The sequence below is a fragment of the Pedobacter jeongneungensis genome (genome assembly GCF_039538295.1).
Lineage (GTDB): Bacteria > Bacteroidota > Bacteroidia > Sphingobacteriales > Sphingobacteriaceae > Pedobacter > Pedobacter jeongneungensis.
In genome coordinates this window covers 57672-115342 of record NZ_BAABBY010000011.1, presented here as the reverse complement: position 1 = coordinate 115342, position 57671 = coordinate 57672, and the positions used below count along the sequence as shown (strand labels likewise).

Here is a 57671-nt window from a genome sequence, read left to right as displayed (position 1 = left end):
CATCAAGGGTAAAACGACCTGACAAATCGGTTGAAGTGGCTTTTTTAGTGCCTTTTACCAATACACTTACACCTGGAACGGGTTGCTGTGCATCATCTTTAACGATACCGGATATTTTAGTCTGCGCCCAGGTAAAATTGGGCGTGAGGCATAATAACAAAAAAGCTACCATGCACATCTTCATCTTGTAGAGATGTTTCATTTATCTATAAATTGTTTATGGTTTATAGATGCAATGATAAGATGTGCATGTTAGCCTAATGCCAACTTTTAGTTAACAAAACAACCTATTTTTGTTTAGTATTTGTTAACAGAATATTTTCTTAATGCTTTCTGCTGCATAACCTGCGCTTGCGGTCATTCCTTTACCACCAATGGCCGTACGGATGTGGATACGGTCGTCCAGATCGTATGTTACAATGTGTTTGGTGGGGTGCTGCGGGTAAAATCCGGCCCAGGTTGTTTGCAGTTTACGCACATCGAAATCGACGATGCGCGCTGCTTCTTCCAGCATTAGTTCGTTAATGTAATGGCTTAAATCAAAACCCAGATCATCGAAATGGTTTACATCGGCATACACGTGCGAATCGCCAATGATGATGCTGTTATCTGCCGCTTTTTTAAACAGGATGTGGATGCCCCATTTTTTCAGTTCTTCGTAATGCGCTGGTGTTTTAATGGTTTTGAATGAAGGACAATAATGCTCAAAACTCTCATAACGGCGGGTGGTTAAACCCGTTAAAATATTGCCTTCCAGCTTTACATCAGGCATCGGGATGCTGCGCATCATCTGCAATTTGCTCACCACAATTCCGCTTTCGCTAAACAGTTCGGGGTAGAGCAATTTAAACTCATAACCATTGCAGATAATGGCTTTCTCTGCCGTAAAAAGCTCAGCGTTGTTTTTTAACCCAACTTCTACCCCGGCACCTTTGCTTTCGCAGGCGGTAACCGGACTGTTATATTTAAGCGTGTATTTTTCAAATTTTGTCTGCATGTACTGATGCAAACGGTGAATCATCTGATCGGGTGCCACGCTGATTTCCTGCGGAAAAAAGAGGGCTTCTTTAGCATAGGAAGCTTTAATGGCAGGATACTTTTTTAAAATCGCATCCTGACTGAGCAATTCTGTTGTATAACCGATGATATCATAATGTGCCTTCAACTCGTGAATTAAAGTGCATTCATCATCATCAGAGGCGATGTACACACTGCCGTTCTGCTGCACAGAAATATCATATTCCCGCTGGATGGATTTGTAGATATCCAGTCCGGCTACACCGTACTCAAACCATTCGGCTTCCATACCCGAGGGCACCACCTGACCAAAATTGCGTACGGTAGCACCTACCGGAAAATTGTCTTTTTCGAGCTGCAATACCGATTTACCTAACATTAAAGCATGGTAAGCGTGGAAAGTACCTAAAATACCCCCTCCAATTACAATAAGATCGAAATGTTTATTCATGTTTGTTTATTTTTTTAAGATGCTTTTAAAATGCACCTGTGTTATTATTGATTAAAGATCCTTCGATCACGCTCAGGATGACAATTTATTTAGCATCCGTCATCTCGACTGAAGCGCAGCGGAACGCCCGCCTGCTTCGGGCAGGGAGAGATCTATCTCGAGACAGATTTCTCCACTTCGTTGCACTTCGGTCGAAATGACGGGTTAAGTGGGAGTTTTGTTTATAATAACAGAATGTAAATGATTGATAATCATAATTCTTATTTTTTATCATATAAGACATACGAGAGCATATAAGTTTAAAACCTCATCCCAATCAGATAGCTATTTGATTTTCCCTGTGCTCACCCCCGATGGTTACCCGAAATGACGGTATCTTTAAAAACCATACTTCCCGCTGCCTGCATCTTTTTATTGGTAGCCAATGTTTTCCTTCTGAAATACACCAGTGAAAGTACGCTGCATGCCCCACCAATTAGCGGAACGGCAAACAGACACTGTTTAAAAAAGTGCATCCAGCTGATATTGGTTTCTCCGAACTCATGGAGCATCAATACCGAAAAACTGCCTACATAACCAATTGAATCGGCCACATACATAATGAAACCGATATTGCTTTTATAGTGAAAATTGGCAATCATCCGCTCAAAAAAAATGGCATTATACGGGATGTAAGCCATGTACAATCCCATTCCGAGTAAAGCCATCCAGGCAATTGGGCCCATGTACCCGCGATCGAAAAAGTAAGTACTCACGCCAATCAATAAACAACCGGCAATAATCATGACGTGGATTACCGTAAATGCTTTCAGGTTATCTTTAATCAGGATTAAAAGCCCCATCATCACCAGTACCACCACCGAAATCAGTGTATCAATCTGCGTATAAATGTGGTTGTTATGAATACCTAAACCATTCCAGATTTCGACTTCAAAATTATCGCGCATATCGCGGATACAGGTAAGCAGCACATAAATAATAATGGTTAAGATAATACCCGGTAAAAAAGCGGTGATAAAAGCCTTCCGCTGTTTTGCATCCATAGGCACCCTTTTAGTTCTCAGCTCCTGATCTTCTTTAGATGGCGGCGGAATTACTTCCAGGCAAAAAACAAAGAGCAGTAGTGCGGGTAAAAATACCAGACCTGTTAAAAAGGGCATCCAATAATCACTTACTGCTGCGAACGACATCAGCGTACGGGCCACCGTTTTTACAAAACCGGAAGCAAAAATTAAACTGATCGACATTAATGCGCCCATAAACTCAGTGGTTTTTCTTCCTTCGAGGTAACTGAACACCAGCCCCCAGATCATCCCCAATGGAAAGCCGTTTAGGAATAGAAACACGATATTGTAGGGCGCGGGCACCAGTGCAAAACCAAGCAGCGCGAGCCAGGAAAAAAGAATCAGAAAAATGATGCTCCGGGCCCGGTTACTTTTTCCCGATTCGGAAATAAAACGGATCCCGTAAAATTTACTCAGGGTGTACCCCACCATTTGTGCAATAACCAGCCAAACCTTATAATCAATGTGTAAAAATTCCTGATGCTCGAAAGTAGCAGATGCAAAGGCTTTCCTGAACGCATACATACTGGTATAACAACCAAAGGCTGCAACGCCACCAATAACCGTAACCAGCCAATAGGGCCAGCGCAGTGCTTTTTTGCGGGCAATATGAAGCAAACTCATTGCGTTATTAATTTAAACCCCGCGGTTACATTAAGGCTGTAAGCCAACTTACCTAACACGATTAACCTAATTTCCATCATAATAACATTAAAAACACAATAGTAAACAATGTTTATTATTTGTAAACAAATGATAAGTTATCAAATTGTTAAATCTGCCAGGCTCGGATAGCTTATTTGCCAAATGCTTCTAATACCGGCTTTCCTCTCCAGCTTTGCGGCTGTTGCAGCCTCATTAACCAGGCCAGTGTAGCTGCTGTATCGTAAGTAATAATAACGTTTTTTATTTCGTGGTTCTTTTGTACGCCAGGACCAGAAATAATCCACGGAATCTGTACTTCATCCAGCGATTTACCACCATGGCCTTTACCCGTTCCACCATGATCGGCAGTTACTAAAATAATGGTTTCATCGCTAATGCCAGCATCGTTAACGGCTTTTACAATTTTACCAATGCGCTGATCTACCAGCTCCAGTTGTTTGTAATAGGCCGGCGTGCGGTGACCAATGGCATGGCCTGTATTGTCAGGTTCATCCAGATGCAGGAAAGTAAAATAGGGTTTTTCCTTTTTAATAATGGCTGCAGCGGTATCGGTACAGAAATCATCTTTTTCTTTTCCGTCTACAACAATACTTACCGCTTCTTTTTCGAACAGGTAACCAATACCATTCCAGCTATAAACAACAGCTGTTTTAGCCGTTTTTTTCTGATCCCTGATTACACTGAATATGGTGGGAAATATACCGTAAGAAGTTTTAGTTACCGAAGGGATTTCGGGTACCTTGCTGTTCCATTCGGTATAACCATGCTCGGTTGGGCCAGCACCCATCAATAAAGATGCCCAGTTAACTGCGCTTGATGAAGGCAACACACAACGAGCTTTATCCGTCCACGAGCCATTAGCCATTAAAGCTTTAAGGTTTGGCATATTGGCCTCCTGCAGGGCATAACCTCCAAATCCATCGCAACCGATCAGGATGATATGTTTAATTTTTTTTGATTGTGCCTGAACAAAAACACTCAGGAAAAGCAGCAGAAATGTGCTTTTTAGAAATTTTTTCATTTTCATATTTTTACCGGCTAAGGTAGGGTTGATTTATGAAGATGAAGATAAAAATTTGTTAAGTATAAATAAACTTTGTTTACTAAATTGTTACTCGAAAAAATAAACAACCAACATCAATGCCTTCGTATCGCCAATGTTAACAGGCGTATGAGAAAGCCTACCGTCGAAAAGCATGGAGTCGCCTTTTTCAAGGATCACTTTCTTTTTCGCAAACTGGTATTCCACCTTGCCTTCAATCATGTACTTAAACTCAAAAGCTTCGGTTTTAACCATTGGACGATGTGCATTTACTTCAAGCTCGAGCAGCACAAAATCGGCAGTAGAAAATTTAATATTTTTGGTTAAAATACGCGAATAGTTAAAGCCAACGGCTTGTTCTTTTTCGAATTTCTGGTAATTATCTTTCCGCTTAACCAGCACCGGCGCATCTTTTTTATGAAAATTGATGTCTTTAAAAAAGCTGTTTAAATCAATTTCCAGGCTTTTAATAATGTCCATCAATACCATTAAGGATGGGATGGTTCTGCTGTTTTCGATCTGAGAAATAAGGCCTTTACTTACTTCTGCCTTATCTGCAAGTTCCTGAACGGTGATGCCAAGTTCTTTACGTCTTTCTTTAATTTTACCGCTTATCTGTAAAAGAATTTCTTCCTGCATTGTTAAAATAGATATTAATACTGCTAATGTATTATTTTATTCCTGTATTCTAAATGAAACATCACTTTCGTTACACCTTAAACAGGCAAACAGTGGTATTCTTTTTACCACAGCGAAAACAGAGATAAGGCACGGCGTACACAGAAATCAAAATTCTGCGGTGAGCAGCCCGATCGATAAGAACCAAAAGAACATAAAACTTGCTAACAGATTTAAAAAGATACATGCAAAAAACAATTATAAAATCGGCCGGTGAAACACCGGCCGGTAAAGTTTTAGCGGTAATGACCATGTACCCAATGACGGCCGCCATAAGGGCCAACATTATAATGTCCGGGTACCCAGTGGGCACGGGGCGCACGCGAACTTACCACGCATGCACTAAAATTTAACGCCAAAACCAATAAGAGCAACGCATTTACAATCTTTTTCATAACCTAACCTTTTTAAGTGAAAAAATAATTCAAGCTTTACGCTGTGTGTTTAATTTGGACAGGTGCAGGGTAAAAAAGGTTTAATAGGACAGGATTAGTTTAATTTAAAATAGTAGAATTTACTTTTTTATTAAATAAACTAATCCTGCTGTAAATGCATTAGTTTGATTATACCTTGTTGATTCAATTTCATTAGTATGATACTGTTGATCTGTTAAAGATTTGTAATAATGAAATTTAATAGACAAAAAAACATTCTTAATGATATGATATTCCAATTCAGCTTTACTACTTATACCAAACTCTAATCTATTGTCATATATTGAATCGAATTTATGCATATATTTAATTCTCTCCAGCTTTACTATATCATTTTCTTTGGCATCGCTATTTATTTCAAAAACATTTGGGGCATTCCCCTCTATTTCACTTCTTAACCAATAAGCGTAATAGCCCCCCAGAGACATTGATAAGTTTATTCTTTTTTTCGAAAAGAAACAAAACTTCAAGTTGATTGGAAATTGTAAATATGTATTATTTACTTCATTAAGTATTCCACTTACATTCACCCATGAATATTTCTTTTCCAAGAAACCAGGAATCAATTCCAACAATAGTAATTTACCAAGTCTATAATTTAAGTTAACACCCAAAATATAACCTTGCCTTTCCTTTGTCTTTAATGCTGTATCAATTGAAGTAATATTTAATTGATTATTGGTTATTCCAAAATCAACACCAACACTAAATTGAGCATAAACTCCGTTTAAAAAAAAGAAGAGGGAAAGAAAAGTTAAAAGTATTTTTTTATCAACAATCAAATTATTTATATCTTTTAACACCTTAAGAAGGAAAATATATTTTTGGTCCTTTGAAAAAGATATTGAATGATTTAACAATAGTACTCCTAGGGGCTCCATTATTTGGAACGACATCAAACGAAATCCTCAGAACATGATTTCTCAATTTTTTGTTTTCGGTTACCGGATAAGCCATTAGCATGTCAAAAGTATCACAGCCAGAACAACTTGAAAACTGTTGCAAAGGAATTTCATAGTCCGCAATATTGACAAACCCCATCTGACTTACTACTCTGGTTGTATTATTTGTTAAATCACTTTTCAAATAAGGCTTATCCCCATCATATTCGGTATATTGTGATGGGAAATGCGCAGGGTTTAAATCATCTGTATCATCCAAATAATTTTCATAACTAATTATTTCCTGTTTTAAATTTTGTATCGCAGCTCCCGTTGTAGAGTTGTTGATTACATTTGGATTCCAAATGATGCTATATGAGTTAGGATCTAATTTCATGAAGTTATATACTATACCGGTACTTGATGTGCCAACTGTTAAATGACTCTCAGGAACAGAAGATAAAGTCATAACGCCCATTGCTTTAGTATACAAAGGACTATATCCCGTAACCGATTCTTGGCCACTACTACCAGGAATTACCATTGTTGGGTTACTGATCTGATAAGTGTCGGTAGAGGTTCCTGCTAACGTGTATGTTGTGTTAGTAGTTAAATTAACATATTGCTTTGTACTATCAGTACCAGCCCCGCTAGCCCCTCCATAAATTGCATTCACAACATTTTTAATATTCCCTTGAATACCTGACTCCATAGAACTTTTAAGAGAAGTTGCGAAAAGGTTGCTCAATTTAAGGTCATTTATTATAGAAATAGAAGAAAGCTGCAACGCTCCTGCAAAAAAGGAAGATAGTAAATCTGGAGCAGGAACAGGCTGGGCAATTGTTCCTTTAATACTGCCTTTTGAGGTACCGTTAATTTTAATGTCGCTAATATTAACCGAATTAACAGACCATTCCATTAAATTGGTAATGGCCGATTTTGTACCTACATTGGGATCATATGCCATTTCAAACTCGGCGGCATACCAGGTTCCGGTTGATGTTGTTCTATATTGCTGTACCAATGTAGAAACATTATTGGTTGTGCTCAAATCTGCCGAACCTAATGAAGAATAGCTCAGTACAGGCAGAGGATTAGCGTTATTTTTTTGTGTTAAGGAATGAGCAATATTGCTACTGGGTATCGGGGTATTAGGCGTTAAATAAAAATACCCTCTTAATAAACCTCTGTATCTATTATATAGGACAAAGAATGCGGGTTGTATAAATTGCGTTGGGCTAAATGTATTATAGACAAGTTCCCATCCATCAGATTTTTTTATATCTGTACCATAGATACTCGGAAAAGATTGATTTGAATTACTTGCCCATGGCACTAATATTTGCGTTCCGGCTGGTGTTGGCATGTAATCAACTGTTTCCCAATCAAAACTGTAAGGTATAACTGTATTTTTTGTAGGGGATCCTAATTTAATATACCCTTGCTCTTGTTCTTTTTTACAGCCAAAACAAAAGAGTACCAATAGAATAATAAAACATGATAATTTAATTTCTTTTTTCATTTTAGTAGCTTAATTATGGTTTATAGTTATATAATAAATAAATATAAAGAGCACACTTCAAAGAAAAACCATGTTTCAATTTGATAATAAATTAGTAACAAAGACTTAATAATAAAAAGACTTTGTTACCTAATTAAACCTACTAATCGCTAACTCAAGCTGCGTATCTTTTCCTTCAGATAGACGCTTATAGTTAAAAGGAGAAATGATGTCTGGGGTAATGCCTTTTGACTCATAAAATTCTCCGTTAGCGCCTATGAATTCTACAGAAGAACTTGTTACGGTTAAAAAATCACCAACATCAAATGAACCAGAATTAAATATTGACGAGTCGGAAACCGGACCTGTTGCTCCGTATGTTTGCTCGCCGATAAATAAGTTATTTTTAGATCTCAAAGCGATAATAAATGTTTCAGACAAGGAAGCGGAAAAAATGTCGCCTAAAATTATGATGGGAACGTTAACGTTATATTGCGGATCACTTTTTAATTTAGCTTCTATCCAAGGAAAATACCCATATTTTTCAATTCCATTTTTACTTCTCGAAAATCCAAAAACAGTATCACGATTAATTAACTTGCCTCCTATAAAATTTAAATCTTCAATATTACCTCCAGTATTATTTCTTAGGTCTAATATAATGCCTTTGGTTTGCCCATTTATGTTTTTAAGTTTTGAGAAGAAAAATGCTAGTGCCTCTTGCACTTTATTACCATCATTTAATTGATAAGATTTTTTAAGTGCAAAAAAATTACAATGGAAATAGAGGATATTCTTATTAATTGTTCCGGCAAGTGAATTTATCAATTCGCCATTAATATTAATACTGCCTTTACCCCCAAAAAAACCGGCATCTAAATAATTTTTAACAACATCATCATAATTATATCTATCATGAAAACCGGCAATTTTATTTTTTCTATTAATTGAAGGAAAAATAACGGAATCCCTAATTACCTTATCATGAAAAAGAATATTAAAATGACCATCAATCAATGAACCGGTAATTTCTTTGAAATAACCAACAGCCTTTCTTTTCGAAACATCGCTGTCATCCAATCTATCAAATAATGGCTTATATTTTGCATATACCATGTCCCAATTTGTTGGATCTTTATCCCAATAAACATATCGATTATTCAACTTGTACCAGAATAATTCAAAAATTTCATTGAAATTCCGCGGATTCTCATAATCAGAAAGACCATCATGTTTACAGCTATTGAAAAAAAAATATACCATAATGATCAATAAAACATTTTTCATAGAACTGTGATTTGCAAATAATAATAATAATAAGCTGAACTCAATCAATAGCTAATGTAGGTAACTGGCAATACAATTCGGATATAATAAAATTGGCAATTCCCTATCGAGAATTGCCGATAATTACTGAGATTAATTCAAGTGTAATCAACAATATTATTTAAATCATAAGATTAGAAACTATACCTCAATCCTAATTGCATCTGGTAACGTGATGCAAAGAAATCCTTTGAATAAGAAGTTACATCACTTTGTTTAAAGGTGTATACCGGATATGCTGTTGGTGTACCTGCAGTTTGAACTTTAATACCCATACTAGCCATAGAGTTATAAGTATTAGGAGAAAAATACTGAACTCCCCAATCTTTATTAACCAGGTTGGTTAGGTTGATGATATCATAAGTTAAAGTAAGTACATGCGGGTGTTTTCCTTTTGCAACTTGTAAATCCTGAGAGAAACGGAAATCAGCCTGAACATTCCAAGGGGTACGTGCACCGTTACGCTCTGTAAAATCGCCACGACGGCTGCTCAGGTATTTATCACCATTGATATAGCTATCAAACGCTGCTGCCTGTGCAATTCCATCAGGTGTATTGGCAAAAAATTTCTGTGTTTCGCCTACAGCTGGTACATACATTAAACTTACTGTTTGTCCGGTTCCGTTGATCCTCGTGTTTACTAAACCCAATGAATATGGAGAACCCGACTGACCGCTGAAGAACAACGAGAAGTTAGATACATATTTACCGTTTTTAGCCCAATCTAACCTGTAATTAATGGTTGAGATAATCCTGTTGCGGATATCGAAGTTAGAGTAAGCCAAACCTGCATTGTTAGGGCTAAGCGATTGGTTTAATTGCCAGTTAGATTCCATTGAGTTACGGATACCGTTGGCAATATCTTTCGATCTTCCGTAGGTATAAGCCACCATCATATCTAAACCGATAGGAAGTGATTTACTTACCTGTGCAGTTAAACTGTATTTATAACCTTTATCGGTGTTCGATAACAAATATGCGTTGGTAAACAATTTATTGATTTTCCCATTACCGTTTGGCCCAGATGTTGTGCTGTAAATCGGCTGTTGTTTTTGCGTATCGTAAACCATGTAAGTAGGATTATCTACATAGTTGATCTGTTGAAACTGTACGTCTTTAATTACCTGACTAAAAATTCCTTCAACTGTAAATTTCCACTGATCGTCTGTTTTATAATCAAAAGCTAAATTACTTCTCCATGCTTTTGGCATTTTAAAGTTGTTATCCACCAAATCTACCTGTGTAGCACCGCTTGCATCTTTAACATTTACACCTTGTTTGGTTACATAACCAGCTTCGCCATTACCGGTTAAAGCATCTTTAATCGGATCTGAACCTGCAGCAGGTTTCACGATTTTGCTAGGATCAGCATTTGTATAAACATACGATTTATCAAAAGCACCGTAGTTTACACCGTTATTGTAATAAGCATAACCGATCCACGCAAAAGGAACACGGCTGGTAAATAAACCGGTACCACCACGCATAACCAGGCTTTGGTTGCCCAACACATCGAAATTAAAACCAACACGTGGAGAAATCTGAATTTTGTTCAGAAATTTTCCGGTAATTGACGATGGCTGTGTATAGGTATAAGTTGTGCCGTAGTTTGGATCAACCGGAGAGTTTGTTGTTTTTGTACTCAAAGATGGCATATCAGGCAGGTTCGCCATATCAAAACGTAAACCTGGCGTTAATTTAAAACGGTCGCCGATACGGATTTCATCCTGACCATAAACGCTGTACATGTTTACATTAAATTCTGCAGTTGGGTTGGCAATAATGTTATCACGACTGTTATCATCGTAGTTATAACTGGTACGTACCCTGTTCGGCTGGTTAGCCAGGAAATCAGCAACGCTACTATAAGCCACACGGCCATTCCATGAGTTTACAAAACCGTAATTAATTTTATAAAATTCATTGTGTGTACCAACTGTAAAGGTGTGGATACCTGAGCTATAAGTATAGTTATCGGTAAATTCGAAAGTATTTTGTTTCATGTTGAAGATACTGGCCTCACGGTCGGTACCTAAAAACAATGTTCCACCGTTTGAAGCAATCTCGATCTGCGGTAAAGCCGGATTAGACAGCGGATCACGATAATCGTGTACGGTAGAGTAACCCACAATTAAGTTGTTGGTAGCTGCGTTTCCGAAGCGGGTTTTCAGATCGGCAACGGTCGAAGTCTGATTGTTATTCTGTCTGAAATCGATACCGCCAAACCTAAAGTTAGACTGATCTCTTTCCAAATTTGTTGCTTTCGAAATAATGGTGTTATTTCTGATCGTTAACTGGTTGTTTTCGTTGATATTCCAATCTAAACGGTTAAAGAATTTGTTAGATTGTGAATAAATGTTATAATCGCCAAACGAACCTGCATCTACCCCGTAAACATTTTTCATACGGTCAGAAATTTGCTGAGCTTCTGATAAAGTAAGCAATTTCATATCTGATGAGCCTGCACCTAAAATAACCGGATCCTGACGGCGGGTAATCTCCTCATTGGTAAAGAAGAACAATTTATCTTTAATAATCGGGAAACCTACACGGAAACCGGTTTGATAATCGTGGAATGCTGAAGGCTCTTTGCTGTTATCGCCGATTTTGTTTCTGCCAATTAATGAAGCATTACGACCATAACCGTAAACCGATCCAACTACTTCGTTGGTACCACCACGGGTTACGGCGTTGATACTACCACCTAAAAAGTTACCTACTTTAACATCGTAAGGTGAAAGTAGAACGGTAACATCCTGGATGGCATCAAGTGAAACCGGATTGGTACGGGTACTGCTTCCCGGCATGCCCGAACTTCCGCTCTGGCCACCTAAAGAAGGACTGAAACCAATCGCATCATTATTAATTGCACCATCAATGGTTACGTTATTGTACCTGAAGTTGGTACCACCAAAGGTATTATCTTTACTGCCCTGAGGCGTTACGCGGGTAACATCCTGTAAGCTGCGGTTCATGGTAGGCAGGGTTTTAATCTGACCTTCGCCAATGCTTGTACCCGCACCAGATTTTGTTCCGCCTTTTTGCCCCTTCACACTTACTTCGGCCAGTTGGTTGCCTTGCTCCTGAAGATCGATATCAAGTTTTACATCATTACCCAGGGTTAAATAAATGTTTTCTTTTACCACCGGACTATAACCCACAAAGGTTACAGTGATTTTGTATGGCCCGCCCGGGTTTAAGTTACCAATGCGGTAAAGGCCGTTTTCGTTTGACGATCCTTTAGATACCGTACCTGTAGGCACATGCACCATAACAATGGTTGCGCCGGGGATGATACCTTTGTTATCCTTAATCTTTCCATTAATACTAGACGTTGTAACCTGCGCCTGAACTAATGTGACCAGGAGCACAAGAATACTTACTAGGGATAGTACACGTGATTTCATTTTCTGTTATTTTATTTTGGTACAAAACAACAGCACTAATGTTAATTCAATATTAAGAGCAGATTAAGTTTAACCTTGAATTAACAATATAAAAATGAGAATTAAATAATGGCAAAACAATTCCTTAACAGGCCTTTTGAGGCCGGAATATGATGAAGAGCGATATGCTCAAATATCAATCAGAAAGATGAAGATTTCGTGAAGATTTTACAGGAAAGTTGAGGGATGGAACGTTAAAAAGTTGAAATGTTGGAATGTTGTAGCGCCTGGCGAATAGTGTTTGGAAAGTTAACCAATAAACAAATGACCAATGAACGAATGAACCTATTCCCTATCTTTGCCTCCATGACAATAAGATTAGCCGTTACAGCAGATATCCCTCAAATTATGCAGCTGGTAAAGAAAGTTGTACCCTTAATGCGTGCCGCCGGAAATTTTCAGTGGGGAGATGATTATCCCAATCCGGAAGTTTTTGCGAAAGATATCAGCATCGGGCAGTTATGGGTTGCCCTGTTGGAAAATCAGGTTGTTGGGGTTTCGGCCATTACCAACGATCAGGATGAAGAATATGCGGATGCCGGTTGGGACATTACCGAAAAAGCGATTGTAACACACCGTTTGGCCGTTGATCCCGATTGCCAGGGCAAAGGCATTGCCAAAGCTTTAATGCAACAGGCAGAACTGGTTGCCGAAGCAACAGGAGTTAAGATTTTAAGGGTAGATACAAATAGCGAGAACAAGGCCACACAGGCACTTTTCCCAAAGCTGGGTTATACTTTTAGTGGGGAAATTGGTTTGGCTAAACGCCCTGGCTTACGGTTTTACTGCTACGAAAAGCTGTTATAGTTATTTATACCCTTAACGAACCGCGAAAAGCCCTTGCGGCATAATACGATTGCGCGCCATTGTGGTAAGTAAAAACATGATCGTAGCGCCGATCGCAAAAAAGGGCACCGCCGAGTTTCCTGATTGCCGGTGGGGTAAAAATCCAGCTCGAAGTTTTAGTGTCGAATTTTCCGAGTTGCTGTAAATTACGGTATTGCGCTTCAGTCAATAATTCGATACCCATAGCAGCAGCCATATCAACCGCATTATTTTCGGGTTGGTGTTCTTTTCTCGATTCAAGTCCTTCGCGGTCGTAGCATACACTTCTGCGGCCTTTAGGACTTTCGGCCGAGCAATCGTAAAAAATATATTCGCCGGTGGCCTCGTCATAATCTACCACATCGGGTTCGCCTCCCGTAATTTCCATTTCATCCAACACCCATAGTTTTTTAGGGTTTGCTTCAAGTTTCGCCTGTACTTTAGCCCATTCTATAACTGTATGCCTGTTCATATTTTCTCTAAAACGGTTTTCTAAAGTTTGAAGCAGTTCTGCCGTTTGGGTTGAGGAGAGTTCTTTTTTATTTGTTTTGCTCATAAGTGATTAATTTATTTTCAAAATATCGTCATCTCGAGCGGAGTGCAACGTAGTCGAGAGATCTATCGAAGCAGATATCTCCCTGCCCGAAGCAGGCGGGCGTTGCATCGCGTTTCAGTCGAGAAGACGCTTCAACCGGGGCTATATGGCCAAACCAGCTTTTCATTTTTGAGGTTGCAAGGCGCACAAACCCTTGTACATAAACCCGACAGCAGCGACAGCCTCCGATTTTTTCTATCGGAGCTATAGCGAATGGCGGGACTAAAAACCGCCAAGCACCACAAGCCGTTCATTTCCAATCTTAAATCATTCCTTTTTGCATAAGCGCAATACCAGTCCTCATTTTTGAACTTCAAGAGCATATCATCAATTAATGTTTACCCACCTATAGTAGTAAGATTGCTTCGTGCCTCTCAATGACGATCTTTCGCGACCAGTAATCCCAAATCGTCTGTTTTTCTAAGGATTTACCGGCCAAAATGAAGGTACTTTAATACTAATCGCCCAATCCTTTACCACTTAAAATCTGCGGCATGTATTTTTCAACTCTGGCTTCGCGGGTTTTGGATTGTTTAGCAGACGAAAAATATAAAAGATATCCGCGCTGTCGCCCTGGCGTCAAGGCTTCGAAAGCTGCTTTTAAATCCGGAATTTGGTCCAGTTTGCTTTGAAACTCTTCCGGAATTGCATATTCTGTGGTTTTCTTTAATTCAACTTTCAGTCCGGCCTTTTCTACCTCAATCGCTTCCAAAATATAGGCTTTTAAAATTGCCTTCATTTCTACAATCTGCAATGCGTTGGTAAAACGGATTTGTCTTGATGATTGTACATTCTCCGTTTGCTGGATCAAGATAGCTTCCTTATCTTTCAATAAAGCACCTTTAAAGAATAAAAAAGCACAGTATTCTTTAAAATCGTGGATTAAAACGATGTTATTTCCATTAAGCGTGTAGCAGGGGCAACCCCATTTCAATTCTTCGGTAAGTCCGCAATCGAGGGCAATTGTTCTTAACAAATTTACTGCTTCCTGCCATTTTTTGGCTTTGTTAAAATAAAAATCAACTTTTGGATTCATCTTATTTATGGATTAGTTGAAACAATTTTCCTTTCTGCAGGCCTGAAATACCACGAAAGTATTGTTAACACCAACAATAACATCGGCCCGAAATATGCCGAAAAACTATGATCGGCCACCGAAATATGCGAAAAAACAGCACCAGACATGGCAAAGAAAAAACCTGCATAAGCCCACTCTTTAAGTAACGTAAATTTAGGAATAAGTATGGCAATAACGCCTAAAATTTTCCAGATGCCCAATAAGGTGAGGAAATAAACCGGATAACCCAATTGGGTAAAAAGTGCGACTTCATCTTTCGTTTTCAATAACTGCACAATACCAGTAGACAACATGCCCAGGGAAAGCCAAATGGTAGCGATCCAATAGATAATTTTGTTTCTCCTTTTCATGGTTTTTTATTTTAATTGACTGACAATATTTTGCAAACGGTTATGTGCCATGTTAATGCCCTGGGCAAAAGGTAAAGAGAGGATCTGATCCCTTAACCCAACCGATTTGTATATCACGTGCATGGTGAGTTTGCTCCTTTCAGCGCTCAGTTTTTCGAAAGTTAAAAATTCAAGCTGTGCCGCGAAAGGCGTATTTTCCATTTCGAATGTCCTGGTGATTTTTTCTTCGGGCACAAATTCATGGATTACACCACTGGCTACAAAAGCTACGTTTCCTTTGTTATCTGAAGTTTCGAAAGCATAACTGCCGTGTTTTTTATTTTCGAGTTTCAGTACTTTGGTACCCATCCATTGCGCAACAATTTCGGGTTCTACGTAAGCTTTAAAAAGCAATTCAACAGGAAGATCAAATTCCCTGGTAATTACGATTTCCTGTTTGCCATTTTCGGCATTAATTTTTGTTTTCTGCTCCATTTGGTTCTATTTGGTTGGTTTATAATTTTTCATAATATCTTCCAGTTTGTTAAACCTGTCGTCCCACATCTGGCGGAAAGGTTCGATAAAATCAGCTATTTCTTTCATCTTTTTGGCGTTGGTATGGTAATGCACTTCCCTTCCGTTCTGTTTCTGCTCCAGTAATTCGCACTCCGTAAGGATCTGCAGGTGTTTAGAAACTGTTGGTCGGGCCGTATCGAAATTGGCCGCTATAGCGCCAGCCGTCATCGATTGTGTGGCGACCAATAATAATATTGCCCTGCGGGTAGGGTCGGCAATGGCCTGGAATACATCTCTTCTTAAATTCATTATGTAGCTATTTGACTACAAATATAAATGTAGTCATTTAACTACGCAAATTTTTGAGAAGGTTTTTTTAATGGCATAGGGTAAGAAAGAAGATTTGTCATCCTGAGCGTAGCGAAGGATCTCTAAGTTATAGCAACAAAAGTTATTATTTAAGGTCTATGCCTGATTAAAGCAAATGTGAAACAGATCTTTGCTGCGCTCAGAATGACAGCGGAACGGAAATTTAAGTCCGCAGAAATACGGACCGAAGCGTTGAAGGATAAACAATTTGTCATCCTGAGCGCAGCAAAGGATCTCCAAGTTACAGCAACAAAAGTTATTATTTTAAGGCCTAGGCCTGATTAAAGCAAAGGCGAATGTGAAACACTTCGCTGCGCTCAGAATGACAGCGGAACCGAAATTTCGGTCCGTGGAGACACGGACCGAGGCATATTATTTAAAATCAGGCACAGGGAACAAATATCCACCGAACAGGATGTATGACCATAACAACGTCCAGAAGATATTGAAAATCTGGGCCGTAACAAAAGTAAATGCCGGCCGGCCACCCTGCAGTTTTACCAGTGATGAAAACTTGGCTTCCATACCGATCGAAATAAAGGCAATGGCGAACCAAACGGTACGCAATCCGTTTAGGGTTGGCGCAACACTTTTTGCAGTTGCAGGCGATAATAAGAAAGAAAACACCAGCGATGCAGCAACAAATCCCAGTACAAATTTCGGGAAACGCTCCCATACAATTTTAAGTCCCGGACTTTCTGCTTTAACTAAAACCTCACCATTTTCGCCTTTTGGTTTTTTATAAGCCCACCAGATCGCGATAAAAAACGCCGCTACACCGATAAATACATTTTGCGAAAATTTCGCAATTACCCCGGCTTTAACGGCTATTGGTCCAACCAGATCACCTGCTGCGGTAACTGTTGCAGTGGTATCTAACGTTCCGCCCAGCCAGGCGCCACCAATTACATCCGGAATGTGGAAATACCTCACGGCCCAGGGCTGGATAATCATCATGGGGATGGCCATAATCAATACCAATGTGGTTACATAAGATAATTTACGCTTATCGCCGTTAATGGCCCCTGCAGCAACAATAGCAGCTGACACACCGCAGATGGATACGGCAGATGCTAAAATTACACCAAATTCATCATCCACTTTCAGCCTACGGCTTAACCATAAGGAGAAAAACCATACTGCCGTTACTACAATAACTGCCTGTACAATTCCGGGTAAACCTGCTTTGATTAAATCGGCAGATAAAATGGTGGTTCCTAAAATTACCAGACCGGTTTTAATGTAAAACTCAGACCGTACAGCTTCTTTCAACCAATCAGGCAGTTTTACTACGTTTCCTAAAAAAATCCCGATTAGCAAAGCAAACACCACATATTCCAGTCCGAAATAAGATACGTTTTTGTTGCCACCAATAATGAAAGAGATAATGGCAAAAAAATAAATAAGCGAAAAACCTGCGGCAAACCTCGCTACGTTACCACCAGAAAGGCCGATGGCTATGGATGCAAGCGCCAGAAAAATCACACCTGTTTCTAAAATGAGTAGTAAATTCTGGCCTGAAAGGATTTTATTAAAAAGATCTTCCGAAGTAGCCCATTTATAAGCGGGTAAAGTAATGGTTGTACCATTATTGGTTAAATAAAGTACGGTGGCAATAATAATTGTACCTAAAATTACCGCCCACCAATCTTCGGTAAGCGATTGTAAGAATGTTTTTTTCTCGGGCGTTATCCCTGCATCTGTTAAAGCTCCCGTAGCGCCTGAAGCATTGTTTTGTGTTGACATCGTTTTTTCTTTGTGGTTATCTGATTTTTATATTGAAAATATCTTTTAATGCTCTTTTTGCAGAATTGTAGCCGCACATTCCGTGTACGCCACCGCCCGGCGGAGTGGATGACGAGCAGATGTATAATCCTTTGGCCGAAGTTTTATAGGGCGACCACCTGAAAGCCGGACGTGTAAATAATTGCCCCAGGTCTAATATCCCGCCGTTAATATCGCCGCCGATATAGTTACGGTTATGCACTTCCATCTGTTCGGTGTTCATGGTGTGTCTGGCCAAAATCCGATCTTTAAAGCCAGGTGCAAAGCGCTCCACCTGGTTTTCGATTAAGGCTGTCATATCCTGTTTTGATCCGTTTGGAACATGGCAGTAAGCCCAGGCCGTCTGTTTTCCTTCGGGTGCGCGCGAAGAATCGAACAAACTCTGCTGTGCCAAAAGCACATAAGGTTTTTCGGCCTGCTGGCCTTTACTGGTCATCAGTTCGCCTGCGGCTATCTCTTCGAAAGTATTGCCCAGGTGTATGGTACCCGCCCCCCGGCATTCTTCGGCAGTAAACGGAATCGGCCCATCCAATGCCCAATCTACCTTAAACACACCCATACCATAACGGTAACGTTCGAGCTGCCATTTATAAATACTGGAGAATTTATGCCCGGCAATTTGTAATAACTGTTTCGGAGTAACATCAAAAAGTACGGCATGGGCAGAAGGCAATTTATCTAAAGAAGTTACAAAAGTTCCGGTTTCGATTTTCCCGCCAAGGGATTTAAAATAACCGGCCAATGCTTCTGCAATAAATTTTGATCCGCCTTTGGGTATCGGCCAGCCTTTGAGGTGTCCGCCAGCCAATAATACCAAACCAATGGCTGTGGTGCTTAAATTGCTTAAAGGTTGTATGGCATGTGCGGCCATTCCGCCAAAAAGTCCGCGGGCATGTTTTTCTTTAAAACGTTTAACAAAACCCGTAGCGCTGGTTAATGCTTTTAGGCCAAAACCTGCCATGGCCAATGGGTGTTTAGGAAAATGTAAAGGTCCTAACGCATCTTCATCAATCAACGGCCATGCAGTGGTGATGTTTTCCATTAAGGAAGTATAAGTTTTTGCATCGCCACCCAAATAATCAGCTGTTTTATGGATAGAATGGTCCAGTATAGCAGCGGTACCATCATCAAAAGGATGTGCCGCAGCCAAAACGGGCTGTAAATATTCCAAGCCATGCTCAGCCAGGGGCAATGTTTTAAAAAATGGTGAAGCCAGTGCCATCGGGTGGATGGCCGAGCATACATCGTGCGTAAAGCCTGGCAGAGTGAGTTCGGCCGAGCTCAATCCGCCCCCAATTACATCTTTACCTTCTATAATTAAAACGGAAAGTCCCTGTTGCTGCAAAAGGATGGCCGCAGCCAGTCCGTTTGGCCCCGATCCTACTACAATTGCATCATAATCCCGTTTTTCTAGTTTCATCTGGTTATTTTATGGTTTCCGGTTTAAATAAAACGGTCCCGTCGTTTTTAATCTGCCATGCAGTGATGGGATTCATGTGGTATCCGCCCAGGTTTACGCCACGGGCCTCTGCCAATTGTGCCAAAGTTGGCTGTAAATAGCCGGTTTCGTCGGTCACACGGCTTAATATTTCAGTCGCTTCACCCTTCCAGTCCCACAAATACCTGAAATAGGTATGTGCCTTGCTCAGTACGGGTTCCTGTAAATTAGCCAGTTGCCATGTTTTGCCGGCATCGGTACTAACTTCTACTTTTTCTACCTTTCCCCTGCCGCTCCAGGCAATTCCACGAATTTCTACCCAGCCCTTATTTACCTTTTGGGGATAAGATGGATAGGTGATGATGGAACGCGCATCCAACTCAAAGCTAAACATTCTGATTTTATCTTTTACAGGGTAAGTATATTTTGACGTTTCTTCCCTGGTCATGTAAGGTTCTTCCGAAAGTTCGATGCGCCTTAACCATTTGATATTCATGTTCCCTTCAAAACCGGGCAAAAGTAACCTGATTGGATAACCCTGCTCAGGCCTTATGGCTTCACCGTTCTGGGCATAAACAATCATGGCATCATCCCAGGCTTTTGCAATGGGGATGGTACGGGTCATTATTGCCGCATCCGAACCTTCGGCCAGAAACCATTTTGCCTTATCGCTGACGCCCACTTCATTAAATAGGGTAGAGAGCATTACACCTGTCCACTCGCTCTGACTGGTTAATCCGAGGATGTCCTGTGGCGTCATTTCGGCTTTACCGGTACGGAAATTACCGGCACATTCGATAAAACAGGTACGGGTAACAGCTGGGAACCTTTTGATATCAGCAAGGGTAAATTTAATCGGGTTATCAACCAATCCGTGAATAAGCAATTCGTGTTTTGCCGGATCGATGGTTGGAATACCAGCATGATGGCGTTCGAAATGTAAATCGGCAGGCGTTATGGTACTGTGCAGATCCTGCAAAGGTGTACGCGAAGAAATATCGGAAGGTTTGCGCACAGGTTGCTCGAATGGAGAACGTTTCCCCAGCGGACTAGGCCCGGGGCCAACAATTTTGGTCGGATCATCTGCAATTTCAGGAAGAACCGGCGTTTCAGCGGGTACTTCATCAGCAAATAACGATTGTACAGGTAAAACTGCCGCAGCAATTACCCCTCCCAGTAAAGTTCGCCTGCTGATTTTACCAGTCGCTTTTTTCTGATCTTTGTTATCGAGCTTCTCCATTACTTTATTTCAGGCCCTCCTTTGCGATCGTCCATAATAAACAGTTTTTTTGCCGGCATTACTATTTTAGGAAGGTTTTTGGCATCGAGTACCACATCTGCTTTGATAATTTTATTGGCATTGAGCAGGTAAGCCGTGATGCTGTAAACTTCGTTGTTGCTTAAAGAACCGGGAAGATTGTAGGGCATGGCACGGCGCATATAATCGAACAAAGTGGTGGCATAAGGCCAGTAATTGCCAATGGTTTTGGGTTTGCTGGTGGCCAATGTATCGCCCACCAAAGCATTTCCCGGGAGTTTTACACCTGGTTTTTCGGTACCATCCACGCCATGGCATATTGCACATTTTTGAGCGTACAATAACTTTCCTTTTTTTACATCGCCCTGCCCTGCCGGTAGTCCTTTCCCATCCGGGCGGACATCAATATCCCATGCCGCAATTTCCTGGAGGGTAGCCGGTCGGCCAAAACCAAATTTAGCCGGCCGCTTTAAGCTATCCGTTAAAGGCTTTTTCCCTTGTGAGGGTATAAATGCCGTTTTTAGCGACATCAATAACAACACTAAAGGGCATGCGAGTATGAGTACCGTTTTTTTGTTCATCTCCTTAATATTTACCCGCGCTTAAAGTACTTTTTGGCAATACATATTGTCGGTCGTAACGATCGAGTACCACGTAAATAGAATCTTTTCGCTCATTGATGCCCGAAAGGATAACCCTCGAACCATCAGTGGTATCGTATCTTAATACCATACGATGGCGTTTTACTTCCCTTGGCTTTTCTTCAAATTCGCGGTCCCTGCGGGTAGACCATGCGGCTTTATCGATCATTTTATTTTCATCGCCGATGTGTTGCCATGCCGTTTTACTAATCCAGTTGTCCTCTTTTGGTTTAGCATCCTTGGCCTGATCTGCACCTTTGCGTCCGCCCCTCAAAGCCATCACATTTTTATCCTGCAGGTACAGCACTTTATCTACGGTATCGGCATAATAATGAAATGCCCGTTGGCCACCGGCAACACCACTGATTTCGAAAGTGCGCTGGATATCGCGCATCGGGCTACCGCCACCATTTGATGGATCGATGAGTACCGGACGATTGATTTTGAAAGTCAGTGTAGTCCAGTTTTCGAAAGTAGCTTCCTGCCAACGGGTAGAATCGAGTGGATTAAACGGAATCACTTCTCCGTTAATTTTAAACTCGCTTACACGGTAATTTCCCCTTAGTTTTTTAACGCCGGCGGTTGCAGGCTGTTTGTAGGGATCATATTTAAAGTTAATCACCTCGGTATAGGTAAGCACGCCAAAAAAGATCACAAAAGTGAGCACTTTTAAGGTAATGCGGGTGTATTTGAGCCATGGTTTTCGAAAATCGGGATATACCCTGAACGGAACGGTATAACGTTCGAGAATGAGCAGGTTGTATAATTTAGGAAAATCATCGGCAGCAATAAACAGCCCGAGCAGCACAAAATAAAACGCGTACACATGTACACCGCCATCGTAAGCATAATTTACGAAAGTGATATCGCCTAGCGCAGCCGCTAAAAGTATAGCGCCAAATGTGCTGGTTTTCCGGAAGAAAAGCATGGCACCGGCAACAATTTCGACCACACCACCAAAAACCTGGTACCAGGGTACTACACCTACCGAAAGCCAGTATATTTTTTGTGCGGTAAAATCGCCAAAATTACTGTTGAGCAAACCCAGTGAAGGGTATGGCATCTGCGTAGGGAAAAGTTTAGTAAAACCGAAGCCAATAATACCAATCCCTGCGCGGTAACGCACCACCACCCTGATCCAGTAATAAAGAATGTGGTAAGATTTGCGCTTGCGGTCAAAGGCCGTCCAGATTAATGCACCTAAGAGTGCAAACACCAGTGCAATGCCCCAATCTACATAATCGGCCAGAAAACTTCTCTTGGGCGGTAAAGCTGCACCATTTTCGTTTTGTGCTTTTTTGTCGCCACCTTTTTCTGCCTTATTCTTTTTGACACCATCTTTTTTAGACGATTCATCACCTGATGGCGAATCGGTAATGTCACGCGATCGCTGTCCGCCAAAAAGCGATAAAAAGCTGGGCTGGAAACGGGCAATATCGTACAAATCGCGGTAATGCGGTCGCGACCAATCTAAGGTGAAAACGTTTTTATACCAATTGGCCGAAAATGGGATAGACATGGCCAGGAAGAAAATAAACAGCACCCGGAAGCCAAATTTCTTTTGCCACGACCATGGCTTTTTAGCTTCAGCCTGTTGCGCCGTTACCCCGTTTTTTATATCCTGTTGTTTTATTTCAGACATAACATTATAGTTTAAGTGCTTTGCGGCGGCTAAGCTTTAAAGGATATTTTTTATCGATTTTGTTCAATATCACGTAGATAGAATCGCGGTGCTGATTGGTACCGGAAAGGATGATTGTTGCACTATCAGGGCGGCTATAATTTAACCGCAACTGTTCGCCCTTGTAGTGTGGATTTTTGTTATCCAATAACAATACATGGTTCGCCGAATCGACAGTATAACTGTAATAATGCCTTCCGGCGGTACCGGTCAATTCATAATCGCGGTCTTTATCATTTTTAAATACCTGCTCATAGTTTGCCGAATCAACAATTACTTTCCGATCGGAACGTACGCTGATGGTGGCCCATTTTTCGAATACCACATCTTTCCAGCGGATAGAATCTGCAGCAGCATAAGGCAATACACGGCCATTGATTTTGAATTCGCTTACATTATAAATCCCGGCAGCTTTGGCTAAACCTTTAGTCCGCGGAAACTGGTAAGGATTGTGATGGAAACCCGAGTAGGTTTTAAAACCATAAAGGAAGACGAAAAAGAAAATAACCAGCGTTTTAAGCGCCAAACGCAGGGATTTGGTTTTACCCACAAATTGTGGCTTAAAACTATTGGGTGCAGTAGGCTGCTCGAGTGAGACAAGGTTATAAATCCGCTGTGCATCGAACCACAATACAAACAGTGCAAAAGTGATCAGGTAAGTGGCATACACAAACTCACCACCTTCGTACGCCAGGTTGGAAATAAATACATTTCCGGTAAATACCAGGATAATTACTGCACCGATGGTGGCTGTTTTGCGGAAAAACAATAACAAACCCGCGAGGATTTCGATAGCACCCAAAAAAGCTTCGTAAGAAGGTACGATGCCCAAACTCATCGAAAATATTTTCCAGTCGGTAAAATCGCCATAACTGGTATTTAAATTACTGATGGAAGGAAAAGGTGCCTGTAAAGGGAAAAATTTGATAAAGCCGTATCCGATGATGCCAATGGCCAAACGGTAACGCACTACCACCCTTAACCAGTAATAAAACTGGTTGTAATCGATATCTTTATATTTCGATTTACCCCAGGCTACCGCGCCAATTATTGCAATTATTGCAACAATGATCCAATTGATAAAACTATCAGCACCAGGCAAGAACTTTGCAGATAAACGCGTAAGGTTAAAAATATCGCCATAGCTGATGTGAAACCAGTTAAAACCAAAAACAATTTTAAAAAAATCGACACTTAAAGGAATGGCCTGAAGGATAAAAAAGAGAAAAAAGAACCTGAATATCAGTTTTTCCCTAGCGGTCCATACAGGTGGCGATGGTATGTTGGTATTACTCATTGCTTTAATTTTTAAGGATTAATTTGAAGCGGTATTACCTGATTTCCGTGGTTCTTTAATCACCTGCCTTTTGGCCAGATCATATTTCTGGCCTGCACCTAAAAAGAAAAACGGTCCGTTTGAAGCCGTAAAATCTTCACGGTTATTTACAACATGTTTTTCGCCACTGTTCACAATGGTATTGTAATCATAAATGGCCACAAATGAATGTCCGAGCACCTGCAAGGTATCACGCTGTACCAAAATGGCGGTGGCCTCGTTCAGGCCAATGCCGATAAAATCAGGGGCTTTACGGATAAAATCAACCAGATCATACTGGCGGTTACGGACCAATAAATGCTGATCAATGGCTGAATATTTAAGAAAACCTAAACCCTGTGTATGGTCGCCCACCAAAACCTGTGCGCCTTTGGTGTCTCCCCTCCAGAGAAAAGAACCAATAATACTTGCCCCGGCCGAGCTGCCCGCAATTACACCTCCCCTGTTCAGCACATCGATAAAAGCCTGGTGCGTAAGGGTGTTGAGGTAAGAATCGGCAATACGCCACTGGCGGCCACCTTCAAAATAAACTGCGGTTGCATTTTTTAGGGGAGCGATAAATTTCTCGCTATTGGCTTCCTTAAAATCGCTGGTGTGGAAAAGGGTTACATTTTTAATTCCTGTCTGACGTTTTACCTCTTCAACCCCTTTTTTATCATAAGCTGCCGAATCGCCCGATGCAGTAGTAACTACCACGAGTACGGCTTTATCTTTACCTCCGGCCAGTTCGGTAAATTTATCCCAGATATCGCGTTGCGAACCCACATTACCACCAATAATCAGCAGACTGCCTTTTTCTGGTCCATGTCTGGTATCAGATTTTTTTACGGTAATGGGCGATGATTGGGCAAAAGCCGAATAACCGAATGCGGTTAAGGCCAAAAGAAAAATGCTTAGTTTTTTCATGATCAATTTTTTAATAACCAGGGTTACGGTTTGCTCCTGCCAATTGCGGATCAACCAATGTTTCGTTATAAGGAATCGGAAAAAGATAAAGGTGTTTATCAGGCAGGGCCAGCACGGTTTGTGCACGGTCTGTACGTACCAGGTTAAACCAGCGGTCGGCTTCGAAAGGGAATTCTACCTGACGTTCTTTTTCGAGTGCCAGTAAAATCTCACTTAAGGTAGCCGCAGTAGTTGCACCAAGTCCGGCACGGCTACGCACCGAATTTAAATCTGTTTCTGCGCTGTTAGCACCAATGAGATTACCTTGTTGCGCCCTTGCTTCTGAACGGATGAGGTATAATTCGGCAATGCGGATAACGTAAGCCGGATCGGTACCCAATGGATTACGGTAATATAATTTTCCGTACCATAAATTGCCCGGAGGCGCTGTTTGCGCAATTAAAGTATTGCGGTTACCGCCAACAGCGGGGTTATTTAACAAAGCAACCAAAGCATCATTCGGCGACCATTCTCTACGTCCGCCCAAAGCAGGTGGCAACCACCAGTTGCTGTGTCCGTTGGTGTTCGATGTGGTATAAGCCAGTTCGAGTACCGATTCGTTTGTGGTTACCGCATTATTGGCAAAAAACGCACTGTAAGGTGCCACAAGCGAATAATTTGCATTATCGTTAATTACCGACGTAGCAAATTGCTCGGCCAACGCCCAGTTTTTCTGGTAAAGGTAAAATCTGGCTTTAAGTGCCTGCACTGTGCGCAAGCTTACCCGGTTACGGCTTACGGCTGTTGGCACCAAAGTTTCGGCAGCGTTTAAATCTTTTAGCACCTGTGCATAGGTATCTGCCAGGCTACTGCGTGGAACATCGCTGTTATCTGATGAGTTATTGGTCGGTTTTAAGATAAGCTGTACACCACCCCAACCACGTGCAAGATCGAAATAAGCCAAAGCACGGACGAAATAAGCTTCGCCAAGGTATTGGTTTTTTAACGTTGTGGTCAATAAAGGATCGCTAACAGTAGGTACCTTATCAATGATATAATTGGCCTGAGAAATGGTTTTATAAATAGCCGTCCATGCCGACTGCACATAACCATTGGTAGCAGAAGTAAGGTGTTTGGTAATTTCGTTGGGATCAGACTGGGAGCCCGACCACTGAATATCTCCGGCAGATAAATAAGAAAGCGCCGGGAAGTTTGAGCCATAATAACTGTTGGCCGCCAAAAGGTTAAATAAACCATTTACGGCAGTAGCCGCAGTACCGGCATTGATAATGGCCTGATCCTGATCTACCTGCAACTGGGGCTGTACCTCCAGAAACTTTTTGCAGGAAGTGAACAGGATGATGACTGCGAATATGTATATAACTTTTTTCATGATTGATTATTCGGTTTAAAAAGTAATGTTTGCACCTATCTGGAAAGTACGTGGCACAGGTGGCGTACCTAAATCGTAACCGAGTACGGTAGCCGACGATGATACATTGATTTCCGGATCGGGACCTTTGTATTTAGTCCACAACCAAAGGTTTGAGCCGCTTGCATAGATCCTTACAGAATTCATTCTGGCTTTTTTGATAAAGTCTTTCGGTAGGTTATAACCAAGGGTTACATTGCTCAGGCGAAGGAAAGATCCGTCCTCAATATTACGGCTGGTTGGGCTCAGGGTGTAGTTTTGTCCGTAAGCGGTTAGCCTTGGCATATTGGTAATATCACCGGGTTTCTGCCAGCGGTCTAACTGGTAAACATCCATGGCCCTGTTGGCATCGCGGGTTCCGCCACCTTCGAGAAAATAATTGTTGTTATTGTAAACCTTATTGCCATAAACAAAATTGAAGAACACCGATAAATCGAAGCCTTTGTAGCTGAGGTTATTCGTTAAACCCCCGTTAAATTTCGGTAGCGCATTGCCCACCGGGACAATATCATTCGCGTTGATTACACCATTGTGATCGGCATCTTCGTACACCGCATTTCCGGTCTGAGGATCAACGTAAAGCTGGTTATACACATAAAAAGTGTACATCGATAAACCCTGCACCATACGTTCGGCAGCATAAGCAGCAACCACCGGGGTAGGCAGTTTTTCAATTTTATTGATGTTACGCGAAATATTAAAATTGGTACTCCATTTAAACGCACCATCGAGATTAACGCTGCTGATATTCAATTCCAATCCTTTATTGCTCATTTCACCGGCATTGGTAAGGATAGAAGAAAAACCTTTACTCGAAGCTAACGGCAAATTAAGCAACAGGTTGCTGGTGTATTTATCGTAAACATCGCCGCTTAAAGTCAACCGGTCTTTAAAGAAACTCAAGTCAAAACCAATATTGGCCTGACGGGTACTTTCCCATTTCAGATCAGGATTGGCCAATTGCGACGGCACCGTACCCGGATTGTTCTGATAGTTGGCTCCGGCACCCCATAAACCACGCGAGGCAAAATCGTTGATCCCGTTCTGATTTCCGGTTACACCGATACTTCCGCGGAGTTTTAAGTCTGAAATTACGGCAACATCTTTCAGGAAGTTTTCTTGTTTAACACGCCAGGCTAAACCTGCAGAAGGGAAATATCCCCATTGGTGGTTGGCGCCAAAACGTGAAGAACCATCGGCACGGATACTGAATACCGCATAATATTTTCCACCGTAATTATAATTTAAACGGGCAAAAAATGAAGATAATGTATATTTAGATTCAGACGCAGATGAAGTGGTGTTAGCGGCAGAAGCAATCTGCTGAAACGAATCGTTCGGAAAATTGGTACCCTGCGCCAGGGTCTGGTTGGATACTGATCCCTGTAAGGAATTACCGATCAAAGCACCAAAAGTATGTTTACCGGTAACGTGGTTATAATTTAGGGTTTGCTCGTTTGTCCAGATGGTGTTATTGCTTACACTTGAGGTCCCCAGGTTTTTGTTCGCAATACCCAGGTTGGTTAAACTGTTCCAGTACTGGAATTCGTTATACTGGTTATAATCAACACTCCAGCTGGTTTTAAAGGTTAAATCTTTGGTGATATTCACTTCACCGTATAGATTACTAATTAACCTGTTACTGGTGCTGTTCATATTGGTATTGTTCAGCAGCACATCCAGGTTATCAAAACCTGCCCATTTGCCGGGTGTTCCATCAGCATTTACCTCCGGAAGATAAGTTGGGGTATGCAAAGCCGATTGTAAAATCCCACCCTGTGGCCCATCCCCTACACGTGCATTGGTGCGGTAAGTTTGGGTAAGGATGTTACTGGTTCCGATTTTTACGTAATCGTTGATTTTCTGATCAAGGTTCAGCTTAAAACTCCCTCTTCTGAAATCGTTTGTTTTCAGGGTTGCCTCCTGTTTATTTAATCCTCCACCGATATAATAGGTGGTTTTATCGTTACCTCCTGAAACAGAAACATCGTAGTTTTGCAACAGTCCGGTGCGGAAGGCTTTATTTAAACGATCATAAGTATTCTGATCTTGTGGCAAACCACGTGGTGCCGGCGAAGCAGTAGGATTATCGGTTAATGCCCTAAAAGGCTGAAACCTGTAAGTAGTAGCCGGGCTTGTTCCGTTTGCTGCAGCATTGGCAATGGCATCGGCGTTTGAATTGCGGTAAAATTCATTAATCAGTTCAGCGTGCTGCGGACCAGTTACCAGGTCCCATAATTTTGGTGCTTTTGCTACACCTACATAAGCACTTAAACTTACTTTTGGCGCAGTGTTATATTTACCGCGCTTGGTGGTGATTACAATTACCCCGTTGGCTGCACGGGCACCATAAATGGCCGTTGCATCGGCATCTTTTAAAACGGTAACACTTTCTATATCATCCGGACTGATATCCGACAGGGGGTTATTCGCCTGCCCCTGGGTAGTAATACGTTGCAGCGATCCGCTGTTTACATAAACACCATCAATTACATACAAAGGATCGTTGCTGGCATTGATAGAAGTTGTACCACGGATGCGGATAAACATTCCGTCGCCCGGAACACCTGTAGAAGTGCTTACCTGCAAACCAGGGGCTTTACCTTGTAGCTGCTCGGCAAAAGTAGCGGTCGGTTTCGCCCTTACTTCATCAACGGCAATGGTAGAAACTGAACCGGTTAACGATTTTCTCGTTTGAGTACCGTAACCAACTACCACTACATCGTTTAACTGGCTGTTTACTTCTTTTAATCTGATAGTTGTAGGACTGCTACTTACCACAATTTCTTTGGTTTCGTAACCTATAGAGCTTAAAATTAAAGTATAAGGTAATTTCTGACCGGTTACAAAAACAAATTTTCCATCGCCATCAGTCGAAACTACGTGTGTAACGCCTTTAATGCGTACCACAACGCCAGGCAATGGTTGTTTGGTTAAAGAGTCGATTACTGTACCTGCCAGTTTGGAATTAATAAGTGGCGGAGGCTCAACCTGGGCAAAAATTTTAAGGGGTACGGCCAGCACAGTAAGGAGCAAAACGAGGCTGGCCAATAAGAATGGTTTTTTCTTATGGAGAAATATTTCCATATTTAACGGGTTTTATGTTAATGATTCAATTCATTGGATAAAGCTGAATGGGTATCAGTGCGTGATTGGCGTTACAGAACTGATATTCCGTGATAACCGGCGAGGCTTCCTTGCCGGTTCTTTTTTGGCAATAATTTCAACACATATTTAAGGGGGCTTGGTGGTCAGGTTTTAAGGTATCATAGGTTTAACCCATAATTTTTCGGGGGAAAAATCATAATCAACAACAGCACATATTTCCATGGAAATAGATATTTAAAACAGAGCGTTTAATGTTAATATCAGAGATAGAGGATGTTTGGGGTGTTATTGTTGCATTCATGATCAGCGCAAACATATTGATAAATATTTAATCTACAAAATCGATAGACTAACTATTAATAATGTTACACGGGTTATGTTGTTGAATTTGAGTGAATGAGGTAGAAGTATATTAAAACGGAATGTTGTTATAAACAAAAAAGCCTTACAATTTCGTTGTAAAGCTTTCAAACCGGCTCCCTCTGCTGGGCTTCCCGAAAAATCGGGATCTTACTCTCCAGCAACCCTCTGATTAATTCCGCAACTGCAGGACGCTGACCAGCTGATCCGGAAGGCTCTTAAAATGTCCTTAACGCAAAAAACCACAACTTTCATTGTGGTTTTTGAAGCTCCCTCTGCTGGGCTTCCCGAAAAATCGGGATCTTACTCCCAGCAACCCTCTGATTAATCCCGCAACTGCGGGACGCTAACCAGCTGATCCGGAAGGCTCTTAAAATGTCCTTAACGCAAAAAACCACAACTTTCATTGTGGTTTTTGAAGCTCCCTCTGCTGGGCTCGAACCAGCGACCCTCTGATTAACAGTCAGATGCTCTAACCAGCTGAGCTAAGAAGGAATATTTATTTATTCTGGTTGTACTTTACTAAATTTGATCAAAATCCTTTGATCGTTTCTTAACTCTGATTAATCCCGCACCTGCGGGACTCAACCAGCTGAGCTAAGAAGGAATATTTATTTATTCTGGTTTGTTTATACTAATTCCGATCAAAATCCTCTGATCGTTTCTTAACTCTGATTAATCCCGCACCTGCGGGACTCAACCAGCTGAGCTAAGAAGGAGTGCTGGTTGTTTCCTAAAACGTGGTTATTGATGCTTTACAACATACATACCCTTGTTCGTTTTGGGAATGCAATATTAGGGCTTTTAAATTATTTATGCAATATTTGCAGTGAAAAAATTTAGAAAAAAAATTAATACAAAGATATGAGCCTGATAATCATAGGTACTGTAGCTTTTGATGCTATTGAAACTCCTTTCGGAAAAACGGATAAAATTGTTGGTGGGGCTGCAACCTACGCAAGTTTAGCTGCTTCTTACTTTTATAATAAAGCAAAAATTGTAGCAGTGGTTGGCGATGATTTCCATCAGTCAGACATCGATACCTTTACCAATCACGGCATTGATACCGAAGGATTACAGATTAAAGCAGGCGAAAAATCATTTTTCTGGTCGGGGAAATACCATAACGACATGAACAGCCGCGATACTTTAATTACGGAATTAAACGTATTGGAAAACTTCGACCCGATTATCCCTGAAAGCTATCAGGACTGCGAATACCTGATGTTGGGCAATTTAACACCACAGGTACAGCAAACCGTAATTAAGCGCCTTAAAAACCGCCCGAAACTAATCGTAATGGATACCATGAACTTCTGGATGGACATTATGATGGATGATTTACTGGAAACCATTAAACTGGTTGATGTATTAACGATTAACGATGCAGAAGCCCGTCAGTTATCAGGCGAATACTCGTTAGTTAAGGCAGCTAAAAAAATCCTTGCCATGGGACCAAAATACCTGATTATTAAAAAAGGCGAACATGGTGCATTATTGTTCCATGAAGATCAGATTTTCTCTGCTCCCGCGCTACCATTGGCAGAAGTTTTCGATCCAACCGGTGCAGGCGATACCTTTGCAGGTGGTTTTATCGGTTATTTAGCAAAAGTGGGCACCATCAACTTCAATAACATGAAAAATGCGATCATTTATGGTTCGGCACTGGCTTCTTTCTGCGTTGAAAAATTCGGAACAGAAAAGTTGTTAAACCTAACTGATGAAGAAGTTGCCGCAAGGATTCAACAGTTTGTAAGCTTAAGCGCGTTTACAATAGAAGCTTAATCAGTTCTCAATTGGCAGTTTTCAGTTGACAACTGGCAATTCAAAATAAAGGAACCGCAGGTTTAAGGGATGAATTTCTTCTAAACCTGCGGTTTTTTTTAGCCCATTCCGTCATTTCGACTGTAGCGTGCCGATTTTTCATCGGTAGCGGAACGGAGAAATCTATCTCGAGACAGATCTCTCCGCACCGGTTGATAAGCACTTACTTTGACAATCTTTTTCGGCTGTATGCATAAAGATTGTCAAAGTTTAAGCCACCGAAGCTAGATCTAAGTCAATTAATCTCTCCATCGCATTACGTTTCGTTTCACCTACTAAAACCCTACCGCTGCAGGCTGCCTGTTCCTTAAATTAATCACCGTTCTGCTGATAACCGGTTGTAGGGCAATCAGAATAATCGATAGTAAACAAAGTACCGCAATCCACTCATAATAGCTTACACAGAACTGTAGAAATGTTTGCTTTTGCACAGCTTTATTGAGCAAGCCAATTGCCGCTTTACCAGCTTCATCGCGGGGCATCCCCCTGCTGTTTAGTACCGATTGATACATTTTTAACCTATCCGGCAGGTTAAAATCGAGTAAAGTAAGGTTACTCCGCAAATCATCGTTATGTTTTCCTTTAAAGTATAACTGATAGAAATTAATAAAGGCTAAACTCAGGCTAAAAGTCGAAAAACGAACGAAAATCCCTACAGAAGACGCCGACTGACTCATATTTTCAGGTACTGATGACATAATAAACATCACAATCGGCGACATTACCATACCTGCACCTACACCCTGCATAAACAAAGGCAGGTAAAAGTTATCCGTCCCCGCTTCGGTTGCAAATAACTGACACATCCATATAAAAAACACAAAAAGGAATACAAAACCGGTTACCCACAGTATTCTTAAATGTCTCTGACGAATAAGAAAACGGATCGCGATGATAGAACCAACTACTACCCCGGCGATATTAAAAATCATCATTTCGTTGGCGTGCAGCGAATCCATTCCTAAAACCGTAATAAAATAAGAAGAAGTTAAACTGAAAGCACCGCGAATGATATACAGAATTACCAAAAAAACAATCCCGATGGCGAAATTCCTCGATTTAAACACCGACAGATCAACTGCAGGTCTTTTCAAAGTACGCTGCCGGGCTATCGAAACCACAAACAGAAACAGAATGGCCAATATAGAATAAACAATGCTTTCGTCATCCAGCCAATCGTACTCCTGCCCATAAACCAATACGTAAGCAATTAGCACCAACATGGTTGAGAAAAGTACAAAACTCATCCAATCTATTTTATAGAGTGGTGTTTTGCGCAAAATGTGCACACGATTAATTACACTGAAAAGCAGCACGGCACTTGGTAAAAAGCAGAAAATAATGGCCTTATAAACCACATTATATTCATAATTTTCTACAATGGGCACCGAAAACAATGCTGTAAGGGGCGATACACAAAGGATCATTCCATAAAAAATGGTATAACCGGTTTCTTTTGCATGTTCTGATTTTAAGCGGCTAAAAAGCAGATTCAGCGAAATGCTTGTTAAACCACAGTTTACGATTCCCTGTAAAAAACGAAGGGTAAAAATCAGCCACATTTCACGCGTATGGTAACACCAATAGGCAATCAGGATTTCTAAAATAATACAGATCAGCAGGTAATCTTTGGTAACTACCCGGGCGAAAAACCGCCGCTCTACCACTGCAAAACTGGCTACAGCTGCGTAAAACATCAACATTGAAAACTGGATGTCGGAGGCACTGGCCCCATAATAACCTGCCGCAGCGGTACCATCAGCGGTAGATAGTGCAAAAAGCAATACGGATGATAGGAGCACCGCAAAAATGCTCAGTATCACCAGCCATTCGGGTACCCTTTTTTTAAATATGGGCAAACGATCAGTCATTTTTTTTCACTTTAACACTGGCACTCATGCCCGCACTTAAGGCATCAAGCCCTTTATCCTGCTTATCCAGGCGGATACGTACGGGGATTCTTTGTGCAATTTTCACGAAATTTCCGGTCGAATTATCTGGCGGCAATAACGAAAACCGCGAACCTGTTGCACCGGAAAGGGATTCTATTTCACCTTGAAACGACTGTCCGGGGAAAGCATCGACTTCTACATTTACCTTTTCACCAACATGCATTTTAGCAATCTGCGTTTCCTTAAAATTGGCCACTACCCATTTCCCTGCGCTGCGATCAACCAGATAGGCGATGGTTTGGCCGGTTTGAACCAATTGCCCCACCTGTATCGTTCTTCTGCCCATTTTGCCATCGTAAGGTGCTACAATAACTGTGTAGGAGGTATTCAGGTTATTTCTTTTTACTACTGCTGTTCTTCTTTTTATTTCAGATGCCAGTACTTCGCGCTGCGCTTTAATATCGTTCGTTCTCGAAATGGCAGTTGCATAATCTTCTTTGGCCGCCAGGTATTCGGCCTGTGCTACCTGCAATAAACTTTCTATCGTTTCTAATTGCTGGCGTGTGGCCGATTCTGCATCGAAAAGTTTTTTATAGCGGTTATATTCTGTCTGCTGTTTCCAGAGTTTTGCTTTTGCAGCTGCAATTTTAGCTGCAGCAACCATTGCGGTACTCTGTGCGGTTTTAATGTTACTTTGCTGTACCGAAACCTGTGCTTTGGCATTTAACAACGAAGCCGAAGCCTCATCCTGCTGTACGGTATAATCGTCATCATCAATAAGCACCAGCGTATCGCCTTTTTTCACCTCCTGGTTTTCTTCAAATTTTACCGCTTTAATGTAACCGCTTACCCTTGCCGTTACGGGATTAATGTACTCATCCACCTGCGCATCGTTGGTTTCTTCATATTTGATATAGCCGAAAAGGGTTTTCCCACCCCATACCATTAGCACCGCTAAAACGATGAGCGCGATGATGGTGGTAATTCTGCTGATGATTTTATCGGCTTTGCTTTGTTTCTGTGTGTTCATTTTATAAATTTCCTACGGCTTTTTGTAATTGATAATATTGCATTTTGGCATTCACTTTTGCAGTGGTCAGTTCGAACTTCGATTGCAGTAACTGGGTTTCGGCATCAAGCAGATCGGTTAAAAGCGACAACTGATTGAAATACGTATTCTGCACAATACGGTAACTTTCTGCAGCCTGTTTAATGTTCTCTTCGGCCAATGTGATGCGCTGCACCGATTCTTTATAGCGGATATAGTTTTCCTGCACTTCCTGGCGGATATGATCTTTTACATCCTCATCTTCTACCTCCTGCTGATGTACTTTAATTTCCGCTTCTTTTACTTTATGCTGATTGGTGTACCACGATGAAATCGGAATTTTAAGCTTAAGCCCAACCATACCATTACTGTAAAGCGAAAGTGCATAAGGGTAAAACTGGATCTGCGGATAAGCAAAAGTATATTCACCGAAGAAACCCAGAGAAGGCATGATATTCGATTTTACATTTTTAAGCTTCAGTTTGGCCAGCGCCTGCTCTTTTTCCGAAATCTGTATCTTATACGACGCTGTTTTTGCATCATTAAAATATTCATCAACCTGTTTTAACGCAATAGCATCTGTTTCCTGGTCTGAGATCTGTGGATTTAAAGGCGCATCATCTGCCCTCCCGATTAAAATGTTGAGTTTCTGTTTGGCAATGCCGATGCTGTTTTCGATTTCGGTAAGCAGCATTTTTTGTTTCGAAAGACGTAATTCGGCCCTTAACACATCACTTTTTAATATTGTACCGTTTTTATAGAGCTGGTTAATTTCAGCCAATTGCTTTTCGCGGTCGCGAATGTCCTGCTCCAATAAAGTCCTGTAAGAAATATTGCGGAATACATCATAAAAATAAACCGCTGCGGTATAATGGATTTCCTGTTTGCTCTGGCTTTTTTGGATCCTGCTCAATTCACTTTCTACTTTCGAAGCATTAATTTCGGTAGTGGTTTTTCCGCCGTTATAGATATTGAAATAAGCATCGGCACCGGCTTTATAATATGTGGGCGCAACCGGAAACTGGCTCGGGGTATGGAATAACCCGTTTTCGTAAATGGGTAACGGAAAAACGTGTGCATAAAGTCCTTCGGCAGCAATTTCAGGCAATCTTTCTGCCTTACTTACTTTTACATGTACATCGGCAGCCTGCACGTTAAGTCCCTGCATCTGCATCTTTTTATTGTTGCTATCAGCCAGTGCCCAAACTTGATTAATGGTAAAATTGCTTTGATCGGGAACGGCTTGTGCATGTACAAAAACTGATGATAAAAGAAAGGCCATGCATACCCAGAACATTCTTTTACGCTTTAAAAAAATCATATCTGTTAATTAATAATGCAAATTTCGCTACAGATTTGTTACTTTGTTTTATCTAAACTGACAGATATTTATTCAAACCAGCCAAATGATAAAAGTTAGCAACGAAGACCTTTTATTTGCAATCGACGAAAAACCAGAAACCATGTATGTTTGGCATAGCAGGTTCGAAGACCGATTTCAAGACCATACCCATTTAAAGGGGCAGCTTACTTATGTAGAAGGCGGCATTATTTTTTTATACACTAAAGAAAAATCTTACTTTTTGCCTGCCCGGCACTACGTCTGGATCCCCGCCGGGGTAGAGCACCATTTGCAACACCGCTACCATGCCGCCATAGTGCGGAACATCTATTTCGATAGCACTACCGACGATGAAAACCCATTTTATAAAAAGATTGGCATTTATCCTGTAAATAACCTTTTGCTCGAAATGTTCCTCTTTTCGGAGCGCTGGAACGGGAATATTACCCCGAAAACGCATGAATACGATTTTTTAAATACGCTAAAAAATATTCTGCCGGTAGTGAGCGAACATCCGCTGCCTATTGCGCTCCCTACTACCGAAAACATGCGGTTGCGCCCGGTATTGCGGCATATTGTGGATGGACTGGCCGATGATGGCATGAGTTTAGAAAGTGTGGGTAAGGCTATGGGCTTTAGTGAACGTACGCTCTCGAGGTTATTTCAATCGGCTTTGGATACTTCCTTTTTTCAATACCTGAAACTGGCCCGGATGATTAAAGCAATGGAAAAATTACTGGAAAGCGATGCCACCATCAGCGAAGTGGCCTACCAGGTGGGTTATAACAGTATTTCCTCTTTTAGTAATACTTTTTATAAAATGGTAGGCAAAAGGCCGTCTGAATTTAAGGAGTTAAAACAAGCTACGCTCACTAAAATGAACCTGGTTTAACCAACACGGCAATGGGCGTAAATTTCTCGAAAACGGCTTCGGTATGTGGTGCGTCGGGCAGTTCGTCGGTTAAATCCTGTCCGGCCCAATGTTCATAATGTTTACCGTTGCGCCATAACCTGCTATCCGTCATATCATAAATCAGCCCTTTGTAAGCTACCCAAATCTGTGGTTTGTCCTGTCCATTGCGTAAGGCGAGCTGTTGTTTGGTATAAGCGGGTAAATCCATTGATGTTAATTTCGGGTTGAAGATAGAAAAATTTAAGAAGACAGTCTCTCCAGTGATACCGTCATTTCGAGCGGAGTGCAACGCAATCGAGAACCCGAAGGCTCAGCGAAGCTAAATCTATTGAGCACAGATCTCTCCCCGCCTGTACGGGCAGGCGTTCCGCAAAAGGCTCCAGTCGAGATGACGAATTTTATTGGGTTAGAAGCGCAAAACCGCTGCAAAACACTTAATTTCTTCCCATTTTACGCTTATACGCTTTGCTTCCTCGTACCTCGTTGCTGCAGGGTACCGCTCCAACCGGGGCTAGGTGGCCAGGGCTTTATTTCATCTTCGGGGTTTGCAGGGTGCACAAACCCTTGTTGTTAAACCCGATTGTAGTGGTAGCTGCCGGCTTCACGCCGGCACTACAAACGAAAAGCGGGACCGCAGCCCCCTAAGCATTACCAAACATTCATTTTCCAGCAAAAAATCAACGAATTTAATCTTACACTACGCTTCTATTCGCTTTAGCCTTAAAAACCTCATACAGAAAAACATTCATCAATAACAAGCCCATTAAATAAAAATGATCTTCGAAAGGGATTGTTCCCACCCTAAAACCTAGATTTTCTTTGTTATTGTACATCACCACCGGAATAGCCGTTAAAAATCCATTCACGATATAAAAAGGAATAAGCGAAACGAAATAGGCCCTGTAAAATTTATACATAAACCTGAATTTTACATTTACATATTCTACATACCCCAATACCAAAAGTAAAAAACCGAAATTGATAAATGTGTACCATTTACTGTAACCAAAAAATAACATAGCCACACACAAACCCAGAAATAAATTACTTACTGCCAGACTATATTTCTGCAGATGGTTTTTCGGGAAATAAGCATTTAAACACTCGTAAATAAACACACAAGCGTATGGAACGGTTAGAAAGAAGAGCATTTCTTCTAAAGGCAAGCCCATTAAGTTTATACCGATCAAATAATCGGGGTTGAACGACCACACATTAAGTTTGGTAAACAGCATATCCCAGATTAAAAACACTACTCCGGTAATTAATATGGCAGGAAATATAAATTTCCATTTGCTAAAGAAATGCACCTTTTTATCGAAAGATAAAACCAGCGGAAAAAAAATTACGGCGAGGTTAATAAGTAAATAGGTATAATTCATTTAGAGGTGTTTCTTTAAAATTTTAATGTCTGCAGGTGTACATTTTTTACTATCAATCATAAATCTGGCTACATTTTTAACCAGTTCATCGTCGGCAAGGCCAAAATTTTCATTTTGATAATGTTTAATAATTTCCTTTTTATCTGTTGCCAGATCTTTACTAAAGCCTAAAAAAGCAGGGGTGTAAAACTCGATTGAAAAACGCATAAAACGGATTTCCATATTTTCTTTATCCATATCTATCGCTTTTTGCATAGTTTTTAGCGACTGGCTTACATATTTAATCTTATTATACGGATTCCATGAGTGTTTTGCTTTTAATGCTTCTAAAGTACCTGTATAACCGGTAATCAGTGCTGTTTTATTTGGCAGTTTATTCAATTTAGTAAATAAAGAATCGGTGAGTTTAGCGTTTTCTACTGCTTTGACCATGTTGGTTTTCAATACCGCAATTTCCTGGGTAGATAACTGGGCATAAGTAATATTACATGCTGCAATGAGCAGAAAAAAGATAATGCGTAGTTTAATCATGTTTGGGTGTAAAGGTAAGAAAAGCTGAGCGCATTTGCCCCACTGTCATCCTGAGCGCAGCGAAGGATCTCTAACCGATGAAACACATAACCCCAAATTGTTCCTTTACCAATGCAAATTCAAAATTTCGGGATTGTGCAGCTATTAAACAGATTCTTCACTGCGTTCAGAATGGCAAATATTTTTGCCCCACTGTCATCCTGAGCACAGCGAAGGATCCCTAAGCAATGAAACACCGACTCACAAACATCATCTTACTGTCAAAGCCAGTGAAACATTTAAGTAAGAACTAATACAAAACAGATTCTTCACTGCTTTCAGAATGGCAAATATTTTTGCCCCACTATCATCCTGAGCGCAGCGAAGGATCTCCAACCAATGAAACACCGCCCCCCAAGCACCACCTTACCATCAAAGCCAGTGAAATATTTAAGTAAGAACTAATACAAAACAGATTCTTCACTGCGTTCAGAATGACAAATCTTTTACACCGCTGTCATCCTGAGCGCAGCGAAGGATCCCTAACCAATGAAACACAGAACCCCAAAATATCTCTTTACCAAAGCAAATTCGAGATTTTGCGATTGTGCAGCTATTAAACAGATTCTTCACTGCGCTCAGAATGGCAAATACTTTATTAAAAAAAATATTTATTTTTAATAATGGATCATAATTATTTCGTTTACATCTTAACAAACAAGAACAAAACTGTTGTTTATACCGGAGTAACCAATGATTTGGAAGCAAGACTTAAGCAACATATAGATAACAAAGAAAATAAATTTGCTTTTACATATAAATACAACTGCCACTACCTGGTTTTTTTTGAGAGATTTGAACACATTGAAGTTGCTATTGAACGTGAAAAGGAAATAAAAGGCTGGACAAGGACAAAAAAGAATGCTTTAATTGAATTAAAAAACAAAAACTGGAATTTTCTTAATGATATGGTTATTGAAGAATAAGTCGTTTCTACACACTTAATCTCACTGTCATCCTGAGCGCAGCGAAGGATCTCTAACTGATGAAACACAGAACCTCAAACATCACCTTACTGTCAAAGCCAGTGAAACATTTAAGTAAGTGCTAATACAAAACAGATTCTTCACTGCGTTCAGAATGACAAATCTTTTTACCCCGCTGTCATCCTGAGCGCAGCGAAGGATCTCCAACCAATGAAACACTGAACCCAAATATCACCTTACCATCAAAGCCAGTGAAACATTTAAGTAAGTGCTAATACACAACAGATCCTTCGCTACGCTCAGGATGACAAAGTCTATTGAATGACAAAAAACAAAAACAAAACGCAATAAATTTACTTTATTTACACCATGGAGAAAAAACCCAGGGTAACCATTATTGGTGCCGGCTTTGCGGGCCTGGCTGCTGCTGCTTTACTTGCAAAAGACGGCTGCGAAGTTACAGTAATCGAAAAAAACGAAATGGCCGGCGGACGCGCCCGTACCTGGAAAAAAGATGGTTTCCTTTTTGACATGGGTCCAAGCTGGTACTGGATGCCTGATGTTTTCGAAAATTATTACCAGCTCTTTAATAAAACAACCTCTGATTTTTACGAGCTGAAAAGGTTAAGCCCTTCTTACCGCATTTACTTTGGCAAAGATGATACGCTTGATGTACCGGCAACATTAGATTATTTATACCAGTTGTTCGAACAATTAGAACCTGGCAGCACTAAAAACCTCCAGTCCTTTCTAGATCAGGCCAAATACAAATACGATGTGGGCATGAATGAGTATGTTTTTAAGCCTTCGCACAGCGTAATGGAGTATTTCGATCCGCGTTTAGCCGCCAGCGGAATTAAGCTTCAGCTTTTAGGCAATATGCGCAGGCACGTTCATCAACTATTTAAAAATGAGCGACTAAGAAAATTGTTAGAATTCCCGGTTTTATTTTTAGGAGCTACACCACAAAATACCCCGGCCCTGTACAGTTTAATGAACTATGCCGATCTCGTTTTAGGTACCTGGTACCCACTGGGTGGTATGCACAAAATTGTAGACGCCATGCAAAACATTGCCGAAGAGCAGGGTGTAAAGTTTATTTTTAATACTGAAGTAACCAAGATAGCAGTTAAAAACAATATTGCCGAAGAGGTGATTACCAATAAAGGCAGTTTTAAAAGCGAATTTTTTATAGGCAATGCCGATTATCACCACATCGACCAACACCTTTTTGATGCGCCATACCGCAATTACAGCGAAAAATACTGGGACGAAAGAACCATGGCCCCTTCCTGTCTTTTATTTTACATCGGTTTAAATAAAAAACTGGATAACATACTACATCATAACCTGTTTTTCGATGAAGATTTCGATCAGCATGCCGAAGAAATCTATACCGATCCGCAGTGGCCATCAAAACCATTGTTTTACGCTTGTTGTCCTTCGGTTACCGATCCGGGTGTAGCACCGGAGGGTTGCGAGAATCTTTTCTTTTTGGTTCCGCTTGCACCAAATTTAAAAGATAGCGAAAGCAAAAGGGAAGAATATTTTAATTTATTAATCGACCGGTTTAAAAATTTAACCGGAAACGACATTAAAGATAACATTCTGTTTAAACGCAGTTATGCCATGAATGATTTTGTAGCCGATTATCACGCTTTTAAAGGAAATGCGTATGGATTAGCAAACACTTTGAAACAGACCGCCTTTCTAAAACCGAAGATGAAAAGTAAAGTAACAAATTTTTTATATACGGGACAATTAACCGTTCCAGGCCCCGGAGTGCCGCCTGCAATCATATCCGGGCAAGTGGTAGCAAAAGAAATAAAAAAAAAGTTAAAAAAAGCTTGACAAATTTAAAATTTCCCTTATCTTTATAACCACAAAACAAAAACACTGCAATAAAGCTTCAAAACACATAATCGTTCGGGGTTTGCATTTGTTTCGAAATAAGAGAGAAGGCGAATTGTTGAAAGAAAAAATAAGAATCAACTAACCAAATATATGATAAGCAAAAAGGCCTGAAGTTTCAGGCCTTTTGCTTTTTAAGACGTTTTGGGATGAAATTGCATTAATCTACTCCAGGCGACCAATTAAATTAAATGACGTCATTTCAACTGTAGCATAGCAGAACGCCTGCCCGTACAGGCGGGGAGAAATCTATTCTAGGCAGATTAAGCTTCGCTGAGCATTCGGGTTCTCTACTTCATTGCATTCCACTCTAAATGACAATACCTTCAATGGAAATAAATAACACAAAAAAGGCCCAGATAATATCTGAGCCCCTTGTTTTTCGATTGATGTATCTTAAGCCATTTCGGTACTGGCAATTTCTTTCGAATATGTTTTTAAGTATTTTTTCAAAATTCCTCTGGCTACGTGAATACGTGTTTTAACGGTTCCGATTGGAATTTCAAGCATATCAGCAATTTCGTGGTATTTATATCCTTCAAAATAACGGATAAACGGCACATAATATTCTTCCGGCAATTGAGAAAGAGCTTTATCTATATCGCCTAATACAAATTTACTCTCTGCCTGGTTTTTAGTAGCACTATATGAAAGGTTCGCTGAAGAAATATCTTCGCTCTGTGTAATTAAAGTATTGGTTTTTACCAAACGACGGTAGTTATTAATGAAAGTGTTTTTCATAATGGTAAATAACCAGCCTTTCAGGTTCGTACCCTCCTTAAACTTATTATAATAAGTAATTGCTTTAAGCATGGTGTCTTGAACCAAATCATTTGCGTCTTCTGCGTCTTTAGTGAAATTTAAAGCATAAGACCTAAGTGATACCGAGTGATGATTAACCAGATGATTGAATTCAAATTTTGTCATGATTTTTAGCTTTAGGTAGATTAAAACAAATTATTGCTTATTCTACTAAACCTAAACAAACTTAGTACCAAAAATTTCTGGCACGGTGCCAAAAGCGTAAATACATCCTACAGCAACTTTTCGTCACAGAATATTTACTTCCCGTTCTAAAGTGACTCCAAAAGTAGACTTTACACTGTCTATAATTTGTTCAGAAAACTGATAAACTTCTGTGCCAGTTGCGCCGCCATGGTTAACTAAAACCAAAGCCTGGTTTTTCCAGGTACCGGTATTGCCTACAATTTTGCCTTTCCAGCCACATTGCTCGATTAGCCAGCCTGCTGCCAGTTTAATTTTATCATCTGGTGTTGAATAATGCACCACATCGGGGTGTTTAGCCACAATATCTGCAAATTCATACTTTTCGATTACCGGATTTTTAAAGAAACTACCTGCATTGCCAATGGTAGAGGGATCAGGCAGTTTACTTACGCGGATATGTGATACTGCTGCAGAAACATCTGCAATGTTTGGGTTTTCAATCCCCCTGGCCTGAAGTTCTGTTTCAATTGCACCATAAGAGGTATTAATTTTTGCTGAGGAAGACAATCGGAAAGTAACCGAAGTAATGATATACTGCCCTTTTAATTCACCTTTAAAAATACTTTCGCGGTACCCGAAATGACAATCAGCATAGGTAAAGGTTTTAATTGTTCCGGTTTTGATTTCAAATGCAGTACAACTGTCGAAAACATCTTTCAGTTCTACGCCATAGGCACCAATATTTTGTATAGGCGATGCCCCAACCGTGCCCGGAATTAAACTTAAATTTTCTACCCCAGCAAAATGATGCGCTACACAATAGTTTACAAAATCGTTCCAAACTTCACCAGCTCCTGCAGTTACTGATACTTTATCTTCAATAATTTCAGATTTAATTCCCTTGATGCTAATCTTGATGACTAAGCCATTATAATCTTGAGTAAACAACACATTACTCCCTCCGCCAATAATAAACAGCTTTTGGGAGTTAACCAGGTCACGCTGAAAAAGTTCCTTCAAATCATCTTCCGAAAATATTTCGGCAAAAAAATGAGCCTTAACATCGATACCAAAGGAGTTATAAGGTTTTAATGAAATATTTTCCTGAATTTGAAGCATTTTGATTTTGTGTTATGCGGCAAAAGTAAGAAATAAATAGATAGCGTAATTTAAAGATGTGGCATTTGCTCCCCAATTAGTTTACGGGCTAATTATTCTACAATTTTTGTAATTGCCTTATCAAAGTGAAAGCTTTTAACTGCCTGCTGTGGCGCTTCTATTTTAACGCCGGTAAGCTGCCAGCCGATAAAAACAGGTTTGGTTTTGGCAAGCTCCAGTAAATGGTACCTTTCTTTTGTCAATTTTGCGCTGATTAAACCTACACTATCAGATTCAGCCTGACTTAAATGCTCAATCTCACTTTCCAATTTAGCTAAAGTAGCATCCAGTTCATTCCCTTTTGCAAGGCTATCGCCATAAGCTTCTGGAGAAATATTATAGAGACTATCAAGCTTTGCATTGTCGAAACTGAGTTTTTGGTCGCTGTCTTTATACTTAGCTTCTACAAGTTCAACGGCCCGGTCCTGATCGGTTTTTGCTTTTTTATGGCATGATGTAATAACAACAAATGATAAAAATAAACAGCAATAATAGATTTTTTTCATAGCACAAGTTTAAAATACAAGTACAAGCACCTTGCCAAGAATAACCACTGCTAAATTCATGAAGCATTATTCTTTTCTTCATCGATTTTCTTTTTAATTGCTTTTCCTTTATTACTGTTTTTAAACGGTTTGAGAAGGTTGTGTATAATTCTGCCGGTGAGCTAAAATCGTGCATGTATCATCCTCTAAAGAGTAATGCAAAGCAAAAAATAAGTTTTCTCATCAGTTTTATATTTACAACATAAATATAAAACTGATTAATTAGTTAAAAAATATACTAATCATTTTTTATTAGGTTCTTCCTTACAAACAACAACCCAAAAGCTTTTCCTTTCTCCTTACCTCTGTTTTTGTGGTGGATTTTATGCGCTTTCCTCACTGCCTGTAAATAAGTGTTATTGCTTTTAAAGGTTTTAAACCTACGGTGCACAAACCAATCGTGCACCACAAAATAAACCATGCCATATAAAGAAATGCCTAAGCCGATAAAAAACCTGTAACCCAGCTCATCCCGATCGGTGTACATTAAATACAAGGAAAGTGCAGCGAATAATAGCGCGAAAATATCGTTCCACTCGAAAAATGATTTCGCTTTCTGGTGATGACTTTTATGCATAAACCACAGCGGTCCGTGGAATAAATACTTGTGTATAAACCATGATAAACACTCCATCAAAACGATGGTAAATAATACAGTTAAAACGTTAAGGAATACTGACAAGATTTATAAATGATTGGTTTGTAAAGATATATAAACAGCAGAAGAAACAAAAATGCGTCATAGAATTGTAAGCTTAATGCGCTTTTGAACAAACCTTTCATGACAAATGATTTTTTAGCACTATTTTTGACTAAAATATTAAAAAAGTCAGAAAGTAGAAAAGTAAAATGATTGTAGCCGATAAAAAGAGAGAGCAGATTATTGATGGTGCGATAAAACGCTTCATCCATTTTGGTATTGGTAAAACCACAATGAATGATATTGCAGAAGATCTTTCCGTTTCCAAACCATCGCTTTATTATTATTTCCCGGATAAAAAACATTTAATTATAGGCGTAATAGAAAGGGTATTCCATGATTTTTTTGAACTGATCAAAAAGAAATACAATCCCGATCTTCCTTTAGAAGAGATTCTTTTTAACACCATAGACGTTAGAAACACCTTTTTTCAAAAATATTACATGTTGCGGATTACCGAAGGTATTCCTGATTTATTAAATGATGATGTGATAAAAGGCAAGCTACAAACCCTAAAAGGATCAGAAAAAGAATTCTTTGCAGAAATTTTTAGCCGCGCAAAAGAAAAAAGGGAAATAGAGCACGATGATACTTTCCATGTGGCAGAGCTTTACCTAGAAAGTTTGATGGGCCTTTGCACCATGTGCATAATGGAAACAGGTAAAGATCTTTTCCCGGATAAAAAGGCATTTAATAAAATGACACTGAAGCAAAAAAACCTCACTACCATATTTGTAAGGGGTTTAAGATGCGCAGATTGAAATAAAAACTTAAATAGATAAGAACCCAAAAACAAAAAAACAATACATTATGCTTAGAGTAAAATTGGTAAAATTAATGCTTCTACTGCTAATCGGCTCGGTTTTACCCCAGCTGGTAACTGCACAGCAGCAGGTTACCTTAAAAGATGCGCTAACCTATGCGCTCCAAAACAATACAAAGGTCCGGAATGCGAAACTGGATATTGAAGGCGGAAGATATAAGGTAGAGGAAGTTAGGGCGCAGGCTTTACCTCAGCTTACAGGAAATGTGGGTTTAACCTACAACCCGATTATCGGTCAATTGGTTGCAAATTTCGGAGGGGAGACACAGGCGATTAAATTGGGCCAGAACTGGAATTCGACTGCGGGTGTTCAACTTTCGCAACAGTTGTTTAACCAGCAGGTTTTTACCGGTTTACAGGCTGCAAGATCGAGCGAAGAGTATTACAACCTTACTTCGCAATTAACGGAAGAACAGATTATCGAACTGGTTGCCAATAATTATTACCAGGTTTTGGTAAACAGACAACAGCTTAACGTAATCGACACCAACATTAAAAATGTGAAGATTGTAGAGAAAATTGTTTCAAACCAGTTTAAAAATGGTTTGGCCAGAAAAATTGATGTTGACCGTATTAATGTTAACTTAACTAACCTTACTACACAACGTGAACAAACCATCAACGCGATTACACAATTGGAAAATCAGTTGAAATTCTCGATGGGTATGCCGGTTTCTACACCAATTATCCTGCCTGCTACCGAATTAACTGAAGTAACTACCTTACCTGTATTTACAGATTCTATCGATCTGGCCAACAGAACAGAAGTTAAACTTTTGAACAATCAGGATAAACTTTTATCGCTCCAGAGAAAAGCTTACGTTGCTGAATATTATCCATCACTGGCTTTAACCGGAAATTACACGTATTCAAGCCAGAGTGACGGTTTCGATTTCTTAAAATCTAATGCTGCTGCAATCGGGTATGGCGCATCAGCAGTTGGACTAACTTTAAAAGTGCCAATTTTTAACGGCTTTTTAACACGTTCAAAAATCCGCCAGGCAGATGTGAACATTAAAAAAGCACAAGAAAGCAGAAAAGAATCTGTAAACTCTTTAAACCTGGCTTACGAGAACGCTAAAATACAGTTGCGCAACAACCTTAACACCATTAAATCGCAACGTAAAAATGCCGATTTAGCTCAGGAAATTTACAAAAGCACACAGAACAACTATAACAATGGCTTAGCTTCTTTAACTGATCTTCTGGATACAGAAAATGCACTTACATCGGCACAGAACAGCTATACACAGGCTTTATTGAATTACAAAATAGCCGAAATACAATTAATAAAATCAAACGGAAATATTAAATCGCTAGTACAATAGAAATGAAAAGAGTAATTACCATAATTATCGTAGTTGTTGTTGCCCTTGGTGCAATAGCTTATGTTTTAAGCAACAATAAAAAGAAGAATGAAGAGAAAACTGCTTTCATTGCTAAAGGTGGTGGCGCTGTTGCCGTTCGTGTTGCTGAAGTAGAGAGAAAAGCTGTGAATTTAGATTTTGCGGCTAACGGAAACTTTGTTCCAAAGCAGGAACTTAATTTCTTATCAGAAAATGCAGGTCGTGTTACTGCCATCAATGTTGATGAAGGCGACCGTGTAAGCAAAGGTCAGGTTTTGGCCCGTATTGATGCAGAAATTATCAATACCGACAGAGAAACCGCTGAAGCTACTTACCAGAATGCGGTAAGGGATGAGGCAAGGTACCAAAGCTCGTTCCAAACTGGTGGTGTTACACAACAACAGTTAGACCAGGCTAAACTGGCTACTAAAAATGCAAAATTGCGTTTACAGGCTTCACAAAGAAAATTAAGCGATGCCAACATTAAATCGCCAATTAACGGTATTGTAAACAAAAGATACATTGAGGTTGGTGCTTTTGTAACTGCTCAGGGTACCCAGTTATTCGAACTGGTTGATGTTTCTAAATTAAAACTGAAAGTTAACGTAAACGAATCGCAGGTTGCAAATCTTAAAATCGGCGATCAGATCGAAATTAAATCATCTGTTTTCCCAACGGATAATTTCTCTGGAAAAGTAACTTTTATTGCGGCAAAAGCGGATGGAACTTTAAACTTCCCGATTGAAATTGAAGTAGACAACAGCCACAAAAACACCTTAAAAGCAGGTATGTACGGAACAGCAATATTCAAGTTTCCTAAACAGGCTCCAAGCATTATTATTCCACGTACATCTTTTGTGGGTAGTGTAAGCAGCAACCAGGTTTTTGTATTGGATAAAGCCAGCAATACTTCTAAAACCCGCAATGTTGTGGCCGGTCGTATTTTGGGCGACAACGTTGAAATTCTTGATGGCTTAAAAGAAGGAGAAACTGTAATCATCAGTGGACAGATTAACTTAACTGAGGGTGCTCCTGTTAGTATCGTAAAATAAGTTAAAGGAATTTTTCGGCTTTTAAAAACGCGATATGCCAATCGCAAAACGCAATACTAATTAAAATGAAGATAACAGATATATCTATAAAAAGGCCTTCGCTGGTGATTGTGGTGTTTACCGCACTTACTTTGCTCGGGCTATTAAGTTACTTTTCGTTGGGTTATGAATTACTTCCAAAATTCTCTAACAACGTAGTATCTATTTCGACCATCTACCCTGGTGCTTCACCAAATGAGGTTGAAAATACCGTAACCAAAAAAATTGAGGATGCGGTATCATCGATGGAAAACATTAAAAAGATCAACTCTGTATCGTTTGAGAGTTTATCTACCGTTACCATCACCCTTACTGATGCGGCAAACATCGATATCTCCTTAAATGATGCACAAAGAAAGGTAAATGCCATTCTTTCTGATTTACCGGAGGATGTTAAAACGCCATCATTAAGTAAATTCTCGCTGGATGATTTACCGGTAATTACCATGTCGGCCTCGGCCAATATGGATGATATTACTTTTTACGATCTGATCGACAAACGTATTGCCCCGGTAATTTCGAGGGTAAGCGGTATTGCGCAGGTTAACCTGGTAGGTGGTTCGGAGCGTGAAATTCAGGTTTCATTAGATGCTGATAAATTACAGGGTTATAACCTTTCGGTGCCACAAGTGCAGCAACTGATCCTTTCTTCTAACCTGGATTTCCCTACAGGAAGTGTAAAAACTCAAAACCAGGACGTATTGATCCGTTTATCGGGTAAATACAGGAGTATGGAAGAATTGAGAAACCTGGTTTTAACCACCTCTAAAGATGGTGCACAGATCCGTTTAGGCGATGTGGCCGATGTTCAGGATTCGCAAAAAGAAACCGAAAAACTGGCCCGTATCGATCGTAAAGCATCTATCGCTATTCAGATCATTAAACAAAGTGATGCAAACGCGGTAGAGGTAAGTAAAGGTGTACACGCCATTATCGCTAAACTTAAAAATGAATACGCAGCCAATAAGCTTGATATCAGAATTGTTAACGATAGCTCGATCTTTACTTTAGAATCTGCAGATGCGGTAATCCACGATTTAATCCTTGCGGTTATTTTGGTGGCCTTTGTTATGCTTTTCTTCCTGCACAGTTTACGTAATGCGTTAATTGTAATGGTATCGATTCCGGTTTCATTAATTGCTACATTTATCGGAATCAGCCTGTTCGGTTTTACCTTAAACTTAATGTCGCTGTTGGGGCTATCACTCGTGGTAGGTATCCTGGTGGATGATGCGATTGTGGTACTGGAGAATATCCAGCGACACATGGAGATGGGTAAAAACAAAGTTAGGGCAGCATCTGACGCGACAAGAGAGATCGGTTTTACGGTTGTATCTATTACCTTCGTAATTGTGGTGGTATTCTTCCCTATTGCGGTAAGTACCGGTCTGGTTTCGAACATCCTTCGTCAGTTCTGTATTGTGGTAATTATTGCAACACTACTTTCATTGGTGGCTTCATTTACCATTGTACCCCTTATCTTCTCACGTTTTGGTAAGTTAGAACACATAGAAGGCAAAAATATATTTGGCCGTTTTATCCTTTGGTTCGAAAAACAGTTAAAGAAATTTACCCTTTGGATTACCAGCATTTTAACATGGTCGTTAAACCATAAAGCGTTAACTTTAATCGCCGTTGTGGTAATGTTCTTAAGTTCATGCGGTTTATTGGTGGGTGGATTTATCGGTTCTGAGTTTTTCCCTAAATCGGATAAAGGCGAGTTCCTGGTTCAGTTGGAGTTACCTAAAGATGCATCTTTAGAGCAAACCAACTTCCTGACACAAAAAGCTGAAGCTTATTTAGATAAACAACCGGAAATTACCCAGCTAATTACTACCGTTGGACAATCAACAGGTGATTTCGGTGGTACGCAGGCAACAGCCTATAAATCAGAAATCAACGTAAAACTTGTTGAGCGCGATCAGCGTGAAGGCGTGTCTTCTGATATTTTCGCTACCAAAATGAGCCGTGCACTGGCTAAAGAATTGGTAGGAGCAAAAGTAAAAACCGTTCCGATCAGTATCCTGGGTATTGCAGAAAATGCACCGATCCAGTTGGTGGTAATGGGATCTGATTTAGATAGTGCTTTAAAATATGCGGAAGGTGCCCAAAAAGTGCTTGCTTCGATTCCGGGTGCTACGGAGATTAAATTATCGGTAGAAAAAGGAACCCCTGAGATTAACGTTCAGGTAGACCGTGATAAGATGTCGGCTGTTGGTTTAACCCTACAAACCGTAGGTTCTACCATGCAGACAGCCTTTGCGGGTAATACCGATGGTAAATACAGAAAAGGTGAATACGAATACGATATCAATATCCAGTATCAAAACTTTAACCGTCAGAATATTGACGACGTACGTAACCTGATTTTTGTAAACGCTGATGGTAAACAGATTAAATTATCGCAGTTTGCTACCATTACAGAAGGTTCAGGTCCGAGTCAGTTAGAGCGTTTAAATAAGTCTACTTCGGTATCAGTTAAGGCTCAATCAATAGGTAGACCAACAGGAACCGTGGTTGCAGAATTCCAGGCCAAACTGGAAGAAATGCAAAAAAATGGTAAGCTAAAAGCTCCGGTTGGTGTAAGTTACAGCTGGGCGGGTGATCAGGAGAACCAGAGCGAAGGTTTTGGTACTTTAGGTATCGCTTTATTAGCCTCTATTATTTTGGTTTACCTCATTATGGTTGCCCTTTACGATAGTTTTATCTATCCACTGGTGGTAATGTTCTCGCTTCCGTTAGCGGTAATTGGGGCATTATTAGCGCTGGCTTTAACCAATAACTCAATCGGTATCTTCACCATTTTAGGTTTGATCATGCTGATGGGTCTGGTAGCGAAAAACGCGATTATCCTGGTCGATTTTACCAACCACTTAAAGGCAGAAGGTAAAGAAACCAAAGAAGCGCTTGTTTTGGCCAACCATGCTCGTTTAAGACCAATTTTAATGACAACCATCGCCATGGTATTCGGTATGCTTCCAATTGCATTGGCCAGTGGCGCCGGTGCGGAGTGGAAAAACGGTTTGGCATGGGTTATTGTAGGTGGATTAACCAGTTCGTTATTCTTAACCTTAATTGTAGTACCGGTAGTGTATTTAATATTCGACAGAATGTTAGAGCGCTTTGGTTTCAACAAAAAAGGAAAAACCATTGATGAACTGATGGAAGAACCATACGATCATAAAGATGTAAATGAATACGATTTAGATCACGGACATTAATCAACATCCATATTAACAATCAATAGCCCCGACCCAAATCGGGGCTTTTTTGTGGAGTGCTTAACGCTCTTGATGTACTATTGTGGCAAAAACAAATCATCCATAGTCACTTCATTCTGTACCAGGCCAATAGAATACATATTATCTTTAACACCATAGGTTGTAACCATTGTTAGAAATAACGCTTTTTTGGTTTTGCTCTGTTGACGGAATATCTCAAGTTTGTACTGTAATTCCGCAGCGTAAGCTTTATCTATTGCGAACCCGGTATTTGAAAATTTCATTTCACATACACTAATCACATTATCTTGTCTGTCTAACAAGAGATCGATCTGTGCGCCGTTTCCATCTTTTGGAGCATGTCGCCAGGCTGATGTTTCTGTAAAAACTCCTGAAATGCCCAGTGCCTGTTTAATATTACCGGTATGTTTCATGCAGATCCCTTCAAAGGCATAACCAGTCCAGCTCTTCCAGGAAGACATTGATGATTTTTTTAGCCATGTGCCTGCACCGGTGGCACGGGTATGTTCGATAAATTTAAGATAAAAAAGGCTGTATTCGTCGCTGAGTTTGTAAATGCTCTGATTGGCATTCTTTTGAAAAGGCAGGTGCGGAGTAATGAAACCAGACTCCACAAGTTCCTCGAGCAAAAGACTGGTAGTCCCTCCACTCTGCAGGTTACATGCCGCAATGATTTCGTTTCTTGTTAATCCCGATGTTTTGTCTGCAAGTGCCTTTACTACAGAAATGTGCCTGCCTGCGTTTTCGAACAACGAGCGGTAAAGGTTTGCAAATTCTGTTGAGAGGAGGCCATCCTTAGTGAAACAAAGCCTGTCGATAGCCTGAGTAGCACTTTCCCCTCTTTTAAGTTCTTTCAGGTAATGTGGCACACCGCCCATTGCCATAAAAATATTTAGCACCTGATAACGGTCAAGATGGATATTATTGCTTTTTAAATACTGTTCTGTCTCGTACAAGGTGAAAGGTAAAAGGCGTATTTTACGCGTCAGCCGATTGTGCAGGCCTCCTTTGTTATTTACAACCTTTTTAATCATCCAGGTGGCAGCAGATCCACATATCGCAACAATCAGGTTCGGCTGTTGTGAAGCCCATTGGTTCCAAAAATATTCAAATGCAGAAAGAAAACCTGATTTATGTGAACTTAGCCAGGGGAACTCGTCAAAGAAAATTACAGCTTTTCTTTTTTTAAGTATAGGGGTTGCAAATTCTCTAAGTTGCCAGAAGGCTTCTGTCCAGTTTTTGGGGGTTGCAGGAGTTAATGGGGAATCTAATGCATCTGCCATGGCCTTGCTAAAATTAAGCAATTGCTCAGCTGCATTTGCATCATGAACACCCGAAAGTTCAAAAATAAGCTGTTTCTGAAAGACTGAGCGGATCAGGAAAGTTTTTCCAACCCTCCTCCTGCCAAAAACCGCTAATAATTCTGATGAGGATGACGTAAGTGCCTCTGACAGTATTTTTTTCTCAACAATTCTTCCAATGAGCAATTCCATTTCTTTTCTTTTTAATGTTAATGATGAAAAACAATTTTATCCGCAGCCAAAATATAAATCAAATATATGGTTTTGGCTGTAGATAAAAATCTATCCGCAGCCAAAATTCATCAAAAACATATAGTTTTGGCTATCGATAATGAATTTTATTTCAATAAGCTATCTTCATATGTAATCGGAATGATTATTTTTTTACCACAGGAACATTGAAAAATACAGTTAAATAACTTGTTCTGAGCCATGCGCAGATAATTCTACAATGCTGTCAGCAAACAAATTATGTACCCACATTGTATATTAGGGATTATGTTCAAAATCATCCTTAGCCTGTTCCTAATCTTTTCCACATTCCTCGTAAAAGCGCAACATCCACCCGTTTTTGCCGCTATGAGTACCGATTCGAGTTTTATTAAACTCTGTAATCTGGATATTACCTTAGTGAAATACAGCTACAAACCCAACGGCGTAAAGTTTTTGGTGGTGCACGACAATGAAGATACTGGTGTTAAAGCTGGTTTCGATTATATCCGCTGGTATGGTGGTGAGCTGATCGACAGTCAGTATGGAGCGGTAAGAGATTATTATTTCAGCTATATGGACGATCAGTATCGTATTGATCCCAATGCGATCTATACAGAAGTGGGTGTAAATACCAGGTTAAAAAAAGATAAGTTCAGTTCTAATGAAGTCGAGAAAGCAATACTAAGCGCGGGCAAGCAGATTGTTGATTTTTACGATCCAAAAACGACGGGTTATTTTTTAACACTCCATAATAATGCTGATGGAGGCTTTGGGATCGCCTCTTACCTGCCAGGATATGACCTGGCCAGCACGGCTGATTCTGTTTACATCAACTTCCAGATGGATGGCGATGACCTGATTTATGTAACCGAAGCAAGATTATTCAGCAGTTTAAAAAAAGCAAATGTTAATGTAATCCTGCAATCTAAATTCGCAACCAACGATGGTTCACTTTCGGTTTATGCCATGCAGAATAATATTCCTTATATTAATGTAGAGGTACAGCACGGGCATCAGGAAGAAAATTTCAGGTTAATCGAACTCGCAGTTGCTACCTTGAAGGAACATGGAATAATCAGGAAAGAATAGATAAGACATTGAAGAAAATTTAAGCTTATTATTCTATCAGTTGGTGTCTCTCCGCCCGAAATCAAGACAAATTTAGTAGTTTAAGATTTGGAAATGAGCATACAGTAGTTCATGGAGGCTTGCAGTCCCGCTTTGCGCTTTATCCCGATAAAACCTGTGAAACAAGCAAGCATACCAAAATAATAAACAACAATGCTTAAATCGGGATGCCCGCTACAATCGGGTTTATGAACAACGGTTTCTGCACCTTGCAACCCTAAAAATGAAACACTGTTTTGGCCACCTAGCCCCGGTTGAAGCGGTACCCTGAAGCAACGAGGCACGAGGAAGCAAAGCGTACAAGCGAAAAACGGGAAGAAATTTATTTTTTTTGTACTGAACCTGCGCTCCAAATAATAGATATGTTTTTTTATGGAATGAAATCCTAATTTATAGCTTTTATCTTCGTAACCAAAAAAGTGATCAGCAGGCCAAAAACAGAAATGATCCCGAAGGAATAACGCAAGCTGGATAACTGCGATACGTAACCAATTAATGGCGGACCGAACAAAAAGGCAAAATAACCTATACTCGATACCATAGTGATGGCCTTACCTGCAGGCACTTTTTTATTGTTACCAGCAATGCTGTAAACCATCGGTACAATACTCGAAACCCCCAGACCAATAAGCATAAAACCAAAAATAGCCACAATAATATTTGGGAATATTACAGCCAGTGCCATACCAATTGAGATAATGGCTCCGCTGATTTGCAACAGGTTTTTCCGTCCGAATTTGCTGATCAGATAAACACCTAAAAACCGTCCGCTGGCCATCATAAACATAAACGATGCATAGCCGATAATAGCCTTATTATGAGGCAATTTCACCACGTCTTCAAAGTAAATAGCACTCCAATCGAACATTGTACCTTCAGTAGCCATGCTGCAAAAAGCGATAATACCCAATAAAACCAGAATGCCCTGCGGCATGGTGAAAAACTTTGTTTTTTCAGCCGGAACATCAGGTTTGCTATTGTGATCTAATAATTTTTTTGAGCTAAATACTACATTCGTCAGTGATATTAAGGCAACGATCCAAAAATGGGTGTACATACCCAGTTTTAAGTTCACCAATCCAAGCGCAATTAATGCCCCGGTTAAATTCCCAATGCTCCAGGCCCCGTGGAAGGAGCTCATTATCGGTTTGCCATAATAATTTTCACCGGCAACACCCTGTGTATTCAGGGCAATGTTGCAAAGGTTACCTGTGATGCCAAACAGCACCAAAAAAGCGGCCAGCTGCCAGCCTGTGCTTGCCAAAGCCAAAAAAGTTAAGGCAATGGCATAAAGCGGTGCGGTTGCTCTGAGCATTTTTTTGCTACCGAAATGTGTAGTGAGTTTTGCAGAAAAAAACATCGTAATAATCTGCCCTGCAGGCAATGCGAAAAGAATAGATCCTAATTCGGCATCGTTTAAACCCATCGAGGCCTTGAAAGTGGGAATCCTGCTGGCCCAACTTGCAAAACAGACGCCTTGCATAAAATAGAAGGCTGATATGGCTAAACGGACTTGTTTTGGAGAGCTTTGTGCTAATACAGGTTTATTTTCTTGGTTAACTAAAATTTCCTTGTCTTGCGTACTTTCTTCCAAAATTGATGTTTTAAATAATAGATTAAGCTGCAAAGTTCCTTAAATCTATTGGAAATACCGACTATTTTTTGATTTTAAATCAAAAAATTTGCGATGATTAGGGTTAAAATATTAAATTTTCCATTTTTCCTGTTCATAAGCACTGTCCCAAAACATCCATTCCAACCGTGTAGCCATTTCGAAAGCAACCAACATTTTCTCCCTGGTTTCTTCATTAACTCCTGCAGCCAGCTGATCGGTAATGGCAATTGCTTTTTCTACTGCAGCGGCAAATTCTGCTCCGGCATACATATCGATCCACCTTTTATAAGGATTTTGATCTCCGGTTTGTTCTGCAAAAATATAGTCTCCTACAGCTTTATAAATCCAGAAACAAGGTAGCACCGCCGCAGCGGCAACTTCGACACTAGCGTAAGCCGCCTGATTAAGGATATAATTGGTGTACAAAAGTGTAGATGGAGTAGGTGCTACTTTATCTGGCAAACCAAATTCTACAAAGTAACTCTCGTGTAAACTCCGCTCGGCAAAAATTGCTCCTGTAGAAAATCCGGCAAAAGCCAGTATCAGTTCTGCATCCTGCATTCGGCCACTAATGGTGCTCAAAGTCCGCCCAAATTCCAGAAGGTAATAAGCATCCTGTGCTAAATAGAAGATAAATTTTTCTTTGGGCAAGGTGCCATTGCTCAGTTCGGTATTAAAGGGCATGGTTAAAATTTTATTGTAGATGGGTTTAACCCTTTCCCATGCCTGCTCACTCCATTTCATTGGATAATTAATTTTAGGGGATTAAAAAAATGATTTAAGGGTCCGTTGCCCTGCCCTGTTTTTACTTCGCTGCCCGCTTGTAAGGCATTGCTGATATAATTTTTTGCATTTTTAATTGCGGCCAGTAAATCGTTGCCTTTTGCCATTTCAGCTGCTATGGCTGATGATAAGGTGCAACCTGTTCCGTGCAGGTTTTTGGAGTTGATAAAAGCGCTTTCCAATATCAACGGGGCATCATTTCCAGCAATAAGGACATCATAAATAACCGGCCCGGCTAAATGCCCGCCTTTTACCAAAACTGCCTTTGCTCCTTTTTCAATGATTTTGCGTCCTGCAGCAATCATATCATCGAGGTTATAAATTTCCTGATCGGCTAGGATTATGGCTTCATCAATATTGGGAGTAACCAGGCTTACGATAGGGAACAATCTAGCGATTAACTCATTAATGGTATCGGGTTCAATTAACCGGTGACCACTGGTAGCCACCATTACCGGATCTAAAATGACCGGAACCTGCTTGGTATAAGCCTTTAGTTCTTTTTCAATCACCTGCACCACTTCGGCACGGTTAATCATCCCGATTTTAATGGCCACAGGTGCAATATCTTCCAACACCGCCTGGAGCTGGTCTTTAATCATTTCAGCCGGAATGCCATGCACGGCTCTCACGCCCATGGTGTTCTGTGCGGTTATGGCAGTGATTACCGAAGTGCCAAAGCAACCTAATGCAGAAAAGGTTTTTAAATCGGCCTGAATGCCTGCCCCACCCCCACTATCAGAACCGGCTATGGTTAATACGTTAATGTAATTCATAACAAAGACTTCATTTTGTGATACAACTTCAGGAGTCTTCAAATGCAGAATG

48 protein-coding genes and 1 tRNA gene (1 of these 49 only partly in view) are annotated in these 57671 nt (G+C 40.4%); 10 read left to right on the top strand and 39 right to left on the bottom strand.

Translation table 11 applies throughout. From position 1 onward, the window contains the following. The 10 genes from ABD769_RS20470 to ABD769_RS20425 form a co-directional block, all read right to left on the bottom strand. On the bottom strand, positions 1-202 hold the beginning of the coding sequence (locus tag ABD769_RS20470) for a SusC/RagA family TonB-linked outer membrane protein (protein WP_344853220.1). 3026 nt of this gene lie to the left of the window's left edge; the window shows 202 of its 3228 coding nt (coding positions 1-202); it begins with the start codon at positions 200-202; its stop codon lies off the left edge, out of view. A 105-nt stretch (positions 203-307) separates the two neighbouring features. Continuing rightward, a complete protein-coding gene (locus ABD769_RS20465; RefSeq protein WP_344853219.1) occupies positions 308-1468 on the bottom strand; it encodes a TIGR03364 family FAD-dependent oxidoreductase in 1161 nt (386 codons plus the stop codon). A gap of 344 nt (positions 1469-1812) precedes the next feature. After that, positions 1813-3156 carry a DUF5690 family protein gene (locus ABD769_RS20460; RefSeq protein ID WP_344853218.1) on the bottom strand — a complete coding sequence of 448 codons (1344 nt, stop codon included), beginning with the start codon at positions 3154-3156 and terminating at the stop codon, positions 1813-1815. A 172-nt stretch (positions 3157-3328) separates the two neighbouring features. Continuing rightward, positions 3329-4219, bottom strand: a complete 891-nt coding sequence (locus ABD769_RS20455; RefSeq protein WP_344853217.1) for an alkaline phosphatase family protein — start codon at positions 4217-4219, stop codon at positions 3329-3331. A gap of 90 nt (positions 4220-4309) precedes the next feature. Beyond that, positions 4310-4879, bottom strand: a complete 570-nt coding sequence (locus tag ABD769_RS20450; protein WP_344853216.1) for a helix-turn-helix domain-containing protein — start codon at positions 4877-4879, stop codon at positions 4310-4312. 275 nt (positions 4880-5154) lie between these two features. Then, positions 5155-5313, bottom strand: a complete 159-nt coding sequence (locus tag ABD769_RS20445; RefSeq protein ID WP_344853215.1) for a hypothetical protein — start codon at positions 5311-5313, stop codon at positions 5155-5157. Positions 5314-5432: 119 nt separating this feature from the next. After that, positions 5433-6155 carry an outer membrane beta-barrel protein gene (locus ABD769_RS20440; RefSeq protein WP_344853214.1) on the bottom strand — a complete coding sequence of 241 codons (723 nt, stop codon included), beginning with the start codon at positions 6153-6155 and terminating at the stop codon, positions 5433-5435. A 1-nt stretch (position 6156) separates the two neighbouring features. After that, positions 6157-7755: a hypothetical protein gene (locus tag ABD769_RS20435; protein WP_344853213.1), complete on the bottom strand. Its 1599-nt coding sequence runs from the start codon at positions 7753-7755 to the stop codon at positions 6157-6159. 129 nt (positions 7756-7884) lie between these two features. Beyond that, the gene (locus ABD769_RS20430) at positions 7885-9021 is read right to left on the bottom strand and encodes a S41 family peptidase (RefSeq protein ID WP_344853212.1); all 1137 of its coding nucleotides are present in this window, start codon (positions 9019-9021) and stop codon (positions 7885-7887) included. A gap of 173 nt (positions 9022-9194) precedes the next feature. After that, positions 9195-12467 (bottom strand): TonB-dependent receptor, encoded by a 3273-nt coding sequence (locus tag ABD769_RS20425; protein WP_344853211.1) that lies wholly within the window; start codon positions 12465-12467, stop codon positions 9195-9197. A 345-nt stretch (positions 12468-12812) separates the two neighbouring features. Between ABD769_RS20425 and ABD769_RS20420 the strand changes: the two genes are divergently transcribed. After that, positions 12813-13313 carry a GNAT family N-acetyltransferase gene (locus ABD769_RS20420; protein ID WP_344853210.1) on the top strand — a complete coding sequence of 167 codons (501 nt, stop codon included), beginning with the start codon at positions 12813-12815 and terminating at the stop codon, positions 13311-13313. A gap of 4 nt (positions 13314-13317) precedes the next feature. Here the strand turns inward: ABD769_RS20420 and ABD769_RS20415 are convergent, their stop codons facing one another. From ABD769_RS20415 to ABD769_RS20345, 15 genes are all read right to left on the bottom strand, one after another. Beyond that, on the bottom strand, positions 13318-13887 hold the full coding sequence (locus tag ABD769_RS20415; RefSeq protein ID WP_344853209.1) for a DUF4256 domain-containing protein: 570 nt from the start codon (positions 13885-13887) through the stop codon (positions 13318-13320). A 496-nt stretch (positions 13888-14383) separates the two neighbouring features. After that, positions 14384-14962, bottom strand: coding sequence for a YdeI/OmpD-associated family protein (locus tag ABD769_RS20410; protein WP_344853208.1), 579 nt, complete (start codon positions 14960-14962; stop codon positions 14384-14386). A gap of 5 nt (positions 14963-14967) precedes the next feature. Next, positions 14968-15354: a DoxX family protein gene (locus tag ABD769_RS20405; RefSeq protein ID WP_344853207.1), complete on the bottom strand. Its 387-nt coding sequence runs from the start codon at positions 15352-15354 to the stop codon at positions 14968-14970. Positions 15355-15360: 6 nt separating this feature from the next. After that, positions 15361-15828, bottom strand: a complete 468-nt coding sequence (locus ABD769_RS20400; RefSeq protein ID WP_344853206.1) for an SRPBCC family protein — start codon at positions 15826-15828, stop codon at positions 15361-15363. Between the two features lie 6 nt (positions 15829-15834). After that, the gene (locus ABD769_RS20395; protein ID WP_187592892.1) at positions 15835-16158 is read right to left on the bottom strand and encodes an ArsR/SmtB family transcription factor; all 324 of its coding nucleotides are present in this window, start codon (positions 16156-16158) and stop codon (positions 15835-15837) included. A 432-nt stretch (positions 16159-16590) separates the two neighbouring features. Next, positions 16591-17964: a YeiH family protein gene (locus ABD769_RS20390; RefSeq protein WP_344853205.1), complete on the bottom strand. Its 1374-nt coding sequence runs from the start codon at positions 17962-17964 to the stop codon at positions 16591-16593. A gap of 16 nt (positions 17965-17980) precedes the next feature. Next, a complete protein-coding gene (locus tag ABD769_RS20385; RefSeq protein ID WP_344853204.1) occupies positions 17981-19423 on the bottom strand; it encodes a phytoene desaturase family protein in 1443 nt (480 codons plus the stop codon). A 4-nt stretch (positions 19424-19427) separates the two neighbouring features. Continuing rightward, entirely contained in the window at positions 19428-20681 is a 1254-nt protein-coding gene (gene soxC, locus ABD769_RS20380) for a sulfite dehydrogenase (RefSeq protein WP_344853203.1), read from the bottom strand. Next, positions 20681-21280 carry a c-type cytochrome gene (locus ABD769_RS20375; RefSeq protein WP_344853202.1) on the bottom strand — a complete coding sequence of 200 codons (600 nt, stop codon included), beginning with the start codon at positions 21278-21280 and terminating at the stop codon, positions 20681-20683. Before ABD769_RS20375 ends, soxC begins: the two co-directional genes overlap by 1 nt. Before the next feature lie 4 nt (positions 21281-21284). Next, positions 21285-22982, bottom strand: a complete 1698-nt coding sequence (locus tag ABD769_RS20370; protein WP_344853201.1) for an acetate uptake transporter family protein — start codon at positions 22980-22982, stop codon at positions 21285-21287. A 4-nt stretch (positions 22983-22986) separates the two neighbouring features. Beyond that, positions 22987-24318 (bottom strand): DoxX family protein, encoded by a 1332-nt coding sequence (locus tag ABD769_RS20365; RefSeq protein ID WP_344853200.1) that lies wholly within the window; start codon positions 24316-24318, stop codon positions 22987-22989. An 18-nt stretch (positions 24319-24336) separates the two neighbouring features. Continuing rightward, positions 24337-25263 carry a cyanophycinase gene (locus ABD769_RS20360; RefSeq protein WP_344853199.1) on the bottom strand — a complete coding sequence of 309 codons (927 nt, stop codon included), beginning with the start codon at positions 25261-25263 and terminating at the stop codon, positions 24337-24339. 10 nt (positions 25264-25273) lie between these two features. Next, positions 25274-26635 (bottom strand): RagB/SusD family nutrient uptake outer membrane protein, encoded by a 1362-nt coding sequence (locus tag ABD769_RS20355; protein WP_344853198.1) that lies wholly within the window; start codon positions 26633-26635, stop codon positions 25274-25276. A 15-nt stretch (positions 26636-26650) separates the two neighbouring features. Beyond that, complete coding sequence (locus ABD769_RS20350) at positions 26651-29761, bottom strand: SusC/RagA family TonB-linked outer membrane protein (RefSeq protein WP_344853197.1); 3111 nt, start codon at positions 29759-29761, stop codon at positions 26651-26653. Positions 29762-30563: 802 nt separating this feature from the next. Next, positions 30564-30637: transfer RNA gene (locus ABD769_RS20345), tRNA-Asn, on the bottom strand. 369 nt (positions 30638-31006) lie between these two features. Between ABD769_RS20345 and ABD769_RS20340 the strand changes: the two genes are divergently transcribed. Next, positions 31007-31927, top strand: a complete 921-nt coding sequence (locus tag ABD769_RS20340; RefSeq protein ID WP_113950757.1) for a PfkB family carbohydrate kinase — start codon at positions 31007-31009, stop codon at positions 31925-31927. Between the two features lie 314 nt (positions 31928-32241). Here the strand turns inward: ABD769_RS20340 and ABD769_RS20335 are convergent, their stop codons facing one another. Genes ABD769_RS20335 through ABD769_RS20325 form a run of 3 tightly spaced genes read right to left on the bottom strand, consistent with a single transcriptional unit; the run spans position 32242 to position 36227 of the window. Then, the gene (locus ABD769_RS20335; protein ID WP_344853196.1) at positions 32242-33837 is read right to left on the bottom strand and encodes an MFS transporter; all 1596 of its coding nucleotides are present in this window, start codon (positions 33835-33837) and stop codon (positions 32242-32244) included. Then, positions 33830-34888 carry an HlyD family secretion protein gene (locus ABD769_RS20330; protein ID WP_344853195.1) on the bottom strand — a complete coding sequence of 353 codons (1059 nt, stop codon included), beginning with the start codon at positions 34886-34888 and terminating at the stop codon, positions 33830-33832. Before ABD769_RS20330 ends, ABD769_RS20335 begins: the two co-directional genes overlap by 8 nt. Before the next feature lies 1 nt (position 34889). Then, positions 34890-36227, bottom strand: coding sequence for a TolC family protein (locus ABD769_RS20325; protein ID WP_344853194.1), 1338 nt, complete (start codon positions 36225-36227; stop codon positions 34890-34892). An 85-nt stretch (positions 36228-36312) separates the two neighbouring features. On the opposite strand from ABD769_RS20325, the gene ABD769_RS20320 reads away from it, so the two are divergent. After that, positions 36313-37140, top strand: coding sequence for a helix-turn-helix domain-containing protein (locus tag ABD769_RS20320; RefSeq protein ID WP_344853193.1), 828 nt, complete (start codon positions 36313-36315; stop codon positions 37138-37140). Here the strand turns inward: ABD769_RS20320 and ABD769_RS20315 are convergent. The 3 genes from ABD769_RS20315 to ABD769_RS20305 all read right to left on the bottom strand — a co-directional run bounded on the left by ABD769_RS20315 (position 37121) and on the right by ABD769_RS20305 (position 39074). Beyond that, entirely contained in the window at positions 37121-37369 is a 249-nt protein-coding gene (locus ABD769_RS20315; RefSeq protein ID WP_344853192.1) for a cytochrome b5 domain-containing protein, read from the bottom strand. The genes ABD769_RS20320 and ABD769_RS20315 overlap by 20 nt on opposite strands. Positions 37370-37853: 484 nt before the next feature. Continuing rightward, complete coding sequence (locus tag ABD769_RS20310) at positions 37854-38543, bottom strand: lycopene cyclase domain-containing protein (RefSeq protein WP_344853191.1); 690 nt, start codon at positions 38541-38543, stop codon at positions 37854-37856. Next, a complete protein-coding gene (locus ABD769_RS20305) occupies positions 38544-39074 on the bottom strand; it encodes a hypothetical protein (protein WP_344853190.1) in 531 nt (176 codons plus the stop codon). It lies immediately after the preceding gene. Positions 39075-39736: 662 nt separating this feature from the next. Here ABD769_RS20305 and ABD769_RS20300 point away from each other — a divergent pair. After that, complete coding sequence (locus ABD769_RS20300; RefSeq protein ID WP_344853189.1) at positions 39737-40039, top strand: GIY-YIG nuclease family protein; 303 nt, start codon at positions 39737-39739, stop codon at positions 40037-40039. Between the two features lie 369 nt (positions 40040-40408). Further along, positions 40409-41890: a phytoene desaturase family protein gene (locus ABD769_RS20295; RefSeq protein WP_344853188.1), complete on the top strand. Its 1482-nt coding sequence runs from the start codon at positions 40409-40411 to the stop codon at positions 41888-41890. 456 nt (positions 41891-42346) lie between these two features. On the opposite strand, the gene ABD769_RS20290 is transcribed toward ABD769_RS20295, so the two are convergent. The 4 genes from ABD769_RS20290 to ABD769_RS20275 form a co-directional block, all read right to left on the bottom strand. Beyond that, on the bottom strand, positions 42347-42877 hold the full coding sequence (locus ABD769_RS20290) for an RNA polymerase sigma factor (RefSeq protein ID WP_025142035.1): 531 nt from the start codon (positions 42875-42877) through the stop codon (positions 42347-42349). A gap of 123 nt (positions 42878-43000) precedes the next feature. After that, positions 43001-44017 carry a UDP-N-acetylmuramate dehydrogenase gene (gene murB, locus ABD769_RS20285; protein WP_344853187.1) on the bottom strand — a complete coding sequence of 339 codons (1017 nt, stop codon included), beginning with the start codon at positions 44015-44017 and terminating at the stop codon, positions 43001-43003. 92 nt (positions 44018-44109) lie between these two features. Next, positions 44110-44562 carry a hypothetical protein gene (locus tag ABD769_RS20280; RefSeq protein WP_344853186.1) on the bottom strand — a complete coding sequence of 151 codons (453 nt, stop codon included), beginning with the start codon at positions 44560-44562 and terminating at the stop codon, positions 44110-44112. A gap of 277 nt (positions 44563-44839) precedes the next feature. After that, positions 44840-45283 carry a sterol desaturase family protein gene (locus ABD769_RS20275; protein ID WP_344853185.1) on the bottom strand — a complete coding sequence of 148 codons (444 nt, stop codon included), beginning with the start codon at positions 45281-45283 and terminating at the stop codon, positions 44840-44842. A gap of 167 nt (positions 45284-45450) precedes the next feature. Between ABD769_RS20275 and ABD769_RS20270 the strand changes: the two genes are divergently transcribed. The 4 genes from ABD769_RS20270 to ABD769_RS20255 all read left to right on the top strand — a co-directional run bounded on the left by ABD769_RS20270 (position 45451) and on the right by ABD769_RS20255 (position 51782). Continuing rightward, a complete protein-coding gene (locus ABD769_RS20270) occupies positions 45451-46062 on the top strand; it encodes a TetR/AcrR family transcriptional regulator (RefSeq protein WP_344853184.1) in 612 nt (203 codons plus the stop codon). Between the two features lie 49 nt (positions 46063-46111). Next, the gene (locus ABD769_RS20265) at positions 46112-47452 is read left to right on the top strand and encodes a TolC family protein (RefSeq protein WP_344853183.1); all 1341 of its coding nucleotides are present in this window, start codon (positions 46112-46114) and stop codon (positions 47450-47452) included. Positions 47453-47454: 2 nt separating this feature from the next. Then, positions 47455-48522: an efflux RND transporter periplasmic adaptor subunit gene (locus tag ABD769_RS20260; RefSeq protein WP_344853182.1), complete on the top strand. Its 1068-nt coding sequence runs from the start codon at positions 47455-47457 to the stop codon at positions 48520-48522. A gap of 65 nt (positions 48523-48587) precedes the next feature. Then, entirely contained in the window at positions 48588-51782 is a 3195-nt protein-coding gene (locus ABD769_RS20255) for an efflux RND transporter permease subunit (RefSeq protein ID WP_344853181.1), read from the top strand. A 77-nt stretch (positions 51783-51859) separates the two neighbouring features. On the opposite strand, the gene ABD769_RS20250 is transcribed toward ABD769_RS20255, so the two are convergent. After that, the gene (locus tag ABD769_RS20250; protein ID WP_344853180.1) at positions 51860-53296 is read right to left on the bottom strand and encodes an AAA family ATPase; all 1437 of its coding nucleotides are present in this window, start codon (positions 53294-53296) and stop codon (positions 51860-51862) included. A 306-nt stretch (positions 53297-53602) separates the two neighbouring features. Here ABD769_RS20250 and ABD769_RS20245 point away from each other — a divergent pair, with 306 nt between their 5' ends. After that, complete coding sequence (locus tag ABD769_RS20245; protein WP_344853179.1) at positions 53603-54406, top strand: hypothetical protein; 804 nt, start codon at positions 53603-53605, stop codon at positions 54404-54406. 424 nt (positions 54407-54830) lie between these two features. Here the strand turns inward: ABD769_RS20245 and ABD769_RS20240 are convergent, their stop codons facing one another. The 3 genes from ABD769_RS20240 to thiD form a co-directional block, all read right to left on the bottom strand. Further along, a complete protein-coding gene (locus ABD769_RS20240; protein ID WP_344853178.1) occupies positions 54831-56039 on the bottom strand; it encodes an MFS transporter in 1209 nt (402 codons plus the stop codon). 111 nt (positions 56040-56150) lie between these two features. Next, positions 56151-56804: a TenA family protein gene (locus ABD769_RS20235; RefSeq protein ID WP_344853177.1), complete on the bottom strand. Its 654-nt coding sequence runs from the start codon at positions 56802-56804 to the stop codon at positions 56151-56153. Continuing rightward, positions 56801-57619, bottom strand: coding sequence for a bifunctional hydroxymethylpyrimidine kinase/phosphomethylpyrimidine kinase (gene thiD, locus ABD769_RS20230; RefSeq protein WP_344853176.1), 819 nt, complete (start codon positions 57617-57619; stop codon positions 56801-56803). Before thiD ends, ABD769_RS20235 begins: the two co-directional genes overlap by 4 nt. Positions 57620-57671: the final 52 nt, after the last annotated feature.

Bases quoted from the DNA above. Each gene is read 5' to 3' on its own strand.
- ABD769_RS20450 (WP_344853216.1), bottom strand. From the start codon at position 4,879: ATGCAGGAAGAAATTCTTTTACAGATAAGCGGTAAAATTAAAGAAAGA.
- ABD769_RS20320 (WP_344853193.1), top strand. From the start codon at position 36,313: ATGATAAAAGTTAGCAACGAAGACCTTTTATTTGCAATCGACGAAAAA.
- ABD769_RS20295 (WP_344853188.1), top strand. From the start codon at position 40,409: ATGGAGAAAAAACCCAGGGTAACCATTATTGGTGCCGGCTTTGCGGGC.
- ABD769_RS20340 (WP_113950757.1), top strand. From the start codon at position 31,007: ATGAGCCTGATAATCATAGGTACTGTAGCTTTTGATGCTATTGAAACT.
- ABD769_RS20420 (WP_344853210.1), top strand. From the start codon at position 12,813: ATGACAATAAGATTAGCCGTTACAGCAGATATCCCTCAAATTATGCAG.
- ABD769_RS20290 (WP_025142035.1), bottom strand. From the start codon at position 42,877: ATGACAAAATTTGAATTCAATCATCTGGTTAATCATCACTCGGTATCA.
- ABD769_RS20325 (WP_344853194.1), bottom strand. From the start codon at position 36,227: ATGATTTTTTTAAAGCGTAAAAGAATGTTCTGGGTATGCATGGCCTTT.
- murB (WP_344853187.1), bottom strand. From the start codon at position 44,017: ATGCTTCAAATTCAGGAAAATATTTCATTAAAACCTTATAACTCCTTT.
- ABD769_RS20260 (WP_344853182.1), top strand. From the start codon at position 47,455: ATGAAAAGAGTAATTACCATAATTATCGTAGTTGTTGTTGCCCTTGGT.
- ABD769_RS20245 (WP_344853179.1), top strand. From the start codon at position 53,603: ATGTTCAAAATCATCCTTAGCCTGTTCCTAATCTTTTCCACATTCCTC.
- ABD769_RS20255 (WP_344853181.1), top strand. From the start codon at position 48,588: ATGAAGATAACAGATATATCTATAAAAAGGCCTTCGCTGGTGATTGTG.
- ABD769_RS20300 (WP_344853189.1), top strand. From the start codon at position 39,737: ATGGATCATAATTATTTCGTTTACATCTTAACAAACAAGAACAAAACT.
- ABD769_RS20270 (WP_344853184.1), top strand. From the start codon at position 45,451: ATGATTGTAGCCGATAAAAAGAGAGAGCAGATTATTGATGGTGCGATA.
- ABD769_RS20410 (WP_344853208.1), bottom strand. From the start codon at position 14,962: ATGAATCCAAAAGTTGATTTTTATTTTAACAAAGCCAAAAAATGGCAG.
- ABD769_RS20430 (WP_344853212.1), bottom strand. From the start codon at position 9,021: ATGAAAAATGTTTTATTGATCATTATGGTATATTTTTTTTTCAATAGC.
- ABD769_RS20400 (WP_344853206.1), bottom strand. From the start codon at position 15,828: ATGGAGCAGAAAACAAAAATTAATGCCGAAAATGGCAAACAGGAAATC.
- ABD769_RS20460 (WP_344853218.1), bottom strand. From the start codon at position 3,156: ATGAGTTTGCTTCATATTGCCCGCAAAAAAGCACTGCGCTGGCCCTAT.
- ABD769_RS20365 (WP_344853200.1), bottom strand. From the start codon at position 24,318: ATGAGTAATACCAACATACCATCGCCACCTGTATGGACCGCTAGGGAA.
- ABD769_RS20385 (WP_344853204.1), bottom strand. From the start codon at position 19,423: ATGAAACTAGAAAAACGGGATTATGATGCAATTGTAGTAGGATCGGGG.
- ABD769_RS20280 (WP_344853186.1), bottom strand. From the start codon at position 44,562: ATGAAAAAAATCTATTATTGCTGTTTATTTTTATCATTTGTTGTTATT.
- ABD769_RS20455 (WP_344853217.1), bottom strand. From the start codon at position 4,219: ATGAAAAAATTTCTAAAAAGCACATTTCTGCTGCTTTTCCTGAGTGTT.
- ABD769_RS20375 (WP_344853202.1), bottom strand. From the start codon at position 21,280: ATGAACAAAAAAACGGTACTCATACTCGCATGCCCTTTAGTGTTGTTA.
- ABD769_RS20250 (WP_344853180.1), bottom strand. From the start codon at position 53,296: ATGGAATTGCTCATTGGAAGAATTGTTGAGAAAAAAATACTGTCAGAG.
- ABD769_RS20330 (WP_344853195.1), bottom strand. From the start codon at position 34,888: ATGAACACACAGAAACAAAGCAAAGCCGATAAAATCATCAGCAGAATT.
- ABD769_RS20310 (WP_344853191.1), bottom strand. From the start codon at position 38,543: ATGAATTATACCTATTTACTTATTAACCTCGCCGTAATTTTTTTTCCG.
- ABD769_RS20465 (WP_344853219.1), bottom strand. From the start codon at position 1,468: ATGAATAAACATTTCGATCTTATTGTAATTGGAGGGGGTATTTTAGGT.
- ABD769_RS20265 (WP_344853183.1), top strand. From the start codon at position 46,112: ATGCTTAGAGTAAAATTGGTAAAATTAATGCTTCTACTGCTAATCGGC.
- thiD (WP_344853176.1), bottom strand. From the start codon at position 57,619: ATGAATTACATTAACGTATTAACCATAGCCGGTTCTGATAGTGGGGGT.
- ABD769_RS20370 (WP_344853201.1), bottom strand. From the start codon at position 22,982: ATGTCTGAAATAAAACAACAGGATATAAAAAACGGGGTAACGGCGCAA.
- ABD769_RS20335 (WP_344853196.1), bottom strand. From the start codon at position 33,837: ATGACTGATCGTTTGCCCATATTTAAAAAAAGGGTACCCGAATGGCTG.
- ABD769_RS20435 (WP_344853213.1), bottom strand. From the start codon at position 7,755: ATGAAAAAAGAAATTAAATTATCATGTTTTATTATTCTATTGGTACTC.
- ABD769_RS20235 (WP_344853177.1), bottom strand. From the start codon at position 56,804: ATGAAATGGAGTGAGCAGGCATGGGAAAGGGTTAAACCCATCTACAAT.
- ABD769_RS20390 (WP_344853205.1), bottom strand. From the start codon at position 17,964: ATGTCAACACAAAACAATGCTTCAGGCGCTACGGGAGCTTTAACAGAT.
- ABD769_RS20355 (WP_344853198.1), bottom strand. From the start codon at position 26,635: ATGAAAAAAGTTATATACATATTCGCAGTCATCATCCTGTTCACTTCC.
- ABD769_RS20425 (WP_344853211.1), bottom strand. From the start codon at position 12,467: ATGAAATCACGTGTACTATCCCTAGTAAGTATTCTTGTGCTCCTGGTC.
- ABD769_RS20395 (WP_187592892.1), bottom strand. From the start codon at position 16,158: ATGAATTTAAGAAGAGATGTATTCCAGGCCATTGCCGACCCTACCCGC.
- ABD769_RS20405 (WP_344853207.1), bottom strand. From the start codon at position 15,354: ATGAAAAGGAGAAACAAAATTATCTATTGGATCGCTACCATTTGGCTT.
- ABD769_RS20350 (WP_344853197.1), bottom strand. From the start codon at position 29,761: ATGGAAATATTTCTCCATAAGAAAAAACCATTCTTATTGGCCAGCCTC.
- ABD769_RS20360 (WP_344853199.1), bottom strand. From the start codon at position 25,263: ATGAAAAAACTAAGCATTTTTCTTTTGGCCTTAACCGCATTCGGTTAT.
- ABD769_RS20445 (WP_344853215.1), bottom strand. From the start codon at position 5,313: ATGAAAAAGATTGTAAATGCGTTGCTCTTATTGGTTTTGGCGTTAAAT.
- ABD769_RS20315 (WP_344853192.1), bottom strand. From the start codon at position 37,369: ATGGATTTACCCGCTTATACCAAACAACAGCTCGCCTTACGCAATGGA.
- ABD769_RS20305 (WP_344853190.1), bottom strand. From the start codon at position 39,074: ATGATTAAACTACGCATTATCTTTTTTCTGCTCATTGCAGCATGTAAT.
- ABD769_RS20415 (WP_344853209.1), bottom strand. From the start codon at position 13,887: ATGAGCAAAACAAATAAAAAAGAACTCTCCTCAACCCAAACGGCAGAA.
- soxC (WP_344853203.1), bottom strand. From the start codon at position 20,681: ATGGAGAAGCTCGATAACAAAGATCAGAAAAAAGCGACTGGTAAAATC.